Origin of the sequence: Mesorhizobium sp. ESP-6-2 (assembly GCF_020164675.1) — a bacterium.
GTDB lineage: Bacteria > Pseudomonadota > Alphaproteobacteria > Rhizobiales > Rhizobiaceae > Mesorhizobium.
The window spans coordinates 171990-227516 of record NZ_JAIUGT010000005.1 but is presented as its reverse complement, the minus strand read 5'-3'; the positions used below and the strand labels follow the sequence as shown (position 1 = coordinate 227516).

At 64.0% G+C, this 55527-nt stretch carries 56 protein-coding genes, 1 tRNA gene and 1 other RNA gene (2 of these 58 running past the window's edge); 36 read left to right on the top strand and 22 right to left on the bottom strand.

Features of this window, described 5'->3' with window-relative positions; all coding sequences use genetic code 11:
• Together LB532_RS16010 and LB532_RS16005 are read left to right on the top strand one after the other, a co-directional pair.
• Positions 1-1216 carry the 3' portion of an indolepyruvate ferredoxin oxidoreductase subunit alpha gene (locus LB532_RS16010; RefSeq protein WP_224556973.1) on the top strand. 938 nt of this gene lie to the left of the window's left edge, so 1216 of the gene's 2154 nt are visible here — the last part of the coding sequence; the start codon falls outside the window, past its left edge; it ends in the stop codon at positions 1214-1216.
• Complete coding sequence (locus LB532_RS16005) at positions 1209-2792, top strand: indolepyruvate oxidoreductase subunit beta family protein (protein WP_140640015.1); 1584 nt, start codon at positions 1209-1211, stop codon at positions 2790-2792. The genes LB532_RS16010 and LB532_RS16005 overlap by 8 nt, the downstream gene beginning before the upstream one ends.
• A 15-nt stretch (positions 2793-2807) precedes the next feature.
• Here LB532_RS16005 and LB532_RS16000 read toward each other — a convergent pair whose 3' ends face one another.
• The 7 genes from LB532_RS16000 to LB532_RS15970 all read right to left on the bottom strand — a co-directional run bounded on the left by LB532_RS16000 (position 2808) and on the right by LB532_RS15970 (position 6099).
• Complete coding sequence (locus tag LB532_RS16000; RefSeq protein WP_224556971.1) at positions 2808-2969, bottom strand: hypothetical protein; 162 nt, start codon at positions 2967-2969, stop codon at positions 2808-2810.
• Positions 2970-3146: 177 nt separating this feature from the next.
• Positions 3147-3443 (bottom strand): GCG_CRPN prefix-to-repeats domain-containing protein, encoded by a 297-nt coding sequence (locus LB532_RS15995; RefSeq protein WP_140640013.1) that lies wholly within the window; start codon positions 3441-3443, stop codon positions 3147-3149.
• A gap of 107 nt (positions 3444-3550) precedes the next feature.
• Positions 3551-4000, bottom strand: coding sequence for a periplasmic heavy metal sensor (locus LB532_RS15990; RefSeq protein ID WP_140640011.1), 450 nt, complete (start codon positions 3998-4000; stop codon positions 3551-3553).
• Positions 3997-4446: a hypothetical protein gene (locus tag LB532_RS15985; RefSeq protein ID WP_140640009.1), complete on the bottom strand. Its 450-nt coding sequence runs from the start codon at positions 4444-4446 to the stop codon at positions 3997-3999. The genes LB532_RS15990 and LB532_RS15985 overlap by 4 nt, the downstream gene beginning before the upstream one ends.
• A gap of 131 nt (positions 4447-4577) precedes the next feature.
• Positions 4578-5120: an RNA polymerase sigma factor gene (locus LB532_RS15980; RefSeq protein WP_140640007.1), complete on the bottom strand. Its 543-nt coding sequence runs from the start codon at positions 5118-5120 to the stop codon at positions 4578-4580.
• A 44-nt stretch (positions 5121-5164) separates the two neighbouring features.
• A complete protein-coding gene (locus LB532_RS15975; RefSeq protein ID WP_140640006.1) occupies positions 5165-5608 on the bottom strand; it encodes an EF-hand domain-containing protein in 444 nt (147 codons plus the stop codon).
• A gap of 302 nt (positions 5609-5910) precedes the next feature.
• The gene (locus tag LB532_RS15970) at positions 5911-6099 is read right to left on the bottom strand and encodes a YodC family protein (RefSeq protein ID WP_140550142.1); all 189 of its coding nucleotides are present in this window, start codon (positions 6097-6099) and stop codon (positions 5911-5913) included.
• 535 nt (positions 6100-6634) lie between these two features.
• Here LB532_RS15970 and LB532_RS15965 point away from each other — a divergent pair.
• From LB532_RS15965 to LB532_RS15955, 3 genes are all read left to right on the top strand, one after another.
• Entirely contained in the window at positions 6635-7456 is an 822-nt protein-coding gene (locus LB532_RS15965) for a membrane-anchored protein (RefSeq protein ID WP_224556968.1), read from the top strand.
• Positions 7457-7679: 223 nt separating this feature from the next.
• Positions 7680-8426 (top strand): hypothetical protein, encoded by a 747-nt coding sequence (locus LB532_RS15960; RefSeq protein ID WP_140640005.1) that lies wholly within the window; start codon positions 7680-7682, stop codon positions 8424-8426.
• The gene (locus tag LB532_RS15955; RefSeq protein WP_140640004.1) at positions 8423-9121 is read left to right on the top strand and encodes a hypothetical protein; all 699 of its coding nucleotides are present in this window, start codon (positions 8423-8425) and stop codon (positions 9119-9121) included. Before LB532_RS15960 ends, LB532_RS15955 begins: the two co-directional genes overlap by 4 nt.
• A 21-nt stretch (positions 9122-9142) precedes the next feature.
• On the opposite strand, the gene LB532_RS15950 is transcribed toward LB532_RS15955, so the two are convergent.
• Positions 9143-9218: transfer RNA gene (locus LB532_RS15950), tRNA-Thr, on the bottom strand.
• 363 nt (positions 9219-9581) lie between these two features.
• Here LB532_RS15950 and LB532_RS15945 point away from each other — a divergent pair.
• The gene (locus LB532_RS15945; RefSeq protein ID WP_140640003.1) at positions 9582-10733 is read left to right on the top strand and encodes a hypothetical protein; all 1152 of its coding nucleotides are present in this window, start codon (positions 9582-9584) and stop codon (positions 10731-10733) included.
• A gap of 24 nt (positions 10734-10757) precedes the next feature.
• Here LB532_RS15945 and LB532_RS15940 read toward each other — a convergent pair whose 3' ends face one another.
• Both LB532_RS15940 and LB532_RS15935 read right to left on the bottom strand, forming a co-directional pair.
• Positions 10758-12359, bottom strand: coding sequence for a cisplatin damage response ATP-dependent DNA ligase (locus LB532_RS15940; protein ID WP_140640002.1), 1602 nt, complete (start codon positions 12357-12359; stop codon positions 10758-10760).
• A gap of 4 nt (positions 12360-12363) precedes the next feature.
• Positions 12364-13374, bottom strand: a complete 1011-nt coding sequence (locus LB532_RS15935) for a ligase-associated DNA damage response exonuclease (RefSeq protein WP_140640001.1) — start codon at positions 13372-13374, stop codon at positions 12364-12366.
• 248 nt (positions 13375-13622) lie between these two features.
• Here LB532_RS15935 and LB532_RS15930 point away from each other — a divergent pair, with 248 nt between their 5' ends.
• Positions 13623-13919, top strand: coding sequence for a hypothetical protein (locus LB532_RS15930; protein WP_224556966.1), 297 nt, complete (start codon positions 13623-13625; stop codon positions 13917-13919).
• Between the two features lie 43 nt (positions 13920-13962).
• Here LB532_RS15930 and LB532_RS15925 read toward each other — a convergent pair whose 3' ends face one another.
• The 7 genes from LB532_RS15925 to LB532_RS15895 all read right to left on the bottom strand — a co-directional run bounded on the left by LB532_RS15925 (position 13963) and on the right by LB532_RS15895 (position 23596).
• Entirely contained in the window at positions 13963-14904 is a 942-nt protein-coding gene (locus LB532_RS15925; protein ID WP_140639999.1) for a 2-hydroxyacid dehydrogenase, read from the bottom strand.
• A gap of 86 nt (positions 14905-14990) precedes the next feature.
• Positions 14991-16622 carry an ABC transporter ATP-binding protein gene (locus tag LB532_RS15920; protein WP_140639998.1) on the bottom strand — a complete coding sequence of 544 codons (1632 nt, stop codon included), beginning with the start codon at positions 16620-16622 and terminating at the stop codon, positions 14991-14993.
• Positions 16619-17764, bottom strand: coding sequence for an ABC transporter permease (locus tag LB532_RS15915; RefSeq protein WP_140639997.1), 1146 nt, complete (start codon positions 17762-17764; stop codon positions 16619-16621). The genes LB532_RS15920 and LB532_RS15915 overlap by 4 nt, the downstream gene beginning before the upstream one ends.
• Complete coding sequence (locus LB532_RS15910) at positions 17764-18858, bottom strand: microcin C ABC transporter permease YejB (protein ID WP_140550129.1); 1095 nt, start codon at positions 18856-18858, stop codon at positions 17764-17766. The genes LB532_RS15915 and LB532_RS15910 overlap by 1 nt, the downstream gene beginning before the upstream one ends.
• 126 nt (positions 18859-18984) lie before the next feature.
• Positions 18985-20853, bottom strand: a complete 1869-nt coding sequence (locus LB532_RS15905) for an extracellular solute-binding protein (protein ID WP_140639996.1) — start codon at positions 20851-20853, stop codon at positions 18985-18987.
• A complete protein-coding gene (locus LB532_RS15900; protein ID WP_140639995.1) occupies positions 20853-22730 on the bottom strand; it encodes an extracellular solute-binding protein in 1878 nt (625 codons plus the stop codon). The genes LB532_RS15905 and LB532_RS15900 overlap by 1 nt, the downstream gene beginning before the upstream one ends.
• Before the next feature lie 164 nt (positions 22731-22894).
• Entirely contained in the window at positions 22895-23596 is a 702-nt protein-coding gene (locus LB532_RS15895; protein WP_140639994.1) for a c-type cytochrome, read from the bottom strand.
• Between the two features lie 192 nt (positions 23597-23788).
• Between LB532_RS15895 and LB532_RS15890 the strand changes: the two genes are divergently transcribed.
• Positions 23789-24517, top strand: coding sequence for a 3-deoxy-manno-octulosonate cytidylyltransferase (locus LB532_RS15890; RefSeq protein ID WP_140639993.1), 729 nt, complete (start codon positions 23789-23791; stop codon positions 24515-24517).
• 36 nt (positions 24518-24553) lie between these two features.
• Positions 24554-25417, top strand: coding sequence for a prephenate dehydratase (locus tag LB532_RS15885; RefSeq protein ID WP_140639992.1), 864 nt, complete (start codon positions 24554-24556; stop codon positions 25415-25417).
• Positions 25418-25873: 456 nt separating this feature from the next.
• Here the strand turns inward: LB532_RS15885 and LB532_RS15880 are convergent, their stop codons facing one another.
• The 3 genes from LB532_RS15880 to LB532_RS15870 are packed head-to-tail and all read right to left on the bottom strand — an operon-like array spanning position 25874 to position 27608.
• Positions 25874-26176, bottom strand: a complete 303-nt coding sequence (locus LB532_RS15880; protein WP_140639991.1) for a Dabb family protein — start codon at positions 26174-26176, stop codon at positions 25874-25876.
• Between the two features lie 19 nt (positions 26177-26195).
• The gene (nudC, locus tag LB532_RS15875; RefSeq protein ID WP_140639990.1) at positions 26196-27137 is read right to left on the bottom strand and encodes an NAD(+) diphosphatase; all 942 of its coding nucleotides are present in this window, start codon (positions 27135-27137) and stop codon (positions 26196-26198) included.
• A 51-nt stretch (positions 27138-27188) separates the two neighbouring features.
• A complete protein-coding gene (locus tag LB532_RS15870; RefSeq protein WP_140496869.1) occupies positions 27189-27608 on the bottom strand; it encodes an HIT family protein in 420 nt (139 codons plus the stop codon).
• Between the two features lie 146 nt (positions 27609-27754).
• Between LB532_RS15870 and ffs the strand changes: the two genes are divergently transcribed.
• The 12 genes from ffs to LB532_RS15810 all read left to right on the top strand — a co-directional run bounded on the left by ffs (position 27755) and on the right by LB532_RS15810 (position 39273).
• Positions 27755-27851: signal recognition particle sRNA small type (gene ffs, locus LB532_RS15865), an RNA gene on the top strand.
• A gap of 105 nt (positions 27852-27956) precedes the next feature.
• On the top strand, positions 27957-29789 hold the full coding sequence (locus LB532_RS15860) for a DNA polymerase III subunit gamma/tau (protein ID WP_140639989.1): 1833 nt from the start codon (positions 27957-27959) through the stop codon (positions 29787-29789).
• Between the two features lie 30 nt (positions 29790-29819).
• Entirely contained in the window at positions 29820-30143 is a 324-nt protein-coding gene (locus LB532_RS15855) for a YbaB/EbfC family nucleoid-associated protein (protein ID WP_140496865.1), read from the top strand.
• Positions 30144-30207: 64 nt separating this feature from the next.
• On the top strand, positions 30208-30615 hold the full coding sequence (locus LB532_RS15850) for a hypothetical protein (RefSeq protein WP_140496863.1): 408 nt from the start codon (positions 30208-30210) through the stop codon (positions 30613-30615).
• Positions 30616-30811: 196 nt separating this feature from the next.
• Entirely contained in the window at positions 30812-31768 is a 957-nt protein-coding gene (locus LB532_RS15845; protein WP_140639988.1) for a cell wall hydrolase, read from the top strand.
• Positions 31769-31864: 96 nt separating this feature from the next.
• Positions 31865-32470, top strand: a complete 606-nt coding sequence (recR, locus tag LB532_RS15840; protein WP_140639987.1) for a recombination mediator RecR — start codon at positions 31865-31867, stop codon at positions 32468-32470.
• A 16-nt stretch (positions 32471-32486) separates the two neighbouring features.
• On the top strand, positions 32487-33797 hold the full coding sequence (locus tag LB532_RS15835) for a lytic murein transglycosylase (RefSeq protein ID WP_411908881.1): 1311 nt from the start codon (positions 32487-32489) through the stop codon (positions 33795-33797).
• A gap of 253 nt (positions 33798-34050) precedes the next feature.
• Positions 34051-35694, top strand: coding sequence for an ABC transporter substrate-binding protein (locus LB532_RS15830; protein WP_140639986.1), 1644 nt, complete (start codon positions 34051-34053; stop codon positions 35692-35694).
• Between the two features lie 9 nt (positions 35695-35703).
• Positions 35704-36771, top strand: a complete 1068-nt coding sequence (locus LB532_RS15825; protein WP_140639985.1) for an ABC transporter permease — start codon at positions 35704-35706, stop codon at positions 36769-36771.
• Positions 36768-37688: a nickel transporter permease gene (nikC, locus tag LB532_RS15820; protein ID WP_140550114.1), complete on the top strand. Its 921-nt coding sequence runs from the start codon at positions 36768-36770 to the stop codon at positions 37686-37688. Before LB532_RS15825 ends, nikC begins: the two co-directional genes overlap by 4 nt.
• The gene (locus LB532_RS15815) at positions 37685-38530 is read left to right on the top strand and encodes an ABC transporter ATP-binding protein (RefSeq protein WP_140639984.1); all 846 of its coding nucleotides are present in this window, start codon (positions 37685-37687) and stop codon (positions 38528-38530) included. Before nikC ends, LB532_RS15815 begins: the two co-directional genes overlap by 4 nt.
• Positions 38527-39273: an ABC transporter ATP-binding protein gene (locus LB532_RS15810; protein ID WP_140639983.1), complete on the top strand. Its 747-nt coding sequence runs from the start codon at positions 38527-38529 to the stop codon at positions 39271-39273. Before LB532_RS15815 ends, LB532_RS15810 begins: the two co-directional genes overlap by 4 nt.
• Positions 39274-39307: 34 nt before the next feature.
• On the opposite strand, the gene LB532_RS15805 is transcribed toward LB532_RS15810, so the two are convergent.
• The gene (locus LB532_RS15805; RefSeq protein ID WP_181169381.1) at positions 39308-39448 is read right to left on the bottom strand and encodes a hypothetical protein; all 141 of its coding nucleotides are present in this window, start codon (positions 39446-39448) and stop codon (positions 39308-39310) included.
• 333 nt (positions 39449-39781) lie between these two features.
• Between LB532_RS15805 and LB532_RS15800 the strand changes: the two genes are divergently transcribed.
• Positions 39782-41059, top strand: a complete 1278-nt coding sequence (locus tag LB532_RS15800) for a 4-aminobutyrate--2-oxoglutarate transaminase (RefSeq protein ID WP_140639982.1) — start codon at positions 39782-39784, stop codon at positions 41057-41059.
• A 101-nt stretch (positions 41060-41160) separates the two neighbouring features.
• Here LB532_RS15800 and LB532_RS15795 read toward each other — a convergent pair whose 3' ends face one another.
• A complete protein-coding gene (locus tag LB532_RS15795) occupies positions 41161-42414 on the bottom strand; it encodes an NAD(P)/FAD-dependent oxidoreductase (RefSeq protein WP_140639981.1) in 1254 nt (417 codons plus the stop codon).
• Between the two features lie 438 nt (positions 42415-42852).
• Between LB532_RS15795 and LB532_RS15790 the strand changes: the two genes are divergently transcribed.
• The 14 genes from LB532_RS15790 to LB532_RS15725 all read left to right on the top strand — a co-directional run.
• Entirely contained in the window at positions 42853-44142 is a 1290-nt protein-coding gene (locus tag LB532_RS15790) for an imelysin family protein (protein WP_140639980.1), read from the top strand.
• 104 nt (positions 44143-44246) lie between these two features.
• Positions 44247-44558 carry a (2Fe-2S)-binding protein gene (locus LB532_RS15785; RefSeq protein ID WP_140639979.1) on the top strand — a complete coding sequence of 104 codons (312 nt, stop codon included), beginning with the start codon at positions 44247-44249 and terminating at the stop codon, positions 44556-44558.
• A complete protein-coding gene (gene bfr, locus LB532_RS15780; RefSeq protein ID WP_140496826.1) occupies positions 44524-45009 on the top strand; it encodes a bacterioferritin in 486 nt (161 codons plus the stop codon). The genes LB532_RS15785 and bfr overlap by 35 nt, the downstream gene beginning before the upstream one ends.
• Before the next feature lie 114 nt (positions 45010-45123).
• Positions 45124-46620, top strand: coding sequence for a di-heme oxidoredictase family protein (locus LB532_RS15775; protein ID WP_411908883.1), 1497 nt, complete (start codon positions 45124-45126; stop codon positions 46618-46620).
• Positions 46620-47699: an imelysin family protein gene (locus tag LB532_RS15770; RefSeq protein ID WP_140639977.1), complete on the top strand. Its 1080-nt coding sequence runs from the start codon at positions 46620-46622 to the stop codon at positions 47697-47699. The genes LB532_RS15775 and LB532_RS15770 overlap by 1 nt, the downstream gene beginning before the upstream one ends.
• 2 nt (positions 47700-47701) lie before the next feature.
• Positions 47702-48808: a DUF1513 domain-containing protein gene (locus LB532_RS15765; protein ID WP_140639976.1), complete on the top strand. Its 1107-nt coding sequence runs from the start codon at positions 47702-47704 to the stop codon at positions 48806-48808.
• 110 nt (positions 48809-48918) lie between these two features.
• The gene (tsaB, locus tag LB532_RS15760; RefSeq protein WP_224556963.1) at positions 48919-49596 is read left to right on the top strand and encodes a tRNA (adenosine(37)-N6)-threonylcarbamoyltransferase complex dimerization subunit type 1 TsaB; all 678 of its coding nucleotides are present in this window, start codon (positions 48919-48921) and stop codon (positions 49594-49596) included.
• A complete protein-coding gene (gene rimI, locus LB532_RS15755; RefSeq protein WP_140559678.1) occupies positions 49596-50090 on the top strand; it encodes a ribosomal protein S18-alanine N-acetyltransferase in 495 nt (164 codons plus the stop codon). The genes tsaB and rimI overlap by 1 nt, the downstream gene beginning before the upstream one ends.
• Before the next feature lie 19 nt (positions 50091-50109).
• Positions 50110-50910: a lysophospholipid acyltransferase family protein gene (locus tag LB532_RS15750; RefSeq protein WP_140639974.1), complete on the top strand. Its 801-nt coding sequence runs from the start codon at positions 50110-50112 to the stop codon at positions 50908-50910.
• A 64-nt stretch (positions 50911-50974) separates the two neighbouring features.
• Entirely contained in the window at positions 50975-52384 is a 1410-nt protein-coding gene (gene miaB / locus LB532_RS15745) for a tRNA (N6-isopentenyl adenosine(37)-C2)-methylthiotransferase MiaB (protein ID WP_140639973.1), read from the top strand.
• An 83-nt stretch (positions 52385-52467) separates the two neighbouring features.
• Positions 52468-53460, top strand: a complete 993-nt coding sequence (locus LB532_RS15740; RefSeq protein WP_224518987.1) for a PhoH family protein — start codon at positions 52468-52470, stop codon at positions 53458-53460.
• An 18-nt stretch (positions 53461-53478) separates the two neighbouring features.
• Positions 53479-53985, top strand: coding sequence for an rRNA maturation RNase YbeY (gene ybeY / locus LB532_RS15735; protein WP_140639972.1), 507 nt, complete (start codon positions 53479-53481; stop codon positions 53983-53985).
• Positions 53986-54012: 27 nt separating this feature from the next.
• Positions 54013-55107, top strand: a complete 1095-nt coding sequence (locus LB532_RS15730) for a hemolysin family protein (protein ID WP_140639971.1) — start codon at positions 54013-54015, stop codon at positions 55105-55107.
• Between the two features lie 10 nt (positions 55108-55117).
• On the top strand, positions 55118-55527 hold the 5' portion of the coding sequence (locus LB532_RS15725; RefSeq protein WP_140639970.1) for a VOC family protein. 58 nt of this gene lie beyond the right edge of the window; the window shows 410 of its 468 coding nt (coding positions 1-410); it begins with the start codon at positions 55118-55120; its stop codon lies off the right edge, out of view.

Sequence of the window (55527 nt, the reverse complement as noted above, 5' to 3'; positions counted from 1 at the left end):
AGGCAAGCAGGCGGTGCTGGTCGTCGAGGAAGGCCAGCCCAACTATATCGAACAGGCCTTTGCCGCCATGCTGCACAAGGCCGGGCGTGGCACCCGCCTGGTCGGCAAGGAGCACCTGCCGATGGCCGGCGAATATACCGGCCAGGTCATGCTCGACGGCATTGGCGCCTTCCTGCGCGCCGAGGCGCCTCACCTCCTGCCCGGCGAAGTGCGGGCGCCCAACAAGGTCGGCGAGGGCGTCGACACGGCGGACCTGATCAATGTCGTTCCAGGGCGACCGCCCGGTTTCTGCATCGGCTGCCCGGAGCGGCCGATCTTTGCCGCGACAAAACTGGTCGAACAGGAACTCGGCAAGCACCACATCGCGTCCGACATCGGCTGCCACCTGTTCTCGATCATGCCGCCCTTCGAACTCGGCGCCACCACAATGGGCTATGGGCTCGGCCCGGCCTCGGCCTCGGCGTTCAATTCGCCCGACGCCAAGCGCCGCTCGATCTCTTTCGTCGGCGATGGCGGCTTCTGGCACAATGGCCTGACCTCCTCGATCGGCAATGCGGTGTTCAACAAGAACGACGGCGTGATCGTCATCGTCGACAATTTCTACTCGGCCGCGACGGGAGGGCAGGACATCCTGTCGTCACGCGCCGGCAACAAGACCAAGTCGACAAAGCATCCCATCACCGAGGCGGTGAAAGGCATGGGCGTCAAATGGCTGCGCCATGTCGACCGTACCTACAATGTCGGCAAGATGCAGGAGACTTTGCGCGAGGCGCTGACGACCGAGAAAAAGGGCCCGAAGGTCATCGTCGCCTCGTCGGAATGCATGCTCAACCGCCAGCGTCGCGAAAAGCCTCTGGTCGACAAGGCGATCAAGGGCGGGACGCGCGTCGTCAAGCCGAAGTTCGGCGTCGACGAGGACATCTGCACTGGCGACCATGCCTGCATGCGGCTGTCCGGCTGCCCGTCGCTGTCGGTGAAGTCGCTCGACGATCCGCTGCGCGACGATCCGGTGGCAAGCATCGACCAGAACTGCGTCGGCTGCGGCAATTGCGGCGAAGTCGCCGATGCGGCGGTGCTGTGCCCGTCCTTCTATCGCGCCGATGTCGTGCACAATCCGAGCCGCTGGGACCGCTTCCTCGAGAGCGCCCGGCGCACCGTTATCGGCCTTTTGCAGCGTCGCCGCGAAGGCCGCCGTCTGGTGTTCGCCGATGCTTGATCACAACGCCTCACTGCGCCCGAAGACAGGCGCCGCCGACGACGAACGCGTTATCAAACTTGCGGTGCTCGCCGTCGGCGGCCAGGGCGGCGGCGTGCTTGCCGACTGGATCACCGACGTCGCGGAGCGCAACGGTTACGTCGCGCAATCGACCTCGGTGGCCGGCGTCGCCCAGCGCACCGGCGCCACGATCTACTATGTCGAGATGGCCCGTGACACCGGCCGCCTGCCGGTCTTCGCGCTGTCGCCCTCGCAAGGCGACGTCGACATATTGATCGCCGCCGAACTGATGGAAGCCGGCCGCGCCATCATCCGCGGCTTCGTCACCCCCGACCGCACGACGCTGATCACCTCCTCGCACCGCATCGCCGCCGTATCGGAAAAGATCGAGCCCGGCGACGGCAGGGCGTCGTCGTCGAAGGTGCACGCGACGGCTGAAGCCGCATCAAAGCGCTTCATCGCTTTCGACATGGAAAAGATCGCCGCCGACAGCGGCTCGATGATCTCGGCCAGTCTGCTTGGCGCGCTGGCGGGCTCCGACGCCCTGCCGTTCACGCGCGAAAGCTACCAGGAGGCGATCGGCGCCGGTGGCCGCGGCGTCAAGGCCAGCCTCGCCGCCTTCGCCGCCGCCTATGATCGCGCGCGCGGCACGGCATCATCCGCTGCGCCAAAACCGGCGGAAGCAGCTGTCGTCGGCTCCGCCCTGGCTGCTGGACAGGTGAGTGGCCCGCAAGACCTCCTGCGAGGCTGGCAGGCCCTGGCCGCCCGCATCGACGTAATGCCCGTGGCGGTGCGCGACATGGCGCTGCGCGGTCTGCGAAAGGTCGTGGACTATCAGGACATTCCCTATGGGCGTGAATATCTCGACCGCCTGGACAAAGCCGTCGTGCTGGACGGGCCTGATCGAGCCTATGCCCTCTCGATCGCCGCCGCCAAGCATCTGGCGAACGCCCTATGCTACGACGACATGATCCGCGTCGCCGACCTGAAGACGCGCTCGACCCGCAACAGGCGCGTGCGCAAGGAGGTCGGCGTCAGGGATGGCTCGGTCCTGCAGGTGACCGAGTATTTCCATCCGCGCATCGAGGAGTTCTGCGGCACGCTGCCGGCGGGGCTGGGCAGCTACATCGAGAACCGGCCGAAGCTCGCCGCCTTCCTCGACCGTCGCATCAACCGGGGCCGGCGCATCCGTACCGACAGTTTTGCCGGCTTCACCGCTCTGTGGTTCATCGGCGGCCTGCGCCGCTGGCGCCGCCGCCTGCTGCGCCACAAGGTGGAAGCCGCGCATCTGGAGCGCTGGTACGCGCTGGCGCTGGGCCACGCGCGTGACGACTATGCGTTGGCCGTCGAGATTCTCAACTGCCGCCGGCTGATCAAGGGCTACAGCGACACCCATGTCCGCGCCCAGTCGAAATTCGACCGCGTGTTGTCGGCGCTCGACCTGCTCAAGGGGCGCGCCGACGCCGCCGACTGGATCAGGCGGTTGCGCGAGGCGGCGCTGAAGGACGAGAAGGGCGACATGCTCGACGGTGCCCTCAAGACGGTGGCGACGCTGGGGGCCGGGCCGACACACTGAGGCCGCGTCGCGCCGTCACTGTGTTTCGATTTGTGAATGAAGCGGCGCAGCTTGCGGGAAAAGATGCAGCAGTCCCGAATCGGCGCGGCGGCGCAGATGTGCATCCACCTCGGCCCGGTCAGCACAGCCATGGAACCTGCCGCCGCAATGATCGCGCAGCCGCACCAGATCGGACATGACGGGTGACATCGGCAGGCCGGCGGCATGGAGCCTTTGGCCGGGATAGCCACGTCAGCTCTCCTTGGTCAGGCCCAGCGCGGCGCATGAACCCGTTTTCGGCGCGATACGCTCAGGTCGGATCGGTTACTGCGGTCGAGGGGGCCAGGCCGGTGAAGCGGCTGGCCCCGCGCACGCTTACCAGTGACGCCAGCGGTGCCAGACCCGATGTGGGTGCCAGACACGATGGGGGTGCCAGACGTGGAAGACCGGGCCGGGCCGGTAATAACGCGGATACACAACCACCCGATTGGGCACGCAGCGCCCCCAGCGGTTGGGATGCCAGCCGGGGCCGCAACCCCATGCCACATGCTCGATCAGCGCCGGGGCACTTGGCTGGGCCAGCATCGGCGTGGCGGACGCCGCCGCAACGGTTGCGGCCGTTCCGGTCAAGGCAAGCGCGGCGGCGGCCACGTATTGTGTCAGACGGTTCATGACGATACTCCAAATGGTCTCGAAGTTGAAAACCTGTTCGCACCAGGCGGTCCGGCAGGTGTGCCCTTCTTGCCTTAAACGGCGGCTTCGGCGCATTCCTTCGGTGGTTATGGCGATTTTTTTGGCGCCGGCGGCAGCCCGGCGCGTCTTGTCAGCCCCTCCGCCAGCACGGCGCGATCCTCTGCCGAACTTGCCGCGACAAACTCGACGATGCGCTGCTCCAGCCGCATGCGCATCGTGACGTCGGCGTTGCGGGCCCGCTCGAGCGCGGCTGTCAGGGCTGCCGTGTCGAGGGTGGGCTGCCTCAGCAGGTCGGCGGCCTCGCGCCTGGCCTGCTGGCCGTCGAGGATGACCTGGTGGGATTCGCGCCGGACCTCACGCAACGCCTTGCGGAATATCCTGCGTTCCTGGTCCGGAAGCCGGCCTCCGGCCGCTTCCAGCGAATAGCCCTGGCCCGCCTTGCCACTTCTCAGCCAGACTGCGCCGCCGGCAAGGGCGCCGGCCAGGAAGACGTTGAGCGCCACGGACGCGATGAGGAGCTTGCGGCCCGTGCTCATAGGTTTTCCTCGATCGTGTCGTCGGGACCGGCATCGCCGAACGCCGTCGCATTGGCGTCCAGCACATACTGATCGGGCTGAACCTCAGGCGTGGCGACGATCACCAAAGCCGATCCGGCAACCGCGCCGGCCAGGCCGATACCGGCAAGTCCAAGCCCCAGCCACCACAAACGCTGGCGCCAGCGTTGGGCAAGATGCCGGTCGGCATCCCTCACTATGCCGCCGTGCAGCGCCTTGCCGGGCGCTTCGACGCGATAGCTGTCGAGCAGGGCGTCGAGCTTGCCGGCATTCCTCAGAATGGCCGCGCCCGTGACGCTTGCGGCAAGGATGCTGCCCGCAGCACGTTCGGCCTGTGGCCATCGCCGCAAGTCGCCGCCATAGGCTGCCGCCAGCGCGGCAAAGCGTTCGGCATCCATCCTCGGTGCGTCCCTGGATCGGTCAGACATCGGTCTTTCCCTTGCCTGTTGGCCCCTTGCCCGCTGGCATCGCGTGCCCGCACGGCGCTGCGATCATCGGAGCCGGCTGCCAGGCGGTGTCGGCAAGGCGCGAACGCTGCGCTTTCATCGCGGCGCGGTTCTCATTCATGGACACCGTCCCCGGCCAGGATCGCCTGCAGCGCCCTGCGGCCGCGCGAAAGCAGGCTCTCCAGGGCATCGACGCTGATCTCCAGGATCGTGGCCGCCTCGATGTTCGACATGTCCTGATAGTAGACCAGGATGATGGCTTCGCGCTGGCGCGGCGCGATGGCCTGCAAGGCCTGTTCGATGCGCTGCGTGTCTTCCCGCGGCTGGGCATCCGGAAGCGGCGCCGGGTCTATCACCTCCGGCAGATCGTCTGTCACCCATTCGCGGCGGCGACGCAGCCGGTCGTAGCAAAGGTTCAGCGCCACCCGGTGGATCCAGGTGTCGAAGCGGGCATTGCCGCGCCGCCAGCCCGAGGCATGGCGCCAGATTCGGACGAAGGTCTCCTGCGCGACATCCTCGGCCTCCGCCGCGTCGCCCAGCATGCGCACGGCAAGCGCCAGGATACGCGGCAGTTTGCGTGCGACGAGCGTTTGCACGGCCGCCGGATCGCCGGCGCCGACACGGCGAACCAGCTCCTCGTCCGGATCCGCGCTCATCGGCTGGCGCACCGCTGATGGTCATCGCGTGCCATTCCCCCCGTTCATTGCTCCGGCTTGGGAGCGGTTTTATGGCCCGGCATTTCGTCGACGCTCAAAACGCCGTCGCCATTCTTGTCAAGCCTGGCAAAGCGCTTGGCGAAGAAGGCATCGAGTTCGGCGCGGTCGATGAAGCCGTCATGGTTCGAGTCCGCGCGCGCGAAGGACTGTGTCGGGTCGCCCTTGGTGCCGCGCTTTGCCTGGAACGCCTCCCATTCCAGCAGGCTGATCTTGTCGTCGCCATCCGTGTCGGCGGCCATGACCGCCTTCTCACGCCGCTTCTGGAACTTGGCCAGCGTGATGTCGGGCCTGGTCTTTGACGTGGCTGGCGCGGCAGCGGGGGGCGGTGCAGAAGGTGGCGTCGCGGCCGGAGGCTGTGTCGCCGTCTGGGCGAACGCCGTGGCGGTCAGCAGGCTCAAGGCAGCGGCAAGGATCGAACGGCGTATCATGCTGGCGTCTCCGGTTGGCGCGCTGCCACGTTGTGCCGTGGCGACGCTTCTCCCGTTAAACGCAGCGGCGGGAAAAATCCGTCGGTGACTTTTGTGCCGGCAGGCGAATGCCGCAACAATGCGCCCGATAGGGCGCTGCTTGCGCCATATTCGAACCCTTCAGCCGAAGGGCAGGAACTGGAGCAATTCCAGGAAAAGTGTGTACGGTTTTCCCGGGAAAAGCGCGTAGCGCTTTCCCTTGGAAATTGCGCAAGAACAAAGAGATAGAGCGTTTCGCCGTTTCCGTGAAACGGTGAACCGCTCTATGTCGATTGGTCCGCCATCACCAGCTGGTCCGGCTTGAAACCGGCATGCTGCGGGGTCCACACATCGCCCTCGCGGTTGAACCAATGGCACATATATGTGCCGGAGGCGGCACCGTCGCTTATCGTCATCTTCGGGCCTCCGGACTTCAGCTTGACGACGTCGCCGGTCTTGAAACTGTTGGGCATTTTGGCCTCCCATGCTGACGCCGGGAGTTTCACATCAAACCTCGGTCTCGACAATGGCGGATGCGTTCGGCCAGCATTGCGATCCACAGTGCCAGGCGGCGTTGGGGCCGGGCCCGGTCGGGTTGTAGACCCGGCCGCATTTGCAGCAATGTCTCTTGCCGTTGGTTGTCGAAATTGGATGTTGAAATTTCCGTTCGGCTGGCCGAGATTGGCATCTGCCGAGTATTGAGTGCGGCTATCGCTTCTGCGATGCTGCCGATCTGGTACCATGAGTTTCGAAAGGGGTCTTATCGCGCTGTGATCAGAAGCAACAAACTATCGCAACCCGCATGCATTCTCATGACGAATACAGTAGAGTTGCGACATTGAGCGAAAGAGATTTGAAGCGTCTGGGGAAAAGCGAAGGTCCCATCGGAGCGCCGGAGGAAATGATTCGTCGCGTCATGGTTGCTGCCTCTCCCAATGCTCAGGCCGCTGATCAACGACGGCTTGGCAGGGGGAGTAAATGCCCGGGAAGCATTGAGAGGAGGCCAGTTTGGCGAAGGCCAAGGGGATCGCTCTGGAGATTGCAGAGCATAGCGCAGCGAATCCCGATGCACGGAAGCCGCTGCGCAAGCGCTTGTTCGATCACCCGCTTCTCGTGGTTAAGCGGAAACTATTATATCGCCTGCTGCACCCCCAGGCGCCACGGCACCCTGTGCCGCTTACAAAGCCGGTCCTCGTCGTAGGCTCCGCGCCTGTCTCAAACCCGCCGGTGGGTTTTCAGCGCGATGCTTTCACACTCTTTACCGTGAATGGCTCGCAGACCGTCACGGCCCGCTGGGGGATGGGGACCCCTGACGCGACATTTCTTTACGTCAACCAGCTTGACGCGACCAAGCCCAACGCTTTGGCCGTGCGCGCCGTCTTGACCGGCCAGGAAACCGATCTGCTCTGGATTGTGCGCGCACACCGCACGATGGAGGAATTGCGCTGCAACATCGCGGCTTTCAACTATCGCTGCCGCGACCTGCGCACGATGACCCGTCACCAGCGCATGGCGCTCTACGAAGCAGTGATGGGTGTGCCCAATTTCGAGATGCATCTGGAGGAGAAGTTCTCGACCGGGATCACGGCGGTCCTTTACGCCTTGCATAACGGCGCGCCGGCCGTGATCATCACGGGTATTGACCCGGGTTCGCACGGCCATGTGTACAACAAACTGAACATCGACCGGATGCACATCAGTTCCGACCGTAGCACGCTGCTGGCGCTGTCGGCGCTCGGTTTCCCCCTTTATACGAGCGATCCACACGTGGCGGACTCGCTCGGTCTGCCACTCTGGACAGGCCAGGTCGGGAGATGTGAGGTCCAATAACCGGGCTCGCCGCCATCATGATCGAGATGCGCCGTCTCGAGCAAACCTGGTTACATCTTTCGTCTCCAGCGAGACCTTCGGGCGATAATGCCGGTCGCTCGGGAAACGTATGGTTGAAACGCTCCTGCCAACGCCAGACACACGGTATTGGCAAATGTACTCGGGTCTTCCGCTTGCAGTGCTGCCATGCTAGCTTCGGGTAAATTCACGCCAGAATCGCCACATGATACCAATCTACATTGGCTATGATCCGCGCGAATCGCGAGTTCTAGACGTAGCGCGATGGAGCGCCTACCGGCGGACAAGCACGCCGTTGCAGATACAGCCGCTCGTGCTCAAGGACCTTGTCGCCCAAGGAATCATGACGCGACCGATGGAAGTACGGGACGGTAAGCTCTGGTGCCCGATTTCCGAGGCGCCGATGGCGACCGAGTTTGCCATATCGCGCTTTGCCGTTCCGTTCATGAGGCAGAGCGGCTGGGCCATGTTCTGCGATTGCGACGTCCTGTTCCTGAAGGATCCGGTCAAGCTGCTCGATCTACTCGATCCCTCCTACGCGATCATGGCGGTCAAGCACCAGCAACGCGAGTCCGAAGCGGTCAAGATGGATGGGCAAACCCAGACGTTCTACCGCCGCAAAAACTGGTCGTCGGTGGTCTTGTGGAATCTGGATCATCCCGCCAACAAGCGGCTGACCAACGAGATGCTCAATACGTGGCCCGGACGTGACCTCCACGCCTTCAAATGGCTTGAGGACCACGAGATCGGCGAATTGCCGCTGGCATGGAACTACCTCGTGGGGGCTTCGGCTTCCGAACTCGACCCCGCCGATGTCTCGCTGGCGCACTACACGCTCGGCGGCCCTTGGTTCGCGGGCTGGTCCGGGACCACGCAATGGGACGAATTGTGGAGCCGGGAAGAGAGCATCCTGCGCGCGTTTGAGGAACAGGCGGTTCAGATCCCCGGATGAAAACTCCGCTTTCGGATCTCTTGCCAGCCTTCTCAAAGCCAATTCTTCGCCTGCCCAGGGCCACGGGTCCCGCCTTGGTGATGGGGTCGGCGCCGAATTTTCGCCTCCCGCAGGGACATGACGCCGATTGGGCACTTGTGACCGTCAATGCTTCCCAGCTTTTGGCGGAAACCGTCGGCCTCCCCGTTCCCGATATCGCCGTGATCCGCCGCGGCATTTTCGTCGATGCCAGCGAGCAGGATTTCTACAAGCGTGATCTGTTGAGAGGACGGCAGGCAAAGCACCTGATCATCCCGGTTTGGCCTGATGTCGAGGACAAGCTGAAAGCCGGTTGTCGCACCTTCGACTATCGTTATGAAACCTTGCAGGCGCTTACCAAATGGCAGCTTGCCAACGTCGTCTGGCAGCTTAGCGGCAAGTATCATATGTTCCGCGGCTGGCACCGGAAAATCTCCACCGGAGCCTTCGCGATCATACTGGCGCGTTTCGCCGGTTTCGCCCCTGTCGTCGTCAGCGGGTTTTCCCTGTCCCAGGCCGGGCACGGATACGACACCCGAAACGCCTTTCGATACCACGCCGACGAAGATGCGGCCCTGCTTCGACGGGTGGTGAGAAGAGGCGAACCGATCTACGCGGAGGACAAAGACTTCGCTGCCGAAAGTGGATTGCCCTTGTGGCAGGGACAGATGCCATGACGGCGACAGCGGACGGGGAAGTGGTGCCGCTTGCGTGACTCGAACACGCGACCCCATCATTACGAATGATGTGCTCTACCAACTGAGCTAAAGCGGCCCGGGAAGCGCTAGGCCTCCAAGATGGGCTGGGTGATAGACTCAACCGACGGCGAATTCAAGATGGGCGATCGCGAATTCAGGATGCGGCCCCGGCAATTCGTGTTGCGCGTCGTTCCGCCCCGACACATCGCCGACAAAGCCCACTGCCACGCCCTTTACCGATCGGCCGGGACATGGCCCTGGCCCGTGCCTCCGTGCCGGCAAAGATCGATGAAGCATGTTGATTTCGTTGCCGGAATACCGCCAAGATGGACTTTGGACACTCCAACGAGGCAGAATGCGGACGCTCGCCCGTTGATTGACTGGTCGGCTGCGGCTAACGATCATGGCGAGGTTTGGGCAACGCACAGAGGGATCTCGCTTGGACGCAATCGAAAAAGCGATCCGGAACGCCCTCGAAAGAGGCAATGCCGAGGACCGCGCGTACCGCGAGAAGGTCTATCGCTCGGCTTTCGCCGCGCTCGACCGTGCGCTCCAGGCCAATCCCGGCGTGACGGTGGAACTCGCCATCAAGCGCCGTAAGGCGATACAGGCCAAGATCACCGAAATCGAATCCGAATTCCTGCCGGCGGCGCCGGATGTCGCTCCTCAGGCTGAGTCCGATGCACCGGCGGTCGAGCTTCCGGCGAGCCCGGTCGCACCCGCCGTAACCGGCGAGAGCGCCGCACCTCCCGCAGTTTCCCTCGACGAGCCTGCACAGCCCGCTGCCGATGCGCCGCGCTCGCGCGTCTTGCCGGTCGTTCCAGACATCATGCCCGATGCGACCCTTCCCGGCGTGCCGTCCATCGATATGTCGGCTCCTGCTTCGTCCGAAGCCACGGCTGAAGTGGCGCCCGATCGCGACGAGAGGCGCATCAGGGGCCGGCGCCTGCCGCTGACCGCCATCTTCCTCACCGTGACGCTGCTTGCCGCGGTCGGCATCGGCCTGTTTTTCGCCATGCAGACCGGCGTGTTCAAGACCCAGGCCCAGCTCGACACCGCGCCGCCCGAAGCGCCGCCGACCGTCGAGGACGACGATTTCACGCCGGCGGATGGCGAGACCGGGCCGGAAAAGCCTGGCGCTGCCGATCAGGCGCGCAACTGGATCAACGTGTTTTCGCCCACCGACCCGGCGCATGTCAGCGCTCCGTCGGATGCCAAGGCGGAAGCGATGAAGGACGATTCCGGGCCATTCCTGCGCATCCAGTCCGGCGTCTCCGGTTCGGCGATCAGCTTCGATGTGGGGCAAGGCGTGCTGGAGAAGCTCGCCGGCAAGCACGCCGTGTTCGATATCGTCGCCCGCGCCGAAGACGGCAAGGACACGCAGATCTCCATCGACTGCAATTTCGGCGAGCTCGGTGATTGCGGCCGCAAACGCTATGCGGTCGGCCAGCAGCGCAGCGAATATCTGTTCGACGTGAAATTCCCCGACAAGCGGCCCGGCTCGGCCGGAACGATCGCCATCAACTCCGATTTCGACAAGCAGGGCAAGGCGGTCAACATCTACGAGATCCGCGTCTCCATCGAGCCTTGAGCGCCGGCACCGGAGAGGGTGCGATCAACGATCGAGCAGCGCCTGCAGCGTCTCGATACGGTCGGCCTCGTTGGCGGGCTTGTCCCAGCGCAGCCGCGAGATGCGGGGGAAACGCATGGCGACGCCGGATTTGTGGCGCGTCGAACGGTTGAGCCCTTCGAAGGCGACTTCCAGCACCAGCCCGTTGTCACGGTCGGCGCGCACCGAGCGCACAGGCCCGAAACGCTCGATCGTGTTGTCGCGGACATATTTGTCGATCTGCCTCAATTCCTCGTCGGTGAAGCCGAAATAGGCCTTGCCGACCGGCACCAGTTCCTCCTCGCCTTCCGCTCCGGACCAGACGCCGAACGTGTAGTCGGAGTAGAAGCTCGAGCGCTTGCCGTGGCCGCGCTGGGCGTACATGAGCACGGCGTCCACCGTGTGCGGGTCGCGTTTCCATTTGAACCACGGGCCCTTCGGCCGGCCGGCGACATAGGGCGAATCCCAGCGCTTCAGCATCACGCCTTCGATGATCGGGTGCGGCGGCGCCCGGCGCAGTTCCTCCAGCGCCTGCCAGTCCGAGAACGCGACGAATGGCGAAAGATCGAAGCGGCTCGGGTCGAGCGTTTTCACGAAGCTTTCGAGGCGGCCGCGCCGCTCCCGGAAGGGCAACCCCCGCAAATCCTCCGCGCCGACCTGCAAAAGGTCGTAGCAACGCATGAAAGCCGGATATTGCTGCTGCATCTTCAGTGACACCGTCTTGCGGTTCAGCCGCTGCTGGAGGTCCGAGAACGTCCCTGTCGCTTCCCGAGGATCGCCGACCAGCAATTCCCCGTCGAGCGTGGCCGAGAAAACCATCGCCTCGGCGAGGTCGGGAAAGGCGCCGGAGACGTCGTCGCCGGTGCGCGAATAGAGCCGGCGGATGCCGCCTTCCGACACCGCCTGGACGCGGATGCCGTCCCATTTCCACTCGGCCGCATAGTCGGCGGGGTCGAGCCTGTCGAGATCGCCGTCACCGACCGGGTTGGACAGCATCACCGGCCGGAACAGTGCCCGCGCGGCCCTCTCGGGCTTTGCGGCCTTGCCTTCCAGCCATGCGAACAAGGCCGTGTACGGCGGCGACAGCCCGTGCCAGAGTTCCTCGATCTCGGCGACGTCGACCTTGCCGAAATCCGCCAGCGCCTGCTTGGCCAGCCGCGCCGACACGCCGATGCGCAACCCGCCGGTGACCAGCTTGATGATGGCGAAGCGGGCCGAGATGCCGGCACTGTCGAGCAGGTTTGACAGCACTTTCGGGCCGTCGGAGCGGCTCGCCGCCTGCAGCTTCGCGACCACCTCACCGAGCGTCGGCTCACGGTTCGGTATGGTTCCGGGCATCTGCGGCCAGACCAGCGACACGGTCTCGGCGAGATCGCCGACATAGTCGTAGGAATAGCCGAACAGCACCGGGTCCATGCGTTCCGTCACCAGCATGCGCAGCATCGCCGGCTTGATCGCGGCGATGTTGAGATCGCCGGTGATGGCAGCCAGCGCCAGCCCGCGATCAGGATCCTCGACGCTGCGGAAATAATCGGTCAGCAGCGTCAGCTTGCCGTTGCGCGACGGCGTCAGCACAAGGCGGTCGAGCAGTTCGGCGAAGCGATTCATGCCATCAATCGCCCTCGTCCTCATACCCCACCAGATGCAGTGGCCGCGCCGCGATGCCTTCGAGTTCGCACCAGCGCACCAGCGCCTCCTCGCGGCCGTGTGTCACCCAGATTTCCCCGGCCCCAGTTTCCTTGATCGTGGCGGTCAGTTCGTCCCAGTCGGCATGATCCGAAATGATCAGCGGCAGCTCGACGCCGCCCTGCTTGGCGCGCTGGCGGATGCGCATCCAGCCCGAGGCGAAGCAGGAGATCGGATCGGGAAAGCGCCGCGCCCAGCGATCGGCGAAGGCGGCCGGCGGGCCGACGACGATGGCGCCGGTGAAATCATCCTTGCTGGCGCTCTCCACCGTCGCCGGCTCCAGCGTGCCGAGATCGATGCCCTGGCTCTGGTAATAGTCGCTGAGCTTGGCCAGCGCCCCGTGGATATAGATCGGCCTGTCGTAGCCGGCGTCGCGCAACAGACGCATCACCCGTTGCGCCTTGCCCAGCGCGTAGGCGCCGATGAGATGCGAGCGTTCGGGGAACTGCGCCGCCGATTTCAGGAGCCGCGCGATCTCTTCCTCGTCCGGCGGGTGGCGAAACACCGGCAGGCCGAAGGTCGCCTCGGTGATGAACACGTCGCACGCGATCGGTTCGAACGGCAGGCATGTCGCGTCCTGCTGCCGCTTGTAGTCGCCGGAGGCGACGATGCGTATACCCTGGTGCTCGACCGCGATCTGTGCCGAGCCCAGCACATGGCCGGCCGGATAAAAGCTGATGTCGACGCCGTTGAAGGCAATTCGCTCGCCCAGTCTAGCCGCCTGTGTCGTGCCTGCAAAACCCTCGCCATAGCGAAGCCCCATAATGTCCAGCGTCTGCTGCGTCGCCAGCACCGAGCCGTGGCCGGAGCGTGCGTGGTCGGAATGGCCATGCGTGATCAGCGCTCGGTTGACCGGCCGCACCGGGTCGATGAAGAAGTCGCCCGGCGGGCAGTAAAGGCCCTCGGGCCGGGGGTGGAGCAGGTCGCTGGTGCGCATTGTTCCAAGATAGTGGCTAATTCGGGCGCGGGAAGCCTGTTGCAAGGGACTGCTGACTCGTCCTACGGCCAACCGCCGGGCAGCAGTAGGCAACGCACTCTGAGGCCGGCGGATGCTTCTGCTGCGAAAAAGCCCCAATCGCATGCCGGATTATGTCGGGGCAGTGTCGTACGGAGGGATTTTCCATGCGCTGGAACATGATGGCCTTGGCATCTTGCCTCGTTATGGCGGGCTGTGTCGGCAACTCCATGTCCGAGCGCCAGGACGAAAACGTCCAGTCCTCATTGCAATATGACAGCGTGCCATGCGGCCAGTTGCTGGCGCAACGCAACGCCCTGGCGCAGCAATACAATCTGTCGCAGCAGGCCAAGCCGACATTCTCCAACCCGGCGATGGGCTTCGGCCCGTTCATTCCGGATATCCGCTCCAAGACCAAGCGCGATGCCGACAAGGCAAGCGGCGAGATCGACGCCATGAACCGGTCCATTGAGCGCCGCGATTGCGGCAAGCCGGACAAGCAGAAGAAGTTCGCTCTGCCCGGCTGACGCATGTCGCCTGAGGCGGTCCCAATGACCACATTACAACGGCCTAATATCCCGCTTTGCGGTCCACCAGGTTCTCCAGCTTTTCGCCCCGCTCGAAGGCGTCCATCTGGCGCAGCATGATCGGCGCCAGGTGGACGGGATCGGACGTGGCCGCGGCATGCGGCGTCACGAATACTTTCGGATGGGCCCATAGCGGACTGGTCTTCGGCAGCGGTTCGACCTCGAACACGTCGAGGCTCGCTTCCTTCAGCGTGCCGTCGTCCAGCGCGCGCACAATGTCGGCGTCCTTCTGCAGGCGGCCGCGACCGGCATTGATCAGCACCGAGCCGCCAAGACCGTTGCGCTTGCGCAATTCCTTCAGCACGCCGTAATTGATGATACCCTTGGTATCCGGCGTCAGCGGCAGCAGCACGACCAGTATGTCTGTGGCATTGAGGAACGGGATAAGCCCGGCCTCGCCGCAGTAGGTCGCGACACCTTCCATCGGCCGGTCGGTGCGCGACCAGCCATTGACCGCAAAGCCGAGCGACAGCAGCGCCGACGCCGCCGCGCGGCCTAGACTGCCGAGCCCCATGATGCCGACAGAGATATCTTCAGCGGTGCGCTGCGCCGGCTCGCGCCATATCTTCTTCGGCTGCTGCGACCGGTACAGCAGGCCCTGGCGGTGATGATCGAGCACCCGCCAGACGACATATTCGGTCATGTGCTGGGCCAGGTTGCCGGCGACGACCTTGACGATCGGCACGTCCGGCAGGCTGGGATCGGAGAAGATGTGGTCGACGCCGGCGCCGATCGAGAAGATGGCGCGCAGATTGGGCAGCGATCCCAACAGGTTCGGCCGCTGCTTCCACACCACCGCATAGGTTGTCGAAGGATCGCTGGCGCCGTCCGGCTCGAGCACCACCTCGCGCTCTGCGGACAGCAGTTCACGCCAGCGCTGCGGGTGAAAGCCGGTGACGGCAAGCAGGATTTTGCCTTTTTCCATTTATGGATTTTGTCCTGTTGTTCGGTTTGGAGCAATTGCGGGAAGGGCGCGCGGCGGCTTTCCGTCCGGAATTGCGAAGGAAGGAGTCACTCGCTGACGACCCCCGTCGGGGCGGTCTCTATCTTGAAGGCGGCCGAGATCAGCGCCCGAGTATAGTCGGTTTGCGGCTTTTCAAAAATCTGTTCGGAAGGACCGGCTTCGACGATCTGGCCATTGCGCATGACGATGACATCGTTGGCCAGCGCCCGGATGACCTTGAGATCATGGCTGATGAAGAGATAGGCGAGGTCATGCTTGGCCTGCAGGCTGCGCAGGAGGTCGACCACCTGCGCCTGCACGCTCATGTCGAGGGCCGAGGTCGGCTCGTCCAGCATGACGAAGCGCGGGTTGAGCACCATGGCGCGAGCAATAGCGACGCGCTGGCGCTGGCCGCCGGAGAATTCGTGCGGATAGCGGTTGCGCGTGGCCGGATCGAGCCCGACTTCCTTCAGCACGTCGGCCACCTTGTCGTCGCGCTCGTCGAGGGACAGCTTCGGCTCGTGGATCTTCAAGCCTTCTTCGATGATCTCGGCGATGGACATGCGGGGGCTGAGCGAGCCGAAAGGATCCTGGAAGACGATCTGCAGTTCGCGCCTGAGCGGGCGCATGGCGTTGAACGAGAGCTGGTTGATGTCGCGCCCGTTGAATCGGATGGTTCCGCTAGACGAGATCATCCGCGCCAGCGCCAGGCCGAGCGTGGTCTTGCCCGACCCGGATTCACCAACCACGCCCAGCGTCTGGCCGGCCCGCACGGTGACGTCGATGCCGTCGACCGCCTTCACATGGTCGACGGTGCGCCGAAAGAAGCCCTGCTTGATCGGAAACCAGACTTTGATGTCCTTGCCGGTCATCACGGGTGCTGCGGCGCTGTTGGCCGCGGGTGGCTTGCCCTTGGGCTCGGCCGCAAGGAGATGGCGCGTATAGGCGTGCTGCGGATTGGCGAAGATGTCCTTGGTAGGCCCCATCTCGACGATCTTGCCCTTGGTCATCACGCACACCCGGTCGGCGATCTTGCGCACAATGCCGAGATCGTGGGTGATGAACAGCATCGACATGCCCTTGCGGCTTTTCAAGCCGGCCAGCAGCTCGAGGATCTGCGCCTGCACGGTGACGTCGAGCGCCGTCGTCGGCTCGTCGGCGATCAGGAGTTCCGGCTCGTTGGCCAGCGCCATGGCGATCATGACGCGCTGGCGCTGGCCGCCGGACAACTGGTGCGGATAGGCGTCGAGGCGCTTCTGCGGCTCGCGAATGCCGACCTCGTTGAGCAGTGCCAGCGTGCGCGCCTTGGCCGCGCGGTCCGCCATGCCCTGGTGCAGCTTCAGGATCTCGACGATCTGCTGCTCGATCGTGTGCAGCGGATTGAGCGAGGTCATCGGCTCCTGGAAGATCATGGTGATCTTGTTGCCGCGCACCTGCCGCAGTTGCTTCTCGCTCATGGCCAGCAGGTCGGCGCCCTGGAACAGGATCCTGCCCGAGGGGTGGCTGGCGCTGGGATAGGGCAAGAGCTTCAGCACCGACAGCGCCGAGACCGATTTGCCCGAGCCGGATTCGCCGACCAGCGCCACCGTCTCGCCCTTGGCGATGTCGAAGGAGATGTGGTCGACCGCCATCGACTGCTGTCCACCTTGCGCGAAGGCGACGCTGAGGTCCTGGACCGAGAGCAGTGGGGCTTCGCTCATCTGAATGTCTTGCGCGGATCGAAGGCGTCGCGGGTTGCCTCGCCGACAAAGACCAGCAGCGACAGCATCAGCGAGATGACGACGAAGCCTGATATCCCGAGCCACGGTGCGTTGAGGTTGCGTTGCGCCTGCTTGAGCAGTTCGCCGAGCGAGGCCGAGCCCGGCGGCAGGCCGAAACCGAGATAGTCGAGCGAGGTCAGCGTCGAGATCGAGCCTGAGAGCAGGAAGGGCAGAAAGGTCAGCGTCGCCACCATGGCGTTGGGCAACAGGTGCCGGAACATGATGGTGCGGTTGCGCACGCCGAGCGCGCGCGCCGCGTTGACATACTCGAAATTGCGCGCGCGCAGGAATTCGGCCCGCACCACGCCGACCAGCGCCACCCAGGAGAACAGCAGCATCAGCCCGAGCAGGATGAAGAAGCCCGGCGGCAATATGGCGGCGACGATGAGCAGGAGGTAGAGCACGGGAATAGCCGACCAGATCTCGATGAAGCGCTGGAACAGCAGGTCCGTCCAGCCGCCGAAATAGCCCTGCAAGGCACCCGCGCCGACGCCGATCAAAGCCGAGCCGGCGGTCAGGATCAGTCCGAACAGCACCGAGATGCGGAAGCCGTAGATGACCCGCGCCAGCACGTCGCGCGCCTGGTCGTCGGTGCCCAGCCAGTTCCAGTTACCGACACTGCAGGCCGGATCATCAGCCCCTTGCGGGTACTGGTTGCAGCGCGTCTTGGCGTCATACTGCCAGGACGGCTTGGCCGGGGCTGCTTCGGGAATGGCATTGTTGACGGTCTGGTAGGAATAGCGGATCGGCGGCCAGATCATCCAGCCATTGGCGTTGATCTCGTCCTGGATTACCGGGTCGCGATAGTCGGTGACGGCATAGAAGCCGCCGAACTTCTCCTCGGGATAGGCGACCAGCACCGGAAACAGGATCTCGCCCTTGTAGGAGGCGATGATCGGCTTGTCGTTGGCGATGAATTCGGCGAACAGCGACAGCACGAACAGGACAAGGAAGATCCACAGCGACCAGTAGCCGCGCCGGTTGGCCTTGAAATTCTCCAGGCGGCGCTTGTTGAGCGGCGAGAGAAACGGCCGCGGCATCCGCTCCGGCACGACCCCGGCGGTAACGCTTGCCTCCGACATCAAACGTCTCTCCGCTCGAAATCGATGCGCGGATCGACCCAGGTGTAGATGAGGTCGGACAGCAATCCGACGAACAGGCCGAGAAGCGAGAAGATGTAGAGGTTGGCGAACACCACGGGATAGTCGCGTTCGACCACCGACCGGAAGCCGAGCAGGCCGAGCCCATCGAGCGAGAAGATGTTTTCGATCAGCAGTGAACCGGTGAAGAAGGCCGAGATGAAGGCGCCGGGGAAACCGGCGATGACGATCAGCATGGCGTTGCGGAAGACATGGCCATAGAGCACCTGTCGTTCCGAGAGGCCCTTTGCGCGGGCAGTCACCACATACTGCTTGCGGATTTCCTCCAGGAAGGAATTCTTGGTCAGCAGCGTCGTCGTGGCGAAGGCCGACAGCACCAGCGCCGTCAGCGGCAAGGTCATGTGCCATAGATAGTCCGCGATCTTGGCCGGCCATGACAACTGGTCCCAATTGTCCGAGACGATGCCGCGCAGCGGGAACCAGTCCCAGAACGAGCCGCCGGCAAACAGCACCATCAGCATGATGCCGAACAGGAAGCCCGGAATGGCATAGCCGACGATGACGACGCCGCTGGTCCAGATATCGAAGGGGCTGCCGTCCTTCACCGCCTTGCGGATCCCGAGCGGGATCGAGATCAGGTAGGACAGAAGCGTGATCCACAGCCCGATCGAGATCGACACCGGCATCTTTTCCAGGATCAGGTTGAGCACCGAAATGTCGCGGAAATAGCTGTCGCCGAAATCGAACCGGATATAATTCCACAGCATCAGGCCGAAGCGCTCGAGCGGCGGCTTGTCGAAGCCGAACTGCTTCTCCAGCTTCTTGATGAATTCCGGATCGAGCCCCTGCGCCCCGCGATATTTTGAACCGACGTCGCCGGCCGCATCGAAATTGCCGCCGCCCGCATCGCCGCCGCCACCGCCCAGACGGTCGCTGCCGCCCTGGTTCGTCAGCTTGGCGATGACCTGCTCGACCGGGCCGCCGGGCGCAAACTGGATGACGGCGAACGAGATCGCCATGATGCCGAACAGGGTCGGGATCATCAAAAGGATGCGGCGCAGGATATAGGCGCCCATCAGATGGTGCCCTCCCGACGTATGTGATTGGCGAAACCGTCGATGAACGCGCCTCTTTCCCCGTCACGATACGGCGAGAGGATGCCGGCAGGCGGGTGAGGGGCGGTGCTTACGCCCGCAAGAAATTCAGCCTTTGCCAATTTTTGCCGCCTTGCCCTTGTCGAACCACCACAGCGTCTCGACCGGAAAGCCGAAATCGGGCTTTTGCTCGACGAAGCCGAACATGTCCCAATAGGCGACGCGGTGATTCGCCAGATAGTATGTTGGAATCCAGTCCAGCCGCGCGCGCAAGACCCGATCGAGCGCTCTGAGCGCGGTGACGAGTTCGGACCGGCTTTGCGCCTTGCCGGCTGCCGCGATCAACGCGTCGATGGCCTTGTTTTCCGTCCCGGGATAGTTGCGCTGCCCCGGGGTTTTGGCCATTCGGGAGGCATAGAGCATTTCCAGGCCGTCGTCTGTCGGCGTCGCCCCGATCGACCAATGGAGCAGGGTCAGATCAAAGTCGAAATCGTTCTGCCGCTGTTCATATTGCGCCGAATCGACCTGTCGGATCGAAGCGTCGATCCCGATCGCCTTCATATTCTCCGACCATGGGGTAAAGATGCGGACGATGCCATCCTCTTGCGCCAGCATCTCCACCCGCAGTCGCTCGCCCTTGTCGTTGACGACGAAATTGCCCGCCCGCTTCCAGCCGGCTTCGGCGAGTAGCCTCGAAGCCTCGCCAAGCAGCTTGCGGTCATGGCCCGAACCGTCGGACGCACGCTGCATCACCGGCTCGCCAAACGCCTCCGGCGGCAACTCGGCCCGAAACGGCTCCAACAGGGCCAATTCCGCAGGCGAAGGCAGGCCTTCGGCCTTGTACTGGGACCGTTCGAAGTTCGATTGCGAGCGCTCATAGGAGCCGTAGAACAGGGCCCGCTTCATCCATTCGAAATCGAAGCATCTGGCGATCGCCAGCCGCACCCGCTCGTCGCGGAATTGCGCACGACGCTGGTTCAGCGCGACAGCCTGCATGTCCGGCGACTTCTCGCCGGGAAATTCCCGCTTGACGACCTTGCCGTCCTTGAGCGCGGGAAAATCGTAGCCGGTCGCCCAGACCCGCGCGGTAAACTCCTCGCGAAAATGGGTGTCGCCTTTCTTGAAGGCTTCGAACGCCGCCTGTCGATCGAGATAGAAGTCGATGCGGATACGGTCGAAATTGTACTGGCCGCGGTTCACTGGGAGATCGCGGCCCCAATAATCGGGCACGCGCTCATATTCGACTGTCTGTCCGGCGGCCACTCGCCCCATTTTGTATGGTCCGGAGCCGAGCGGCGGCGTCATCGTCGAGGCATTGAAATCATTGACCGCATAAAAGGCCTTGGACACGATCGGCATCGCCACGATCCTGAGGATGTTTTGCGCGGACTGTTCGCCGTTGAAGGTAAGGTTGAGGGTGAGCGGATCCACCGCGACCGCGTCGGTCATATACCGCAACGCTTGGGAAAGGTTCGGATGCCCTTGCTCTTTGTAGAGCTTCAACGCGAAGACGACGTCTTCGGCGGTCAGCGGCGAGCCGTCGTGGAAACGCGCTTGCGGTCGAAGCGCGAAGCGGAAGCCGTTGCGGTCTTGCGATAAGGTGACGGACTCGGCAAGCAGGCCGTAGACCGCATCCGGCTCGTCGAGCGCGCTTGCCATCAATGAATCGAAACAGAGTTCGGTGCGCGGCGGCGCATCTCCTTTTAACACCAGGGAGTTCAATGTATTGAAGGTCAGGAAGCTTTGGTTGAGCGTGGCGTTCGGCGGCGCGAAATTCATCTGGCCGCCCTTGGGTGCGTCCGCATTGACGTAGTCGAAATGGGCGAAATCCGGTTTGTATTTGAGGTCGCCGTAGGCGGACAGGCCGTGCAGTTTGGTGCCGGTCGCAAGATTGGCGAAGGCTTTTCCAGGCAACAGGGCGGCGACAGCGGCGGCACCGCCCAGGCCCAGGAAATCGCGACGGGGCAGCACCGCCATCAATTGTTGCCCTTGTATTTGGCCGCCAGCGCCTTTTCCTTGTCCGGATCGATCCACCAGGAATTCTGGTCGGCGCCGATATAGCTGGGCTGTTTGGCGGGAATGCCGAATTTGTTCCAGTAAGCCAGCCAGACCACGGCTCGATAGTACTGCGGCACGACGTAGTAATTCCACAGCAGCACGCGGTCGAGTGCATGGGTGGCGGCAACCAGATCCTCGCGGTCGGTGGCGAAGATGATGCGGTCGACCAGGGCATCGACGACCGGGTTCTTGATGCCGGCGTAGTTGCGCGACCCCGGCCGGTCGGCTGCTTTGGAACTCCAGAAGTCGCGCTGCTCATTGCCAGGCGATTCCGACTGGCCGAGTTGCCCGATAATGACATCGTAGTCGAAATTGTTGACCCGGTTGACATATTGGGTCTGGTCGATGATGCGCAACGTAGCGTCGACGCCGATCTTGCGCAGATTGGCGATATAGGGGCTGGAGATGACCTGGTCGGTGTCGTTCCAGCCGAGTATCTCGAACTTGAACGGCTCGCCGGTCTTGGCATTGACCATCTTACCGCCCTTGATCACCCATCCAGCCTTGGCGAAGAGGTCGACTGCCTGCTTCAGGTATTTCCGCTCGGCCTGCGGCGAATCGTAGACCGGCAGCTTGAATTCCTGGGTGAACAGCTCGGGCGGCAGCTTGTCGCGATACTGTTCCAGAATTTCCAGCTCCTTGCCTTGCGGCAAGCCGCTGGAGGCCAGTTCAGTTCCCTGGAAATAGCTGCTGGTGCGGGTGTTGAAGCCGTAGAACAGCGTACGGTTCATCGTCTCGAAGTCGAAAGGATAGGTCAGCGCGGCCCGCACCAGGCGGTCTTGGAACAGCGGGCGCCTCTGGTTGAGCATGAAAGCCTGCATCGGCTCTGGCGAGGTGGTCTTGAATTCCTGCTTGATGACATCGCCGGCCTTGACCGCCGGGAAATCATAGAATGTCTTCCAGCGCTTCGAACTGTTTTCAGGTTTGATGTCGTCAAGGCCCCCCTTGGTGAAGGCCTGCCAGGCGGCGTTGTCATCAAGGATGTAGGTGAAACGCTGCCTGTCGAAATTCTCGCGGCCGATCTTCACCGGCAGCTTGGCGCCCCAATAGTCCGGCACGCGCTGCCAGACGATTTCCGAGCCCGGCTTGAAGCTGGCGATCTTGTAGGCGGCGGAGCCGAGCGGCGGCTCCAGCGTCGGCCTGGTGACGTCGCGCTTCTTGCCGTTGGCGTCGGTGCCTTCCCACCAGTGTTTCGGCAGCACGGCGAGATCACCCAGGATTTTAGGCAGCTCGCGGTTGCCCTTCTGGCTGAAATGAAACTCGACTTCGCGATCCGAGACGGCCACGGCATCCGTGACGTTCTCGAAATAGCGGCTGTACATCGGGCTGTTCGCCTTCAGCACCTGGAAAGACCAGATCACGTCGTCGACGGTGACCGGCTGGCCGTCATGCCATTTCGCGCGCGGATCGAGCCGATAGGTCGCCGAGGAAAAGTCGGCGGGGTATTTGTAGGCGTCGGCGATCAGCGGATGGCTGACACTGCCCTCGTCGGTCGCCTGCTCCATCAGCGTGTCGTAGAGCAGGCCGCCGCCGAAGCCGACCAGGCCGGCGGCCGGCGAACCCTGCACGATATAGGGATTGAAGCTGTCGAACGTGCCCAGCACCACCGAATTCAGCGTGCCGCCTTTGGGCGCACTCGGATTGACGTAATCATAGTGCTGGAAATTGTCGCCGTATTTGGATTGGCCGATCAGCGATGATGTGGTGCGCCATTCATCGGCCAGGGCCGCCTGCAACCCCGCGGCCAGCAGGACCGCCGCCAGCAACGATTTGAGAAGCACTCGGCCAAGCGTCATCCACTGTCCTCTTCGCGATGCGTGCCATCATCCAGAAAGGCAATCTAGATGATTTGCCGCGCGTGAAAACCGCCATGCGCGGCTTTGTCGCCGCATATGCGGTTTCCTAACGAAAAAGCCGGGCTGAACCCGGCTTTTTCAAGGTCGTCGAGACGATATCCGGTTTATTGAGCAGGCGCCGGTGCCGGGGCGGCCGGAGCCGGTGCGGCGGGAGCCGCAGGCGCCGCCGGCTTGGCAGGAGCTGCGCCTTCGGCCGGCTTGGCCGGTGCGGCCCCTTCGGCGGGCTTGGCGGGGGCGGATGCATCGGCGGCAGCGCCCGGTGCTGGCAGCGGCTTGGGATTGTCCGAAAGCGTGCGCAGATAGGCGATGACGTTGGCCCGGTCCTCATCCTTGGGTAGGCCGGCGAAGCCCATAGCCGTGCCCTTCACGAATTTCTTTGGCGAGGTGATGAAGTGGTTGATGTTGTCGTAGGTCCACTTTTCCGTGCCGCCCTTGGAAAATTCCTTCATGCCGGCCGAATAGGCGAAGCCTTCATGCTCCGCGACGGGACGATCGATGAGATCCCACAGATCCGGGCCGACCTTGTTGGGGCCGCCCTTTTCGCCGGAATGGCAGGCCTGGCATTTCTTGAACACGGCGGCACCTGCCTCGACATTGGCGGTGGCCAGCAGATCGGCGATCGGCTTGGCTGCGGCGGCCGGCGCGGCAGGGCCGCCTTCGGCCGGTTCGGCGGCTTCGATGGCGAAGCCTGGCTTTTCCGGAGCGGGCGAGGCAAACAGCGCGTCCGACACGATGCCGACCGAGAAGACCACGAAAACGGTTCCGAGCAATCCGGCGAGCAGCTTGTTGACTTCGTTGGAATCCATACGCCCCTTGCTCCCTTTTCCGGCGGACCGAACCGTCCACTCCGTCCGTCGGTATCGAGACCTGCCCTCCAGAGCCGGTCAAATCGCGCGGAAACTAGGTCTTTTGCTCCGGCGTTGCAACACCTATAAGGGCGCTTCCAGTGAGACCTTTTGCCACTTTCCCCTCCTCGTTTTCGAACGCCCGCCAAACCGATGTCCACCTTGATCCTGATCCCCGCCCGCATGGCCTCGACCCGGCTCCCGGGCAAGCCGCTGGCCGACATTGCCGGCGTCCCGATGATCGTCCATGTCGCGCGCCGCGCCGCCGAGGCCGGGCTTGGCCGTGTCGTGGTGGCGACCGACACGCAAGGCGTGGCGGAAGCCGTGCGCGCGCACGGTTTCGAGGCGGTGATGACGCGATCGGACCACGAATCGGGTTCGGACCGGATATTCGAGGCCCTGACGGTGCTGGATCCGGCAAACAAGGTCGAAACCGTCGTCAATGTGCAGGGAGACCTGCCGACCATCGATCCCGCGATCATCGTGGCCTCGCTCAGGCCGTTCGAGGACAAGGCGGTGGACATCGCAACGCTCGGCGTCGAGATCGAGCGCGACGAGGAAAAGACCAATCCCAACGTCGTCAAGATCGTTGGCTCGCCACTGTCGGCCACCAGGCTGAGGGCGCTTTATTTCACCCGGGCCACCGCGCCCTGGGGCGAGGGCGCGCTCTATCATCACATCGGCCTCTATGCCTATCGCCGCTCGGCACTCGAGCGCTTCGTGGCGCTCAAGCCGTCGCCGCTGGAACGCCGCGAGCGGCTGGAGCAGTTGCGGGCGCTGGAGGCCGGCATGCGCATCGACGCCGAGATCGTGCGGTCGCTGCCGCTCGGCGTCGACACGCCGCAAGACCTGGAAAGGGCCAGGACGATCCTTTCAAACTGAGAGCCGAACCGGCACTCCCTCAACCGAGAATTGGCCATGCCTGAAAAGACCAACAGAATATCCTTCCAGGGCGAACCCGGCGCCAATTCCGACACCGCCTGCCGCAACGTCTATCCCTCGATGCAGCCGCTGCCGTGCCCGACCTTCGAGGACGCGTTCAACGCGGTCGAAACCGGCAAGGCCGATCTCGCCATGATCCCGATCGAGAACACCATCGCCGGCCGGGTCGCCGACATTCACCATCTGCTGCCGGAATCGAGGCTGCACATCGTCGGCGAGTATTTCCTGCCCATCCATTTCCAGCTGATGGTGCTGCCAGGTGTGAGGCGTGACGAGATCAAGACCGTGCACAGCCACATCCATGCGCTCGGCCAGTGCCGCAAATATGTCCGCAAGAATGGCTGGAAGGCGGTTGTCGCCGGCGACACGGCGGGCGCGGCCAAGATGGTCTCCGAGGTCAAGGACCGTACCATGGCCGCCCTGTCCCCGGCATTGGCAGCAGCGCTCTATGGGCTCGACATCATCGAGGAGAATGTCGAGGATACCGATTCCAACGTCACGCGCTTCGTCGTCCTGACCAAGAACAAGCAGTGGGCCGAACGCCCGTCGCCTGACGCCAAGATGATGACGACCTTCATCTTCCGCGTTCGCAACGTGCCGGCCGCGCTCTACAAGGCGATGGGCGGTTTCGCCACCAACGGCATCAACATGACCAAGCTCGAGAGCTACCAGCTCGGCGCCTTCACGGCGACATTGTTCTACGCCGACATCGAGGGCCACCCCGACGATCCGCTGGTCAAGCTGGCGCTGGACGAGCTTCGCTTCTTCTCGCGCGAGGTGCGGATCCTCGGCGTCTATCCGGCAAGTGAGTCACGCGAGCAGTGGAAGGTGGCGGATTAGACTCTTGGCCGCAGGCGCCAGCAGGCGACTTCAGCGGACTATCGCACACGTCTGGATTGGCCGAGCCTCCCCAGCCTCGTCATCCTAGAGCAATTCCAGGAAAAGTGCGTAGCGGTTTTCCGTCCGGAATTGCGTAAAAACAAGGAGTTAGAGCGGGTCGGCGATTCCATCAAACGCTGAACCGCTCAAGGGCGAAGCAGGAGCGCAGCTCCGTCGCGAAGACCCTAGGATCCATGCCGTAAACTGCAAGTGTCACGGCGGTGCAGAATTCTTTGAGTGAGCGTGTAAAGCGCCATTCTCAGCCGCCGATTTTTTCGGCTGACTTCATGGCATGGATCCTAGGGTCTTCGCGACGCCGCTTCGCGGCTGCTCCGCCTACGATGACGAAATTCATAGGGCCTTGCCAATCGCAGATGGTGTAGCCGTTGGAAGCCCAGCCATTGCGTTCATCCAATCTCAGCCCCAGCCAAGGGGCACATAGTCGATCTCCATGAAGGTCGCGACTTCGGGGATCCAGCGGTCGCGCACGAAGGCGACATGGTCGGGATGGTCGTTGTACCTGGTATAGGCGGCCTGGTCGGCGAATTCCATGGAGAAGCCGAACTGGTAGTCGTTCTTGGGGCTGACCTGACGCAGCTGTTCGAAATGGGTGACGCCCCTGATCGCCGAAAGGATTTTCTTGGCGTCGACCAGGAACCTTTTTTCCTCCAGCGAGTGCGGCGGATGCTTCAGCGTGAACACGACGGTATGGCGGATCATTTCCCTCTCCTGATTTCCATTATTCGCTGTCGACCCAGGCGCGGATCAGGTGGTGCGCGATGGCTCCCTTCGGCGGCGTGATCAGATTGCCCGGATGCTCCCTGGCCAACATCAGGCGCACCTCGTCGCGCAGGAACCAGCGGCAGTCTTCCAGCTCGTTGAGGTCGGCTTGGATGTCTTCATTGAGCGGCTCGCCGAAACAGCCGATCATCAGCGAATAGGGGAATGGCCAGGGCTGGCTTGCGTGGTAGACGACGCGGCCGAGCCGGATGCCCGCCTCCTCCAGTGTCTCGCGGCGCACCGCCGCCTCGATCGTCTCGCCCGGCTCGATGAAGCCGGCAAGGGCGGAGTACATGCCCGGTGCGAAATGCCGGCCGCGCCCAAGCAGGCATTTCTCGCGCGTCGCCGTCAGCATGATCGCCACCGGATCGGTGCGCGGAAAATGCTCGGTGCCGCAATTCGGGCAATGGCGCTTGTAGCCGCCGGCCCGCATCTGCGACTCGGTCCCGCATTTGCTGCAGAAACGATGGCTGGCGTGCCAGGCGAGCAGCGCGGCGCCCTGCGCCATCGCGCCGGCGGCCGCTTCGTCGATCAGGCCTTGCATATAGACCGAGCGGTAATCGATGGCCTTGACCGTTTCGGGAAGCTGTTCCGGCTCGAGGCCGGCGGTCACCGCCAGCACTGGGCCCTGGTCGGAGAATCCAAGCAGCACGCCGCTGCCGGGCAAGGTCTGGAAGGGCAGGCTTTCGGCGACGCCGAACCAGGGATCGAAGCCGCCGTCACGAACCTTCAGGTAGAGGCGGCCGCCTTGCATCAGAAGCAGCCTGGTTCCAGGATCGGCGAGCGCCTTGTCGACCGAATCGTCGGCGCGGTTCTCGGATTGTCGGTCGATACTGTTGCCGGCGAAGCCGACGAATTGGCTCGGCTCGCGCAAGGGCGCGTCAAACAGGCTAAAGCTCATGCGGACTCTGGGCGTTCGGGATGGACACGTTCGGGATGGACACGGGAAGGCTTATAGCGCCGCCCTTATCGTTTCGGCAAACCGGCGCAGCTCGGAGCGCTGATAGGGCTCGCGCAGGCCGTGCCCCCACACCGGGCCTGGCCAGCCGGGATCGCCTTCCGAACGGGCGATGACATGGATGTGCAGCTGGCGCACGATGTTGCCGAGCGCGCCGGTGTTGATCTTGGTGCAGCCGGTCACCTTCTTCAGCGCCTGCGCCACCATATTGGTCTCGAAGGTTAGCATTGTCTGGTCGAGCGGCGTCATGTCGTGGATTTCCTCGACGCCCGGCCGCTGCGGCACCAGAAGCAGCCATGGCCAGCGGCGGTCGTTCATCACGCGCAATTCACACAGCCCAAGCCACATCAACTGCTCGCTGTCCGCCTCCAGCCGGGCATCCAGCGTGAATCCGGCCTTCAGGCCCGGCAACATCGGCGTTTCCCTTGCTTTTGGTGTTTTCCTCAGAGTTCATGAACGCTAGAGCGGCTGCATCGAGGCTGCAAGCGAATCTCGTGGCTGGTGCAGCCGATTTGCCTGCGCCCTTGCATTTCGTCGCGCAATTGCCGATATGGACGGCGGGAGGTTGGTGGTGGACGATCCACTCGCCAACCGGGTCAGGTCCGGAAGGAAGCAGCCCTAACGAGCCCGGAACGGGTCATTGTTCCAGCCTCCCACCTCATCGGCCCTTCTCGCGACGTTGACGACGCATTGCAGCGCGGGCGAAACTATGCGCAGGAATCGGCCGCCTTTTGGCGCGGCCATTTGGAGTTTTGCGGGCGAATGAGCGAAGCCGGAAATTCGGGACCAAAAAGCCTGGAGATAGGCAAGGCCGGCGCCTATCGCGTGCTGGCGCGCAAGTACCGTCCGGCGAATTTCTCCGAGCTGGTCGGCCAGGAGCCGATGGTGCGCACGCTCACCAACGCTTTCGCCACCGGCCGCATCGCCCAGGCCTGGATGTTGACCGGCGTGCGCGGCGTCGGCAAGACCACGACCGCGCGCATTCTCGCGCGGGCCCTGAATTATAAAACGGCAACAATCGACCAGCCTTCCGTCGACCTTGCCGTGCTGGGCGAGCACTGCCAGGCGATCATGGAAGGCCGCCATGTCGACGTCATCGAGATGGATGCCGCCTCGCACACCGGCATCGACGACATCAGGGATATCATCGAACGGGTGCGCTACGCGCCGGTCTCGGCCCGCTACAAGGTCTACATCATCGACGAAGTGCACATGCTGTCGACGCAGGCCTTCAACGGCCTGTTGAAGACGCTTGAGGAGCCGCCGCCGCACGTCAAGTTCATCTTCGCCACCACCGAAATCCGCAAGGTGCCGATCACCGTGCTGTCGCGCTGCCAGCGCTTTGACCTGAGGCGCATCGATGCGGCTGTGGTGAAGGCTGATCTCGCCCGGATAGCGGGCCTGGAGGGCATCGAGGCGGACGACGACGCGCTGGCAATGATCGCGCGTGCCGCCGAAGGGTCGATGCGCGATGCTCAATCGATTTTCGACCAGGCCATCGCGCATGGCGGCGGTGCGGTCAGCGCCGAAGCCGTGCGGGCGATGCTGGGCCTTGCCGATCGCGCCCGCGTCGTCGATTTGTTCGAACATGTCATGAAGGGCGATGTGGCCGCGGCACTGGCTGAATTGCGCGCGCAATACGACACCGGCGCCGATCCGGCCGCCGTGCTGACCGATCTTGCCGAATTCAATCACCTCGTCACCCGGCTGCGCTTCGTGCCGGCCGCCGCCGACGACGCAGCGCTGTCGCAGGACGAGCGCGAGCGCGGCGCCGATTTCGCTCGGACGCTCTCGATCAAGGTGCTGTCGCGGACGTGGCAGATGCTGCTCAAGGGCATCCCGGAGGTGCAGTCCTCGAACCGGCCGGTAAGTGCAGCCGAGATGGTGCTGATCCGGCTGGCGCATGCGGCCGACCTGCCGACGCTGGACGAGGCATTGAGGTCGCTGAAGAACGGCCTGCCGGCGCCGGGCGCCGCGCCGCGTTCGAACGGCGCGCCGGCGAGCCCCGGTAATGGCGGCACGTCCGGCGGCAACGGCGCCAGCGCAGTGGCGCAGGCGCGCATGCCCGGCGGGTCGGGCGGCGCGCAGACCATGCGGCTGGTGGAGGCCGCGCCCGCTCCGGCCGCCTTCGTTGCGCCTGTACAGCCGGCGCCGGAGGCGCAGCCAATACCGCTGAAATCGCTGGCCGATATTGTCGCCCTTGCCGACGCGCAGCGTGACATCGCCTTCAAGGTGCTGGTCAAGCGCTGCATCCGCCTCGTGCGCATCGAGCCCGGCCGCATCGACGTCAGCCTGACCGACGATGCGCCCAAAATGCTGCTCAACGATTTGACGACCAAGCTGCGCGCCTGGACCGGTCGCAACTGGCTGGTGTCGCTGTCGAAGGAAGAGGGCGGCCAGACGCTGGCCGAAATGGAATCGACCAGGCGCGAGAACGCTTTGCTCGATGCCAAGAGCGATCCGACGGTCGCCGCCATCCTGGCTCGTTTTCCTGGTGCCAGGATCATCGACGTGCGCATTCCCGATGCGCCGGAAGCCGACGCGGTCGAAGCCGAAGTGCCGGTCGAGCCGCCGGCGGATGACGACGAACCCTGACGAAACCACGACTCTGCAAAGGATCGGACCATGAAAGATCTTCTCGGCCTCATGGGCAAGGCGAAGGAAATGCAGGCCAAATTCCAGGCCATGCAGGACGAGATCGCCACAGTCGAAGCCGTCGGCCAGGCCGGCGGCGGCCTGGTCATCGTCACGTTGACCGGCAAGTTCGAGATGAAGTCGCTGAAGATCGACCCGTCTCTGTTCAAGGAGGATGAGGTCGAGATCCTCGAAGACCTGCTTCTGGCCGCCCACAATGACGCCAAGGCCAAGGTCGAGCAGATCATGCAGGAAAAGACCAAGGCGCTGACCGCCGGCCTGCCGATTCCGCCGGGAATGAAACTGCCGTTCTAAATGCATGTCGCCGTGCGATGGTTTTGGGGATAACGACATGCATAAAGCCAAAGACTAGTTGGCCATGGCCGAAGAGCCGTCCGAAAGGCTGATCGAGCAGCGTATCCGCAACAGGATCTACGAGATCCTGGAAATCCTGGCCGATTCTGATGCCGGCGTCGATCTCGTCGGCATCAAGGGCTATTTCAACCTGTTCGAGGATTTCGTGCATCGCCCCTCGATCGAAGCGGGCACCTCGGCGCTCTCGAAGGAAGAACGCGCCATCGTGCTGGAGATCGCGGATTTCCTCGAGGCTGCCGGGGAGGCCAACCCCGATTTCACCAGGTCCGAGTTCATCGACAGCGACTGGCCGGGAAAGATCGCACCGGTCGCCCGGAATGCGCGAGCATTGTTCCTGAAGCGCGGGCTGTTCTCGGAGAAATTCGAAGAAATTGAGCCAGGACGGCCGGCTGCGATTTCAGCCGGGCGATAATGCATGTCACCCAAAAGCGGTCTCGGCATGGACAAGGGCTTGCATAAAACAAAGGCTTGAAGCCCGGATCTTGCCACGTAACTGTGCCAGTTTGGCAACAGCATCTCGCTAATAACGTTTTAGCCATCATTTTGCCCGAAAGTGTCTCATTCTTGCCGCAGCCTGGGGGCGGGCATCGAAGTGAGAGGGTTACCTGTTGATTGCCACGCGATGGAAGACGCCGCTGTTGCTCGGCGTCGTCACGTCTCCCCTGTTCCTGGCCGCTTGCAGCCAGACCGCGTCACACGGCATGTCCAGCCTGACCGACGCCATCACGCCGAGTTTCCTGAGCTCCCGCGGCTACCACACGCCGAAGGACAGGGAATGCCTGGAAAGGGCGATGTTCTTCGAATCCAACCGGTCGAGCCGCGATGGCATGATCGCCGTCGGCACTGTCGTGATGAACCGGCTGCGCTCCGGCAAGCATGGCGACACCATCTGCGCGGTGGTGGGCGAGCGCGGCCAGTTCGCGCCCGGCGTCATGACCAGGCCGATGAATTCGCGTGCCATGCCCGATGTCGAGGAAGCCGCCGACGCCGTGCTCAAGGGCGAGCGCAAGGCCAAGCTCAAGAACACGATGTATTTCCACACCGCGGGCCTGCGCTTCCCATACAAGAACATGCATTACACCATGGTCGCCGGCGGCAATGCGTTCTACGAGAAGCGCGGCCGCAACTGGCAGCCGCTGCCGGACGAACCGACGGTCGCGGTCGCCTCGGCCGAGCAGCCGGCAGCCTTGCCCGGAGTTGCCGCGACTCGTGTCGCTTCCGCCGAGCCGGCCAAGACATCCGATCGTACCGCTGCGGCCTACGTGACTGCCGCCGCGGAGCCGGTGCGCTCCGTCAAGCCGGCCCAGCAGGCCTACGTGACGGCATCGGCTGCGCCGGCCGCAAAGTCTGCGCGCCTCCAGGAGAAGCCGACGATAGTGGCGATGCAGGAGCCGATGGAGGAACCCGATGCCGCTCGTTTTGGCGGGACCTTGAACACGAAGGTCATTTCCTCGGTGCAGGGTGCGCCGCAGGAAGCGGCGATGGGGTTCCAGTCGACGCCTGAAAACACCGATGCCATCGGCGCTATGATCGTCAGCCAGAGCCGTCCGCTCGAAACCAACTGAGGCGGGCCGCACTTACGGCCTGCATGCGCTGGTTGGAGATGCGTTCCGGACGCAAAACCGCTTCGCACTTTTGGTGGAATTGCTCTAGATCAGGCAATGTCCAAGCGAATCGCGGGTCCCGAGATCGAACGCCTGATCCAGCTCCTGGCCAAAGTGCCGGGGCTCGGTCCCCGTTCGGCCAGGCGCGCCGCGCTGCATCTGATCAAGAAGAAGGAACAGCTGCTGTCGCCGCTCGCCGCCGCCATGGGCGAGGCAGCCGACAAGGTGCGCATCTGCTCAACCTGCGGCAATGTCGACACGTCTGACCCCTGCATGATCTGCAGCGATCCGCGCCGTGACGCCGGCACGCTGATCGTCGTCGAGGACGTCTCTGATCTGTGGGCGCTGGAACGGGCGGCGGCGATGAACGTGCGCTACCACGTGCTGGGCGGCACGCTGTCGCCGCTCGACGGCATCGGCCCCGATCAGCTCAACATCCGCTCATTGGTCGACCGCGTCGCCGGCGGCGAGGTCAAGGAGATCATCCTGGCCGTCAATGCCACGGTGGAGGGCCAGACCACAGCCCATTACCTGACCGATCAATTGTCCGGTTTCGAGGTGAAGATAACGCGGCTGGCGCATGGCGTGCCGGTCGGTGGCGAACTCGACTATCTCGACGAAGGCACCCTGGCGGCAGCGCTGCGCTCCAGGACGGCGTTTTGACAGATTGCGGGGAAGGATGCTTGTCACGATGATCCCGCATCCTCAAAAGTTGGCGTTCCGTGGCGCGGGGGGCGCGACAGAACGCGACTTTCGCAAATTTGGTTTTGCATTCCTCTTGGCTGCGCTCGCTGCACTGTTCCTCTCCACCCCCGCCTCGGCCGCCAAGATCGACGACCAGTTCCGCGCCTGGCTTCGGAGCGATCTGTGGCCTGACGCCAAGGCCAAGCGCATTTCCAAGCAGACCTTCGATGCCGCCTTCGACGGCGTCACACCCAATCTCAAACTGCCCGATCTTGTCATGCCCGGCGAGAAGCCGAAGACACCGCAGAAGCAGCATCAGGCCGAGTTCGGCTCGCCCGGCGCCTATTTCGCCGAGAAGACCATCCGCGCCGTCACATCGGGCGGGCGGACGCGCGAGGCGGCCAACGCCAGGACGCTCGCCGCGATCGAGAAACGCTATGGCGTGCCGGGGGAGGTCCTTTTGGCGATCTGGGGCCGCGAAACAGGCTTCGGCGCGGCGAAGATGCCTTATGACGCCTTCGAGGTGCTGGGTACCAAGGCGTTCATGTCGACGAGGAAGGACTTCTTCCGCACCGAGCTGTTGGCGGCGCTCGAGATCGTCCAGCGCGGATTGGCCCCGGTGAATGCGATGAAATCGTCCTGGGCAGGCGCGCTCGGCCAGCCGCAGTTCATGCCGACATCGTTTCTCAAGCATGCCGTCGATTTCGATGGCGACGGGCGTGTCGACATCTGGAGCTCGACGCCTGACGTGCTCGCCTCGATCGCCAATTATCTCGTCCATTATGGCTGGGTGAGGGGACGTGGCTGGGGCTTCGAAGTGACCGTGCCCGAGAGCGTCTCCTGTTCGCTCGAAGGCCCCGACCAGGGCAAGACAATCTCGCAATGGGCCGCAATGGGCATCAGGCGTGTCGGCGGCAAGGCATTCCCGGCGAGCGAGCTGAAGGCGGAGGGCTTCCTGCTGATGCCGGCCGGCCGCAGCGGCCCGGCCTTCATCGCTACACCCAATTTCTACGTGCTGAAGCAATACAACACCAGCGACCTCTATGCCCTCTTCATCGGCCATGGCGCCGACCGCATCGCCCATGGCGATGCCAATTTTTCCGGCAGCTGGGGTGCGGTCGGTGACCTCCACCGCTCCGACATCGCCGCCCTGCAGCGGGCGCTGGAGGCCAAGGGCTACGATGTCGGCAGCGCAGACGGACTGCCCGGCTTCAAGACCCGCCGCTCGATCGGCGCCTGGCAGGAAAAGAACGGCAAGCGCGCCACCTGCTTCCCCGATGCCGGGTTGGTTGCCGCGCTGAAGTAACTCCCAAATCTGGGTTTTTCTCGACTGCCGGCCTCTGTTGGCCCTTCGCCTGCTCCGGCTCGCCCGCCTGCCACTATGATCCAGTGAGCCGGCGCATAAATGCTCGTTGCCCGCCGCGAGGCCGCCGGATATGCTGTTGACCAACTGGACAAAAACCACGACGGTAAGTGGTCAAAGGGGGCCCTTGTCGGCCTGGAAAAACACCGCAACCCTGAGCCGGGAACTCAGGTCAACAAAACAGGGAACAGTCACCATGATGATGGAAAAGCTTGCTCTACGATCCCGCATTCTGCTTGCGGGTGCCGCCATGTCGGCGCTGCTTCTGGCGGGAGCGCCGGCTGGCGCGGTCACACCAGCCGACACGCTGGTCGAAGGCTTCGCCATCGACGACATCATCTCCATGGATCCGGGCGAGGCGTTCGAGCTGTCGACCGCCGAGGTCACCGGCAACACCTATGACCTGCTGGTCCGGCTCGACCTCAGCGACACCTCCAAGGTCAAGGGCGATCTCGCCGAAAGCTGGACTGTCTCGGACGATGGCCTGACCTATACGTTCAAGCTCAAGCCCGGCCTGAAATTCGCCTCGGGCAACCCGATCACCGCGGCCGACGTCGCCTATTCGTTCGAACGCGCCGTCAAGCTGGACAAGAGCCCGGCCTTCATCATCGGCCAGTTCGGCATCAGCGGCGACAATGTCACCGAAAAGGCCAAGGCGGTCGACGACAGCACCTTCCAGTTCACCGTCGACAAGGCCTATGCGCCGAGCTTCGTGTTGAACTGCCTGTCGGCCACCGTCGCCTCGGTCGTCGACGCCAAGCTGGTCAAGGAACATGTCGCGGCGGTCACGCCGAGCGCCGACTACAAATGGGACAATGATTTCGGCAATGCCTGGCTCAAGACCGGCTATGCCGGCTCGGGCGTCTACAAGCTGCGTGAGTGGCGCGCCAACGAGGCCGTCGTGCTCGAACGCAACGACAATTACTACGGCGAAAAGGCCAAGCTTGCCCGCGTCATCTACCGCAACATGAAGGAAAGCTCGGCACAGCGCCTGGCGCTCGAGGCCGGCGACATCGACGTCGCCCGCAATCTCGAGCCGAACGACCTCGACGCCATTGCCAAGAACGCCGACCTCACCACCACCAGTGCGCCGAAGGGCACTGTCTACTACATCAGCCTCAACCAGAAGAACCAGAACCTCGCCAAGCCCGAAGTCCGCCAGGCCTTCAAATATCTGGTCGACTATGACGCGCTGAGCTCGACCATCCTCAAGGGCATCGGTGAAATCCACCAGACTTTCCTGCCCAAGGGCGTGCTCGGCGAACTGGACAAGAACCCGTTCAAGCTCGACGTCGCCAAGGCCAAGGAACTGCTGGCCAAGGCAGGCCTGCCCGACGGCTTCAGCGTGACCATGGATGTGCGCACCGGCCAGCCGACAACCGGCATGGCGGAATCGATTCAGCAGACGCTCGGCCAGGCCGGCATCAAGCTGGAGATCATTCCCGGCGACGGCAAGCAGACGCTGACCAAGTACCGCGCCCGCAACCACGACATCTATATCGGTCAGTGGGGCCAGGACTATTTCGATCCGAACTCCAATGCCCAGACCTTTGCCTCGAACCCGGACAATTCGGATGAGGGCAAGTCCAAGACGCTGGCCTGGCGCAACGCCTGGGACATTCCGGACCTGACCAAGCAGACCGAAGCGGCTTTGCTGGAGAAGGATTCGGGCAAGCGCGCCGACATGTACAAGGATCTGCAGCAGAAGATCCTCGACACCAGTCCCTTCGTCATCATCCACCAGCAGCTGGAAGTCGCCGGGTTGCGCAAGAACCTCAAGGGCTTCGCGCTCGGCCCGAGCTTCGACACCAATTTCGTTGGGCCGGTTTCCAAGGAATAGCGCCGGCGGATGAGCGTAGCTGAAAATCAGGCGGCGGCAGGGCGCGGCAGCGCCCGTGCCGTCGCCATTTTCTCATCGATCGGCCGCTTCCTGGTGATCGCGATCACGACCTATCTCGGTCTGCTCGCGGTGACCTTTTTCATCGGCCGCGTCATTCCCATCGACCCGGTACTGGCCGTGCTCGGCGACCGGGCGCCGGCCAATGTCGTGGAACGCACGCGCCGCGAGATGGGTCTCGACCTGCCGCTGGTCGAGCAGTTCTATATTTATGTCAAAAATGCCCTCAATGGTGATTTCGGCACCTCGGTGCTGACCACCAATCCAGTCATGACCGACATCCGCCGCGCCCTTCCGGCGACGACGGAACTGGCGACGTTGGGGACGCTGATCGGCGCGCTGTTCGGCGTGCCGCTGGGTGTGCTGGCCGCCGTCAGGCGCGGCAGCATCATCGACCAGGTCGTCCGCGTCATCGGCCTGATCGGCTATTCCGTGCCGATCTTCTGGCTTGGCCTGCTCGGGCTCGTCCTGTTCTACGCCAAGCTGCAATGGGTTGCTTTCCCGGCACGGCTCGACGTCGTCTATGAATACACCTTCACGCCGATCACTGGTTTCTATCTTCTCGATTCGGCGATGCAGGGGCAGTGGGATGTCTTTTGGGATGCCTTCCGCCACATCATCCTGCCGGCCTCGCTGCTCGGCTATTTCTCGCTCGCCTATATCAGCCGCATGACGCGCTCCTTCATGCTCAACGAACTCACCCAGGAATACATCGTCGCCGCGCGCGCCAAGGGCCTGTCGGAAACCCGCATCATCTGGGCTCATGCATTGCGCAATGCCGCCGTGCCGATGGTGACCGTGATCGCGCTCTCCTATGCCGGGCTGCTGGAAGGCTCGGTGTTGACCGAGACGGTCTTCTCCTGGCCTGGCATCGGCCTCTACATCACCAATTCGCTGCAGAATGCCGACATGAACGCGGTGCTCGGCGGCACCATCGTCATCGGCTCGGTCTTTATCGGCATCAACCTTTTGTCCGACCTGCTCTACCGCGTGCTCGACCCGAGGACGAAATCCGCATGAGCGCCGAGGCCATCCAGAGCCGCCGTGACTGGCTGCTCAGCGAGCGGCCGGCCTCACGCATGCAGGCAAGGCTCGGCCGCGCCTATGTCGCGTGGCGGCGTTTCTCCGCCAATCGGCTGGCCTTTCTCGGCCTGCTCATCATCATCGCGCTGCTGGTCATTGCCGCCCTTGCCGGGGTGCTGGCGCCTTATTCGCCGACTTTCGGCGATCTGAAGAATGCGCGCCTGCTGGCGCCAAGCGCTGAGCACTGGTTCGGCACCGACGATCTCGGCCGCGATATACTCTCGCGCATTCTCTACGGTTCGCGCTGGACGCTGTATGTCGTCATCCTGGTCGCCATCATCGCCGCCCCCATCGGCCTCGTGGTCGGCACCGTCGCCGGCTATGCCGGCGGCTGGACCGATGCCATACTGATGCGCATCACCGACATCTTCCTCGCTTTCCCCAAGCTGATCCTGGCGCTCGCGTTCGTCGCGGCCCTCGGCCCCGGCATCGAGAACGCGGTGCTCGCCATCGCCATCACCTCCTGGCCGCCCTATGCCCGCATCGCGCGTGCCGAAACGCTGACCGTGCGCAATTCCGATTACATCAAGGCGGTGGAACTGATGGGCGCCTCGCCCTTCCGCATCGTGCTGCGCCATATCATGCCGCTCTGCATTTCCTCGCTGATCATCCGGGTGACGCTCGACATGGCCGGCATCATCCTCACCGCCGCCGGCCTCGGCTTCCTCGGGCTCGGCGCGCAGCCGCCGCTGCCCGAATGGGGCACGATGATCGCTTCGGGCCGCCGTTTCGTGCTCGACCAATGGTGGGTGGCCGGCGCGCCGGGCTTCGCCATCCTGATCGTCAGCCTCGGCTTCAACCTGCTTGGCGACGGCCTGCGCGACGCGCTCGACCCCCGGAGCGGCGACCAATGAACGCTAACAGCAAGACGCTGCTCGAAGTCGACGATCTGCGCGTCACCTTCCCGACGCGCACCGGGCTGATCGAGGCCGTGCGCGGCGTCTCTTTCTCGCTCGGCCGCGAAAGGCTGGGCATTGTCGGCGAGAGCGGCTCGGGCAAGTCGCAGACCGGCCGCGCCATCATGGGGCTGACGCCGCCACAAGCGCGGATATCGGCTAATAAATTGGCGTTCGACGGCATCGACCTGCTCGGCGTCTCGGCGCGCGAGCGCCGCGCGCTGCGGGGCAATCGCATCGCCATGATCCTACAGGATCCGAAATATTCGCTCGACCCGGTGATGAGCATCGGCCGCCAGATCGTCGAGACGCTGCGCACGCATGAGAAGGTCTCCAAGGCCGAGGCGCGGGAGCGCGCGCTGGCCATGCTGGAAGCGGTGCAGATCCGCGACCCCCGGCGTGTCTTCGACCTGCATCCGCACGAGGTCTCGGGCGGCATGGGCCAGCGCGTCATGATCGCCATGATGCTGATCGCCGGGCCGGAAATGATGATCGCCGACGAACCGACCTCGGCGCTCGACGTCACCGTGCAACTCGACGTGCTCGGCATTCTCGACCGGCTGGTCAGCGAGCGCGGCATGGGGCTGATCTTCATCTCGCACGATCTGCGCCTGGTCTCGTCCTTTTGCGACCGCGTCATCGTCATGTATGCCGGCAAGGTGGTGGAGCAACTCAAGGCCTCCGAACTCGGTCGCGCCCAGCATCCCTACACGCGCGGCCTGCTCAACTGCATGCCCAAGATCGGCGCCGATCGTCACCCGTTGCCGGTGCTCGACCGGAAGCCGGAGTGGGCGGCATGACCTCAGCAATCGCCGTCGACGGGCTGGAGGTCATCTTCGACCGCTTTCGCGCGCTGAAGGGCGTCCGCCTGGACGTGCAGCCGGGCGAATCCTTCGGCCTGGTCGGCGAATCCGGCTCCGGCAAATCGACGCTTCTGAGGGCGATCGCCGGCCTTGCGCCGGTCGCTTCGGGCAGCATCACGGTCAACGGCAAGAAGCTCGGCGCGCGCCGCGACAAGGCCTTTTACCGCGAAGTGCAGATGGTCTTCCAGGATCCGTACGGCTCGCTGCACCCGCGCCAGACCATCGACCGCCTGCTGCAGGAGCCGCTGGCCATCCATGGTTTTGGCGACGGCGAAAAGCGCATCCAGCGGGCGCTGGACGAGGTCGGCCTCGGCAGCGGCTTCCGCTTCCGCTACTCGCATCAATTGTCGGGCGGCCAGCGCCAGCGCGTGGCGATCGCGCGCGCGCTCATCCTCGAACCGTCGATCCTGCTGCTCGACGAGCCGACCTCGGCGCTCGATGCCTCCGTGCAGGCCGAGGTGCTCAACCTGCTCGAGGAGGTCCGCCGGCGGCGCAAGCTCACCTTCCTGATGGTCAGCCACGACCTCGCCATCATCACCCATATGTGCGAGCGGCTGATGGTGATGCAAAGCGGCGAGGCGGTGGAGAATTTGGCAGCGAACGACCTGGTCGAACGCCGTGTTTCGAAGGACTATACGCGCAATCTGCTCAGGGCATCCGAGGGGTTCGTGAGAGTGTAGCTCTCCTCACGAACGCCATGTCCTTCGACCTGCCTCACATCTCCGCAGCAACAGTACGGTCTTCCACCGCGCCATTCCGTTCCTGCTTCGGCTCCTTGATTCTGAACCACGTCAAGTAAAGCGCTGGCAGGAACAACAGCGTGATCGCGGTGCCCGCGATGATGCCGCCCATCATGGCAGCCAGTCCGGCCGTGCCGGTTTCTCATGATAGGAATTTTTTCTTGACGGGGTGAAGGCAACTATGGTAGATATTCAGTCATGGTGCTGAGTTGCGCCAAGGGACCCGCCGCACAGGCGGGTTTTTCCGTCCAATGCTCCTCAACAGCGCGCCGCGAAGGCTCCGAACCCGTTAACGCGGTCCGTTGCCCTGGTACAGGTGTCGCCGGCTGGTCAGGCGCGATACGTCAGGCCCAATCGACTGCCGGCGGTGCCGACTTGAGGAAAACATGAAATAAGCCCAGAAGACATCTGATCAAGCAGAACGGGCGCCGGCCCTATGAGGGACATCATGAAGAACTCAGCCATTTCCGAACGCAAGAGCCAGTCGATCTCGCGCGGTGTCGGCATGACCACGCAGATCTATGCCGACCGGGCCGAGAACTCGGAGATCTGGGATGTCGAGGGCCGACGCTATATCGACTTCTCCTCCGGCATCGCCGTCGTCAACACCGGCCATCGCCACCCCAAGGTCATCGAGGCGGTCAAGGCGCAGCTCGACCGCTTCACCCACACCTGCCACCAGGTGGTGCCCTATGAGAGCTATGTAAGGCTGGCCGAACGGTTGAACGGCATGCTTCCGGGCAAGTTCGAGAAGAAGACGATCTTCGTCACCACCGGCGCCGAGGCGGTCGAGAACGTCATCAAGATCGCCCGCAATGCCACCGGTCGCCAGGCCGTCATCGCCTTTGCCGGCGGCTTTCACGGCCGCACCTTCATGGGCATGGCGCTGACCGGCAAGGTCGTGCCCTACAAGGTCGGCTTCGGCGCCATGCCGGCCGACGTCTTCCATGCCCCGTTCCCGGTGCCGCTGCATGGCGTTTCGGTGGCCGATTCACTTGCCGCGCTCGACCGCCTGTTCAAGGCCGATGTCGATCCGGCCAGGGTCGCCGCCATCATCGTCGAGCCGGTGCAGGGCGAGGGCGGCTTCTACGAGGCGCCGCGCGACTTCATGGCGGCGCTGCGCAAGATCTGCGATCAGCACGGCATCCTGCTCGTCGCCGACGAGGTGCAGACCGGCTTCGCCCGCACCGGCAAGATGTTCGCCATGGAGCATCATGACGTGGCCGCCGACATCACCACCATGGCCAAGGGCCTGGCCGGCGGCTTTCCGCTGGCGGCGGTCACCGGCCGCGCCGAGATCATGGATGCGCCTGGCCCCGGCGGTCTGGGCGGAACCTATGGCGGCAGCCCGATCGGCGTTGCCGCCGCGCACGCGGTGCTTGACGTGATCGAGGAAGAGAAGCTGTGCGACCGCGCCAACTCGCTCGGCGCCAGGCTGAAGCAGCGTCTGGGCTCGATCCGCGACGACGTCCCGGAAATCGTCGACATCCGTGGCCCCGGTTTCATGAACGCGGTCGAGTTCAACGACGTCAGGAAGGGCTTGCCATCGGCGGAGATGGCCAATGCTGTCAGGCTGAAGGCGCTCGACAAGGGGCTGATCCTGCTCACCTGCGGCGTCCACGGCAACGTCATCCGCTTCCTGGCGCCGCTCACCATCCAGGACGGCATCATGAACGAGGCGCTCGACATTCTGGAAAGCTCGATCCGCGAGGTTCGCGCTGCCTGAAAGGGCGGGCCTTCTCCCCGTCACCATACGGGGAGAAGGTGCCGGCAGGCGGATGAGGGGCAGCGCAGACGTCGAAATTGATGTTTGACCTCGGGTGCCTTCTATCCCGCAGCCCTTGCGGGCTCATCCTGTTGAAACGCGGCCAGCGCCGCTTTCAATCCGTCCGGCCCCGCTGCCACCGTCTGTGGCGCCGGCGAGAAGCCGGCGCCGAGCATCTTGCGGCCGAGCATGTGGTCGCCGGGGCGGTTGACCGATTCGATGCCGAGCAGCCTGTCTGCGGCATAGTGGTAGATCGAGAACTTGTTGTCGGCGAGATCGCCCAGCACGACATGGCTGTCGGCGCCGGATGTCAGGCCGACCATCTGCAGCTTCATGTCGCCGATGTCGGACCAGAACCAGGGCACGGCCGAATAGGCGTCGGCATGGCCCGTTATGGTGCGCGCGGCAAGCCGCGCCTGGTCGGTGGCGTTCTGTACCGATTCCAGCCGCACGTCGCCGCCGGTGAACCAATGCCGATAGGAGGCGGCGTCGCCGATGGCGAGGATTTCCAGCACCGAGCTGCGCATCTGGTGGTCGACGCGAATGCCGTTGGCGATGGTGAGGCCGGCTTCCCCGGCCAGTTCGACATTGGGCACGGCGCCGATGCCGACGACGACCATGCGCGCCGGCAGCCTTTCGCCTGACGAGGTGATCGCGGCCGTGACATGGCCGTTTTCGCCTTCGAGCCTTGCGATCGTGGTGCCGGTGAGAATGTGCACGCCGGTCGCTTCCAGCCGTTGGCGGACATGGCTCGCCACGACCGGCGCCACGGCGCGGCCAAGCAGCCGGTCGACCGCTTCCACGACCGTTACGGTGCGGCCGGCCGCGCGCAGCGTCGCCGCGATCTCCAGCCCGATGAAGCCGCCGCCGAGGATGACGACGTCTTCGCTCCGTGCGCTCAAGTCCCGGATCAGCCGCGCATCGGCCAGCGAGCGCAACGACACCACACCGGACAGATCCGCGCCCGGCAGCGGCAGGAGGCGCGGGCGCGAGCCGGTGGCGAGGATCAGACGATCGAAGGCAAGTTCGCCGCCGCCTGATATCTCCAAACGGCGACTGCCGGCATCGATGCGGTCGATCCGAACGCCCGGCCGGTAGTCGATGGCGTTGCCGGTGTAGAAGGCCTCGCCACGCAAGGGTTGCGGCTTGGCCTCGGCATCCTTGATGAAGGTCTTCGACAGCGGCGGCTTGTGATAGGGCAGTTCGTTCTCGTCGCCGACGAGGATCACCGGCCCGTCGTAACCCTCCTCGCGCAGGCTTGCCGCCGCCTGTACGCCCGCATGCCCCGCACCGACAATGACCACGCCGTTCTTCATCGCATTCCGATCCCAAGCTGGATTTTAGGATGTCTCGCCACGTGGCAATTGTCTGGCGCCGCCGCAAGAGGCCAGTTGCGGGTCGCACCCGGAACGGCGGCTGTCAATCGGACAGTTCGGCGACGAAGTCGGCACACGGTGCAGGCGGGTAAAGTTGACTATCGCAGTTTAGAATAATTCTAAACTATTGTTTCAATTGAGTTTTCCTGTCGATTTTCGTTGACTTCCATCGGTCCTGAAGCTTTATGGAGCCTCGCGCATCGGCGCATCCCTTTGATGTCTGGGCCTTGAACCCTTTCGATTGGAGGCATTTTGGTGTCTTTCTTCTTCGACCCGCGCGACAGCGCGGCATACCCCGCGAATGACGGCCTGCACATGGCCTGGCGCCGGCTGTCGCGCGCGCCGTTCACAAAATTCCCGAAAAACTGGAGAGCGATAATGACGGCACGACATGGCAGCAGGCTTGCGGCGATCGGCGCCACGGCCCTGCTGACGGCAGCGGTGTTCGTGCTGCCCGCCAAGGCCGAGAGCGATCCCAAGGCGGTCATCAAGACCTATGCCGACATCGCGCTTGCCAAATACGAGGATTCGCTGACGTCAGCCCAGGCGCTCGACAAGGCGGTCGACACCTTGTTGGCCAAGCCTTCGGCCGAGACGCTCAATGCCGCCCGCGAGGCCTGGAAGGCATCGCGCGTTCCTTACCAGCAGACCGAGGTCTACCGCTTCGGCAACAAGATCGTCGACGACTGGGAAGGCAAGGTGAATTCCTGGCCGCTGGACGAAGGCCTGATCGATTATGTCGCCAAGAGCTACGGCACCGAATCCGACGCGAATTCGCTCTATACGGCCAATGTGATCGCCAACAAGGAGATCGAGATCAACGGCAAGAAGGTCGACGCCTCGAAGCTTTCGCCGGAATTCCTCGCAGGTACGCTGCAGGAGGCCGGCGGCGTGGAGGCCAATGTCGCCACCGGCTACCATGCCATCGAGTTCCTGCTCTGGGGCCAGGACCTGCACGGCACCGGACCGGGCGCCGGCGAGCGCCCCTACACCGACTATGATCTCAAGAACTGCACCGGCGGCAATTGCGACCGCCGCGCGGAATATCTGAAGTCCGCCAGCACGCTTTTGGTGTCCGACCTCCAGGAGATGGTCGGCGACTGGAAGGAGGGCGGCGCTGCGCGCAAGAACCTGGTCGACGGCGAGCCGAACGCCGCCATTTCGGCCATTTTCACCGGCATGGGCTCGCTCTCCTACGGCGAACTCGCCGGCGAGCGCATGAAGCTCGGCCTGCTGCTGCACGATCCGGAAGAGGAGCATGACTGCTTCTCCGACAACACCTACAATTCCCATCTCTATGACGCCATCGGCATCCGCGCCGCCTATCACGCTAGCTACACCAGGCTGGACGGCACCGTTATTTCAGGGCCGTCGGTGGCGGATATGGTCAAGGCGGCTGATCCGGCCATCGACAAGGAACTGTCTGACAAGCTCGATGTCACCGTCGCCAAGATGGAGGCGATCAAGGCCCGCGCCGAAGGCGGCGAGGCTTACGACCAGCAGATCGCCGAAGGCAACCCCGAGGGCAACGCCACGGTGCAGGCGGCGATCGACGCATTGATCGACCAGACCAAATCGGTCGAACGCGCCGTCGGCGCGCTGAAGCTCAACGCCATCGCCTTTGAGGGTTCAGACAGCCTCGACGCGCCGGACAAGGTGTTCCAGTAAGCATCAAGTCTGGAAACCGGGCCGGGGTCACACGGCTTCGGCGCGGGGAAGATAGAGTCAAGCCACACGGCGCGGGAGGCGCCGTCAGCCATCCGAGCAAGTTTATGCTGATCTGCCATTGCAACATCATCACCGAGAAGGAGATTGAGCAGACGATCGTCCGGCTGCTGGACCAGGATCCCTGGCAGCTCGTCGTGCCGGCAAAAGTCTATCACGCCATGCACAAGCGCGGGCGCTGTTGCGGCTGCTTCCCAAATGTGGTCGAAACGATCATTCGGGTCACCGAGAACTACCACGCCCGCTCGGAGGCGAGCGGCGTTGACATCGTTTCACATCTGGATCGCGTCAGAGGCCTGCGCGTCCAATACGGGAGCAGAACCCATGAAAGGCGAACCACAGATCATCGAGCGGCTTAACGAGGCTCTGTTCCTGGAGCTTGGTGCCGTCAATCAGTATTGGGTGCATTTCCGTCTGCTGGAGGACTGGGGATACGCCAAGCTCGCCAAGAAGGAACGCGCCGAATCGATCGAGGAGATGCACCATGCCGACAAGCTGGTGGCTCGTATCATCTTCCTGGAAGGCCATCCCAATCTGCAGTCCGTGGCGCCGCTGCGTATTGGACAGAACGTGAAGGAAGTGCTCGAATCCGACCTTGCCGGCGAGTATGACGCTCGCACCGCCTACAAGCGCTCGCGTGAGGTCTGCAACGAAGCCGGCGACTATGTCAGCATGAAACTGTTCGAGGAACTCTTGGCCGACGAGGAGGGGCACATCGACTTCCTCGAGACGCAGCTCGATCTGCTTGCCTCGATCGGCGAGGAAAAATACGGCCAGCTCAATGCCGCATCGGCGGACGAGGCGGAGTAAGGGCATGCGGGAATGCGGCGCACCCTAGCATTGCTGCGCCGCTGGCGGCGGGCCAAAGGCCTATCGTCAAACAGGAAACCGGGAAGCATCGTGCTTTCCGGTTCGGCCGCCATCATTCTTTTGGCCTTCGCCACGGGCGGGTCCGGCTCGCAGCAGCCCGCCAATTTCGCCGCCACGCGCACCGATCTCAGCCCGAAGGATCAGGCGCGCGTCACAGCCGTTACCAGGCCGACCACGGACTTTTCGAAACCCGAGCAGTTCGAATTGATGCAAGGCGGCGCCGGCACATCCAGGAAGGACGTCAACCGCGATTCCTTCTCGCAATCGTCGGCCAACATCACCTTCGAGGAAGAAGGCACCTTCAAGCTGGGCAACGCCCTGTTCCGCAAGAACTGGGTGTCGTCGCCGTCCTCGACGCAGGCCTCCGACGGGCTTGGACCGCTGTTCAACGAACGCGCCTGCCAGAACTGTCATCTGAAGGACGGCCGCGGGCGCCCACCGCAGGGCGCGGCTGGCACCACGTCGATGTTCCTGCGGCTAGCGCGCAAGGCGAGCACCGAGGAAGAGAAGGCTCGGCTTGCCGACCACAGGCTGCTCAACATCCCCGATCCGGTCTACGGTTCGCAGCTGCAGGACCTGGCCGTCCCCGGCCTGCGCGGCGAGGGCCGGATGCGCGTCGATTACAGTGAGGAAAAGGTCGGGCTCGGCGACGGCACCGTGGTTTCGCTGCGCAAGCCCGCTTACGCGGTCGATGATCTGGCCTACGGCCCGCTCGATCCGCGCACCACGCTGTCGCCGCGCCTGACGCCGCCGATGATCGGGCTCGGCCTCATCGAGCAGATCGCGCCCGCTGATATACTCGCCCATGCCGATCCGAACGACCGGGACGGCGACGGCATTTCCGGCAGGCCGAACATCGTGCGCGACGGCATGAGCGGTGAGCTCACTCTTGGCCGTTTCGGCTGGAAGGCGCAGACCGCGTCGATCCGCCAGCAGGCCGCGGATGCCTTTGCCGGCGACATCGGCATCTCGACGCCGGAGGAGCCCAAACACTGGGGCGACTGCACCGCCGCGGAGAAGGATTGCCTTACCATGCCGGACGGCGTGCAGGAGCGGCTCGGCCCGGCCGAGGCGCCGGCGCCGGTCATGGACCTCGTCACCTTTTATTCGCAGAACCTGGCCGTGCCGGCGCGCCGCGACCTCGGCGCCCCTGATGTGCTCGCCGGCAAGAAATTGTTCTACGAGATCGGCTGCGTTTCATGCCACGCGCCAAAATTCGTCACCCGCCGCGACGCGCCCAACAAGGCGCAGGCCTTCCAGCTTGTCTGGCCCTATTCCGACTTCCTGCTGCACGACATGGGCCCCGGCCTTGCCGACGGCCAGGCGGTGGGCGAGGCGACGGGCAACGAATGGCGCACGCCGCCGCTATGGGGCATAGGCCTCACCGAAACGGTCAACGGCAACAATTTTTATCTGCACGATGGCCGCGCCCGCAGCCTGGTCGAGGCGATTCTTTGGCATGGCGGCGAGGGCCAGAAGTCGCGCGACCGCTTCGCCGCCGCCGATGCGGCCGACCGCGAGGCATTGCTCAAATTCCTGGAGTCCCTCTGATGCTGAAGCGTTCCGCGCTGGTAATCCTTCTTCCTCTGGCCCTGCTGGGCGCCACCCCCGCATGGGCGGCGGTGAAGGCCGCTGACGTCATCCAGCAGGCAATCGACGGTTTTGTCCGGCCGGCCTATGCCAGTCTGCACGACCGCGCGGCGGGCTTGAACAAGGCGATGCACGCGCTTTGCGAAAAACCCTCAAAGGGCGATCTCGATGCGGCACGCGCCGAATTCTCGCGCACGGTGGATGCCTGGTCGTCGGCCGAGATCATCGGGTTCGGCCCGATCAAGGAAAACAACCGGCTGGAGCGAATGCTGTTTTGGCCGGATCGCAAAAGCATTGGCCTGAAACAGGTGCAGGCCGCGTTGGCCGCCCAAGACCCGAGCGCCGACGATCCGGCACAGCTTTCCGGCAAGAGCGTCGCCATGCAGGGGCTCGGCGCGTTGGAGTTCGTGCTCTACGGTGACGGCGCCGATGCGCTTGCCGGCAAGAACGATCCCTATCGCTGCGCCTATGGCGCCGCGGTTGCCGGCAACATCGAAACCATGGCCGGCGATGTCGCCGACGCCTGGAACAAGCGCGACGGCTTTGCGGCGCTCTGGGCCAATCCGGGGCCGCGGAATCCGCTCTATCGCGACGGCACGGAAGCGGTGACGGAACTGGTCGGCATCTTCATCAACGAGCTGGAAATGGTTCGCGACGTGCGCCTGAAAGGCTTCCTGGGCGGCAAGCCGGAGGCGGACAAGCCGAAGCAGGCGATCTACTGGCGTTCGCAAAACACCACCAATTCGCTGGCCGGAAACCTTGCCGGCATCGACGGGCTGTTCGAGGCCTCGAAGCTCGGCGATGCGCTGCCGGCCGATGCGCGCTGGATAGCGGAATCGATCCATATCCAGCTGGTCAACGGCGTCGCCACCGCGAAGACGGTCCAGGGGCCGATCGATCTGGCGCTCGGCGATCCGGCGCTACGCGCGAAGCTCGAGCATTTCGCGGTGATCACCTCCAGCCTGTCGACCCTGTTCGGCATCAGGCTGACCGCCGAATTCGGCCTGACCGCCGGGTTTTCCTCGCTGGATGGGGACTGAGCGTGAAAACCTCCCTCATCGACCGTCGCGATTTCCTGAGAGCCGCTGGAGCAGGCTTCGTGGCGGCGATCGCGCCGCCGGCCTGGGCGAAGACGCTTGCCGCCGATGCCGTCTTCGCTACCGCCTTCGTCAAGCGCGACGGCAGCTATGGCGCCGCAATCCTGTCCGAGGCCGGCAAGCTCCTGCACGCGATCGACTTGCCCGACCGCGGCCACGACGTCACCTTCGATCCCATATCGAAGCGCTCGGTGGTCTTCGCCCGCCAGCCCGGCACCTTTGCCGTGGTCTTCGATCACGCCGGGCGCGATGAACCGCTGACCATCGCCAGCATCACCGGCCGGCATTTCTTCGGCCATGGCGTATTCTCCCCGGACGGCGCCTTGCTTTACGCCACCGAGAACGATTTCGACAACGCTGCCGGCGTCGTCGGCGTCTACGATGCGCGGGCGAAATTCAAGCGCCTTGGTGAATTCCCGACCCATGGCATGGGACCGCACGAGCTTCTGCTCCTGGGCGACGGCAGGACGATCGCCGTCGCCAATGGCGGCATCGAGACTCATCCCGATTATGGCCGCGCCGAGCTCAACATCGCCACCATGAAGCCATCCTATGTGCTCATCGACCGTGTCACCGGCGACCTGGTCGAGAAGCACGAATTGCCGGCGGCGCTGCACCAGCTGTCGATCCGCCACATGGACACCGACCAGACCGGCACAGTCTGGTTCGGCTGCCAGTACAGGGGACCCGGCACCGACCGTCCGCTGCTGGTCGGCCGCGCGGCGCGCGGCAAGGATTTGCAGCTTCTCGACATGCCGCGGGATGTTCTGTCCGGCTTCCGCAACTATATCGGTTCCGTCGCGGCCAATCCGGCTGCCGGCACCGTCGCCGTCTCTTCGCCGGAAGGCAATTCGCTTGTGGTGATCGAGGCGGCGAGCGGCAAGGTGGTCGCGACCAGTGCGTTGGTCGAGGTCTGCGGCGTGGCGCCGGACAAGGGGGGCTTCATGGCGACGACGGGCGCAGGCGAGATCATAGAAGGCAATGGCGCGACGCGGTCGGAACCGGACTATGTCTGGGACAACCACATGCTGCGCATCGAGCGGGGCGCCTAGACACCTTTCCCGCTGCGCCGAAGCGAAGCCGCTTAACAAATTATGCGCTATCCCCTTGCGGTGGCGCGCTGTGGCAGGCACAGGGAATTGTTTTTCGAACCGGTCGTTTCATGAAAGTGCTCGCCATCGATTGTGCCGCCAACCTCTGCGCTGCCTGCGTCTATGACGCCGGGGCGAGGCAGGAGCTCGGCCGCGCGGTGCTCGATCTCGGCAAGGGCCATGCCGAGCATCTGATGGGCGTCATCGCCGAGGCGCTGAAGGCTGGCGCAACCGCCTATGCCGGCCTTGGCGCCATCGCCGTCTCCGTCGGCCCCGGTTCCTTCACCGGCCTGCGTGTCGGGGTTTCCACGGCGCGTGGCCTGGCGCTGGCGCTCAAGGTGCCTGCTATCGGCGTGGCGACGCTCGAGGCACTGGCGGCCGAGGCGGCAGGGGCATTTCCCGGCCGCGCCGTGCTGGCCGCGCTCGATGCCGGCCGCGAGGAGATCCATGCCGCTCTCTACGATGAAATGTCGGTTTTGACTTACGGTCCGGCCGTGGTCACGCTGGCGGATGCCGTGGCCATGGCGAGCGAGGGGTCTTCGGTGCTCGCCGGGGCCGCCGCGACGCGGATCGCGGCCTTCGCCGGATGCGCCTTCGACATCGGACCCGAGACGGCGACCGCGGACATTCTCACTTACGCCCGCCTGGCGGCCGCCAAGGGCGGGGGCGAGAGGCCGAAACCTCTTTATCTGCGCGGCGCCGACGCCAAGCCGCAGGCCGGGTTCATACTTTCCAGGCAAGGGAAATAATGCGCATACCTTTTCTCCAGTCGCGCCGCCGCGATTACGCGCTCGAACCGCTCAGGACCACCGACAGTCCGGCGGTCTCGCTGCTGCACCGCGAGGACTTCGTCCGGCCCTGGACCGATGGCGAGTTCGCGGCCTTGCTCGAACAGGACACCGTGTTCGGCTATGCCGCGCGCGAAACCGGGCACGGCGCCAAGCCGCCGGTCGGCTTCGTGCTGGCCCGGCTGGCGGCCGGCGAGGGCGAGATCCTGACCGTCGCGGTGGCGCGGTCGCATCGCCGCCAGGGGCTAGGCTGGCAGCTGATGGACGCGGTGCTGCGCGAACTGCACGCGCAGCGCGCCGAGGCGCTCTTCCTCGAGGTCGACGAGACCAATGTCGCCGCGATCGCCCTCTACAGGCGTCTGGGGTTCCGCGAAGTCGGCAAGCGCCCCAACTATTACAGGTCGCCCGAGCATGGCCCGACCGGCGCGCTTGTCATGCGCCGCGATCTTCGCTAGCCAGGGTTTCGGGGTGGCGATGATCGGAAAAATCAGGATTTTCCTGGCGATAGGGCTGGTCGTCGCCGGTTCGCTGATCCTGGTGCCTTTGCAGGTCCTGTCGATGAAGACCGGCTGGTGGCCCGAAACCTTCATCCTCAAGATCTGGCACAGGCTGATCGTCAGGGCCCTCGGCATGCGTATCCATGTCAACGGCACGATGTCCGACCGCCGCCCCTTGCTGATTGCCTCAAATCACATCTCCTGGACCGACATCATGGTGCTGGGCTCGTTTGCCGATGTGAAGTTCATCGCCAGGGCCGACATGGAAGGCTGGCCGCTGATCGGCATGCTGTCGAAGCTGCAGCGTACCGTCTTCATCGAGCGTGAGCGCAAGCGCTCGTCCGGCGACCAAGCGAGCGAGATCGCCAACCGCATGGCCAAGGGCGATGCCATGGTGCTGTTTGCCGAGGGCTCGACGGGCGACGGCAACATCGTCCTGCCTTTCAAGAGCACGCTGTTCGGCGCCGCCTCGATGGCGATTTCGGAGGGCGCGGCGGAGCAGGTCTTCATCCAGCCGGTAGCGATCGCCTATACCCGGTTGCATGGCGTGCCGCTCGGCCGCCGGCACCGGCCGATCGCGGCGTGGATCGGCGACGAGGATCTGATGCCGCACCTCAAGGTGCTGATGGCCGAAGGCGCGCTCGATGTCGAGGTGCATTTCGGCGAACCGATTGTCTTTGCCAAGGGGTCGAACCGGAAGGAAACGGCGAAGCTGATGGAAAGCCGCGTGCGCGAAATGATGCAGGGAGCACTGGCCGCGCCGCGCCCGAGCCGCTGAATCCCGAAGGCCCCCAGGCAGAATCGTCTGTTTTTTGTCGCGGAAAGGCGTTAGAAGCCGCCGGATGGACTTGAACACGGTTGAAAGCGACGACATCGGGACTGCGGCTGGACAGCAGGCAGTGATTTCCCCGGCAGCGAAAAAGGTCTTCGTCAAGACTTATGGCTGCCAGATGAACGTCTATGATTCGCAGCGCATGACAGATGCGCTGGCCGCCGACGGCTACACGGCGACGCAGACCATCGGCGAAGCCGATCTGGTGCTGCTAAACACCTGCCACATCAGGGAAAAAGCGGCTGAAAAGGTCTATTCCGAGCTCGGTCGCATTCGCGAAATGAAGGCCGAACGCGCCGCGGCCGGCCGCGAATTGCTGATCGGCGTCGCCGGTTGCGTGGCGCAGGCCGAAGGCGCCGAGATCATCCGCCGCTCGCCCGCCGTCGACCTCGTCATCGGCCCGCAGACCTATCACCGGCTGCCGGACGTACTGGCCAGGGTGCGCGGCGGCGAGAAGATCGTCGAAACCGACTACGCCATCGAGGACAAGTTCGAGCACTTGCCGCAGCCGAAGCGCGCCGAGGTGATCAAGCGCGGCGTCACCGCCTTCCTCACCGTCCAGGAGGGCTGCGACAAGTTCTGCACCTTCTGCGTCGTGCCCTACACCAGGGGGTCCGAAGTGTCGCGGCCGGTGGCACAGATCGTCGCCGAAGCCGAGCGCCTGGCGGAAGCCGGGGTGCGCGAGGTGACGCTGCTTGGCCAGAACGTCAATGCCTGGCATGGGCAAGGCGAAAACGGCGAGGAATGGGGCCTTGGCCGCCTTCTGTTCAGGCTGGCCGAAATTCCCGGGCTGGCGCGCCTGCGCTACACCACGAGCCACCCGCGCGACATGGACGACGAGCTGATAGCGGCCCATCGCGACCTGCCGGCATTGATGCCGTATCTGCATCTGCCGGTGCAATCCGGGTCCGACCGCATCCTGAAGGCGATGAACCGCAGGCATACGGCGGATGATTATCTGGCGCTGCTCGACCGCATCCGCGCCGTGCGGCCCGATATCGCGCTGTCGGGCGATTTCATCGTCGGCTTCCCCGGCGAGACGCAAGCCGATTTCGAGGCGACGATGGAGCTGGTGCGCCAAGTGAACTACGCCTCGGCCTTCTCGTTCAAATATTCGCCGCGCCCCGGCACTCCGGGCGCCGAGATGGCCGGCCATGTGCCGGAAGCGGTCAAGGACGAGCGCTTGCAGCGGCTCCAGGCGCTGCTTTTGAAGCAGCAGCAGGATTTCGGCTTGAGTCTCGTCGGCCGCACCATAGATACGCTGATTGAGAAGCCAGGTCGCCAGGCCGGCCAGAAGGTCGGGCGCTCACCTTGGCTTCAGCCGGTTATTGTTGATGAAAAGGCCGGCGAAATCGGTGACATTATCCAGGTGCGAATCACGAAGACGGGTTACAATAGCCTGTTCGCCGAATTGGTCTGATGACCTCGGCAGATGAGGAGAGACGGTTGAGCGCAGCGGAGCTGAAGAACCTGCCCCCGGTACCGGCATCTGGGGCTTCTGACATGGCGCACATCGTACTGACTTTCGACAACAACAAGCTTGCCAGCGCCCTTTACGGCCAGTTCGACGAGAACCTCGCCCGGCTCGAGCAGAAACTGGGCGTCGACATCCGCTCGCGCGGCAACCAGCTGACCATCAAGGGGTCGGCTTCCGCCGCCGAGCAGGCCCGCCGCGCGTTGGACAATCTCTACGGCATCCTCCAGAAGGGGGTGGATATCGGCCAGTCGGATGTCGACGGCGCCGTGCGCATGGCGGTCGCCGCCGATGACCAGCTCACGCTGCCGACGCTGGAGCGCAAGGGCAAGGTCTCGGCCGCCCAGATATCGACGCGCAAGAAGACGATCTACGCCCGCTCGCTCACGCAGGACGCCTATATGCGGGCGCTGGAGCGCTCGGAACTGGTGTTCGGCATCGGCCCGGCCGGTACCGGCAAGACCTATCTGGCGGTGGCGCATGCGGCGATGCTGCTCGAACGCGGCATGGTCGAGCGCATTGTTCTGTCGCGGCCTGCCGTCGAGGCCGGCGAGCGGCTGGGCTTCCTGCCCGGCGACATGAAGGAGAAGGTCGATCCCTATCTGCGGCCGCTCTACGACGCCCTCTACGACATGATGCCGGCCGACAAGGTCGAGCGCGCCATCGCCGCCGAGGTGATCGAAATCGCACCGCTCGCCTTCATGCGCGGCCGCACGCTGGCGCATGCCGCCGTCATTCTCGACGAGGCGCAGAACACCACGCCGATGCAGATGAAGATGTTCCTGACCCGTCTGGGCGAAAATTCGCGCATGATCGTCACCGGCGACCCAACGCAGATCGACTTGCCGCAGAACACCAAGTCAGGCCTTGTCGAGGCGCTCCGGATTCTCGATGGTGTGACCGGCATGGTGACGGTCCGCTTCAATGAAGGCGACGTCGTCAGGCATCCGCTGGTCGCCGAGATCGTCAAGGCCTACGACCGGGACGGCAAGCTCGCCCGCGGCCTGGGGACCGAAGGCTGATTTTGGTCGTGCGACCCAATGGTTGAGGCCGAAACGCCGAGCGGGCCGGCTCTGTCGCTGCCCGTCGACATCGATCTGACGATCGAGGCGGGGGATTGGCCGGACGAAGCCGAGCTTGTCCGGCTGGTTGGCGCCGCCGCCGCGGCGGCATTCGCCGAGACGGGTGCGGCGGGCCATTCCGAACTCAGCGTCGTTTTTTCCGACGATGCCCATGTCCAGGCGCTCAACGCCGGCTGGCGCGGCAAGGACAAGCCGACCAACGTCTTGTCTTTTCCGGCATTTCCTTTCCCCAAGGGCGGTCCGCTGCCGCCGATGCTCGGCGATATCGTGTTGGCCGCGGAGACGGTGGCGCGCGAGGCGGCACTGGAAGACAAGCCGCTGGAGAACCATATTTCCCATCTCGTCATCCACGGCCTGCTGCATCTCATGGGCCATGATCACGAGACCGACGCCGAGGCCGAGGAGATGGAGGCCGTCGAGCGCGCCGCGCTCGCCAGACTTGCCATTCCCGATCCCTACGCGTAACTACTTCTAACCATTTGACGGACGAAGATGAACGACAAACCTGAAACTGCCGTCCGCCCCGACGCCGGCAGTGCGACCAAGGCTTCCGATACGTCGGAAGAGGGATCAAGTCCGAGTACCGTTACCCCTGGTGTTGCCAACACCGGCAGCGTCGCCAGTGAGCCGTCGCCTGCCGGGCCTTCCCTGTTCAACCGCGTTCTGGGCCTGTTCAGGCAACGCAACGGAACCAGCCTGCGCGAGGAGATCGCCGGCGCGCTCGCCGAGACGACGAGCGATGTCGAATCCTTCTCGCCGGGCGAACGCGCCATGCTCAACAACATCCTGCGGCTGCGCGAGGTGCGCGTCGAGGACGTCATGGTGCCGCGCGCCGACATCGAGGCGGTCGAGATCGCGACCACGCTTGGCGATCTGCTTGGCATGTTCGAACAGTCCGGCCATTCCCGCATGCCGGTCTATGCCGAGACGCTCGACGACCCTCGCGGCATGGTCCACATCCGCGACGTGCTGGCCCATATCACCAAGATTGCGCGCGTCAGGAAGGGCCGGGCGACCAGGAAGACACCCGTGGCCACGGTTCTCGACCTCACCCAGGTCGATCTCTCGCGCACCATAGGCGAACTGAACCTGATCCGGCCGGTGCTGTTCGTGCCCCCGTCCATGCTGGCCTCCGATCTGATGGGCCGCATGCAGACGACGCGCACGCAGATGGCGCTGGTCATCGACGAGTATGGCGGCACCGACGGGCTTGTCTCGCTCGAGGACATCGTCGAGATGGTGGTCGGCGACATCGAAGACGAGCACGACGACGACGAGCCGATGATCACTCAGACCGGTGAAGGCGTGTTCATCGTCGACGGCAAGGCCGAGATCGACGAGGTTGCCAAGATGATCGGCGGGGATTTCGCCGCCGGCGAACATGGCGAGTATGTCGACACTATCGGCGGCATGATCTTCAACACGCTTGGCCGGGTGCCGGCGCGCGGCGAGGTGGTGCAGGCCATCCCTGGCTTCGAGTTCCATGTGCTTGACGCCGATCCGCGCCGCGTCAAGCGCGTGCGCATCGTGCAGAACCAGAAGGGCGAACGCCGCCGCCGCGCCGCGGCGCGCACCGAGCAGGCTTAAGCGCCTGCGGATGACCGAAGACCCCTTCAAGCACGCCGCCTTGGGATCCGGCGTGTTCTACAGGGATCCGCGGGCCGCGCTGGATTGGCTGGAGACAGCTTTCGGCTTCGAACGCAGCATGGTGGTCAGCGATACCGACGGCAAGCTCGTCCATTCCGAGATGCGGTTCGGCGACTGTTACATCATCGTCGATTCCGAATGGAGCGACTATGTCGCCAGCCCGGCCTCGGTCTCGGGCAAGAACACGCAGTCGGTCTATGTCAGGCTGAAAGACGGCATTGATGCACATTGCGAGCAGGCGCGGACGGCGGGTGCCGGTATAATCCAGGAGCCGGCGGACCAGTTCTACGGCGAGCGCCAGTATCGGGCGCGCGATCCCGAGGGCCATGTCTGGACCTTCACGCAGACCATCCGCTCGGT

What these genes read in the sequence shown, in the direction of transcription:
- LB532_RS16005 (WP_140640015.1), top strand. Translation starts at nt 1,209, where the DNA reads ATGCTTGATCACAACGCCTCACTGCGCCCGAAGACAGGCGCCGCCGAC.
- LB532_RS16000 (WP_224556971.1), bottom strand. Translation starts at nt 2,969, where the DNA reads ATGTCCGATCTGGTGCGGCTGCGCGATCATTGCGGCGGCAGGTTCCAT.
- LB532_RS15995 (WP_140640013.1), bottom strand. Translation starts at nt 3,443, where the DNA reads ATGAACCGTCTGACACAATACGTGGCCGCCGCCGCGCTTGCCTTGACC.
- LB532_RS15990 (WP_140640011.1), bottom strand. Translation starts at nt 4,000, where the DNA reads ATGAGCACGGGCCGCAAGCTCCTCATCGCGTCCGTGGCGCTCAACGTC.
- LB532_RS15985 (WP_140640009.1), bottom strand. Translation starts at nt 4,446, where the DNA reads ATGTCTGACCGATCCAGGGACGCACCGAGGATGGATGCCGAACGCTTT.
- LB532_RS15980 (WP_140640007.1), bottom strand. Translation starts at nt 5,120, where the DNA reads ATGAGCGCGGATCCGGACGAGGAGCTGGTTCGCCGTGTCGGCGCCGGC.
- LB532_RS15975 (WP_140640006.1), bottom strand. Translation starts at nt 5,608, where the DNA reads ATGATACGCCGTTCGATCCTTGCCGCTGCCTTGAGCCTGCTGACCGCC.
- LB532_RS15970 (WP_140550142.1), bottom strand. Translation starts at nt 6,099, where the DNA reads ATGCCCAACAGTTTCAAGACCGGCGACGTCGTCAAGCTGAAGTCCGGA.
- LB532_RS15960 (WP_140640005.1), top strand. Translation starts at nt 7,680, where the DNA reads ATGATACCAATCTACATTGGCTATGATCCGCGCGAATCGCGAGTTCTA.
- LB532_RS15955 (WP_140640004.1), top strand. Translation starts at nt 8,423, where the DNA reads ATGAAAACTCCGCTTTCGGATCTCTTGCCAGCCTTCTCAAAGCCAATT.
- LB532_RS15940 (WP_140640002.1), bottom strand. Translation starts at nt 12,359, where the DNA reads ATGAATCGCTTCGCCGAACTGCTCGACCGCCTTGTGCTGACGCCGTCG.
- LB532_RS15935 (WP_140640001.1), bottom strand. Translation starts at nt 13,374, where the DNA reads ATGCGCACCAGCGACCTGCTCCACCCCCGGCCCGAGGGCCTTTACTGC.
- LB532_RS15930 (WP_224556966.1), top strand. Translation starts at nt 13,623, where the DNA reads ATGTCCGAGCGCCAGGACGAAAACGTCCAGTCCTCATTGCAATATGAC.
- LB532_RS15925 (WP_140639999.1), bottom strand. Translation starts at nt 14,904, where the DNA reads ATGGAAAAAGGCAAAATCCTGCTTGCCGTCACCGGCTTTCACCCGCAG.
- LB532_RS15920 (WP_140639998.1), bottom strand. Translation starts at nt 16,622, where the DNA reads ATGAGCGAAGCCCCACTGCTCTCGGTCCAGGACCTCAGCGTCGCCTTC.
- LB532_RS15915 (WP_140639997.1), bottom strand. Translation starts at nt 17,764, where the DNA reads ATGTCGGAGGCAAGCGTTACCGCCGGGGTCGTGCCGGAGCGGATGCCG.
- LB532_RS15910 (WP_140550129.1), bottom strand. Translation starts at nt 18,858, where the DNA reads ATGGGCGCCTATATCCTGCGCCGCATCCTTTTGATGATCCCGACCCTG.
- LB532_RS15905 (WP_140639996.1), bottom strand. Translation starts at nt 20,853, where the DNA reads ATGGCGGTGCTGCCCCGTCGCGATTTCCTGGGCCTGGGCGGTGCCGCC.
- LB532_RS15900 (WP_140639995.1), bottom strand. Translation starts at nt 22,730, where the DNA reads ATGACGCTTGGCCGAGTGCTTCTCAAATCGTTGCTGGCGGCGGTCCTG.
- LB532_RS15895 (WP_140639994.1), bottom strand. Translation starts at nt 23,596, where the DNA reads ATGGATTCCAACGAAGTCAACAAGCTGCTCGCCGGATTGCTCGGAACC.
- LB532_RS15890 (WP_140639993.1), top strand. Translation starts at nt 23,789, where the DNA reads ATGTCCACCTTGATCCTGATCCCCGCCCGCATGGCCTCGACCCGGCTC.
- LB532_RS15885 (WP_140639992.1), top strand. Translation starts at nt 24,554, where the DNA reads ATGCCTGAAAAGACCAACAGAATATCCTTCCAGGGCGAACCCGGCGCC.
- LB532_RS15880 (WP_140639991.1), bottom strand. Translation starts at nt 26,176, where the DNA reads ATGATCCGCCATACCGTCGTGTTCACGCTGAAGCATCCGCCGCACTCG.
- nudC (WP_140639990.1), bottom strand. Translation starts at nt 27,137, where the DNA reads ATGAGCTTTAGCCTGTTTGACGCGCCCTTGCGCGAGCCGAGCCAATTC.
- LB532_RS15870 (WP_140496869.1), bottom strand. Translation starts at nt 27,608, where the DNA reads ATGTTGCCGGGCCTGAAGGCCGGATTCACGCTGGATGCCCGGCTGGAG.
- LB532_RS15860 (WP_140639989.1), top strand. Translation starts at nt 27,957, where the DNA reads ATGAGCGAAGCCGGAAATTCGGGACCAAAAAGCCTGGAGATAGGCAAG.
- LB532_RS15855 (WP_140496865.1), top strand. Translation starts at nt 29,820, where the DNA reads ATGAAAGATCTTCTCGGCCTCATGGGCAAGGCGAAGGAAATGCAGGCC.
- LB532_RS15850 (WP_140496863.1), top strand. Translation starts at nt 30,208, where the DNA reads ATGGCCGAAGAGCCGTCCGAAAGGCTGATCGAGCAGCGTATCCGCAAC.
- recR (WP_140639987.1), top strand. Translation starts at nt 31,865, where the DNA reads ATGTCCAAGCGAATCGCGGGTCCCGAGATCGAACGCCTGATCCAGCTC.
- LB532_RS15835 (WP_411908881.1), top strand. Translation starts at nt 32,487, where the DNA reads ATGCTTGTCACGATGATCCCGCATCCTCAAAAGTTGGCGTTCCGTGGC.
- LB532_RS15830 (WP_140639986.1), top strand. Translation starts at nt 34,051, where the DNA reads ATGATGATGGAAAAGCTTGCTCTACGATCCCGCATTCTGCTTGCGGGT.
- LB532_RS15825 (WP_140639985.1), top strand. Translation starts at nt 35,704, where the DNA reads ATGAGCGTAGCTGAAAATCAGGCGGCGGCAGGGCGCGGCAGCGCCCGT.
- nikC (WP_140550114.1), top strand. Translation starts at nt 36,768, where the DNA reads ATGAGCGCCGAGGCCATCCAGAGCCGCCGTGACTGGCTGCTCAGCGAG.
- LB532_RS15815 (WP_140639984.1), top strand. Translation starts at nt 37,685, where the DNA reads ATGAACGCTAACAGCAAGACGCTGCTCGAAGTCGACGATCTGCGCGTC.
- LB532_RS15810 (WP_140639983.1), top strand. Translation starts at nt 38,527, where the DNA reads ATGACCTCAGCAATCGCCGTCGACGGGCTGGAGGTCATCTTCGACCGC.
- LB532_RS15805 (WP_181169381.1), bottom strand. Translation starts at nt 39,448, where the DNA reads ATGATGGGCGGCATCATCGCGGGCACCGCGATCACGCTGTTGTTCCTG.
- LB532_RS15800 (WP_140639982.1), top strand. Translation starts at nt 39,782, where the DNA reads ATGAAGAACTCAGCCATTTCCGAACGCAAGAGCCAGTCGATCTCGCGC.
- LB532_RS15795 (WP_140639981.1), bottom strand. Translation starts at nt 42,414, where the DNA reads ATGAAGAACGGCGTGGTCATTGTCGGTGCGGGGCATGCGGGCGTACAG.
- LB532_RS15790 (WP_140639980.1), top strand. Translation starts at nt 42,853, where the DNA reads ATGACGGCACGACATGGCAGCAGGCTTGCGGCGATCGGCGCCACGGCC.
- LB532_RS15785 (WP_140639979.1), top strand. Translation starts at nt 44,247, where the DNA reads ATGCTGATCTGCCATTGCAACATCATCACCGAGAAGGAGATTGAGCAG.
- bfr (WP_140496826.1), top strand. Translation starts at nt 44,524, where the DNA reads ATGAAAGGCGAACCACAGATCATCGAGCGGCTTAACGAGGCTCTGTTC.
- LB532_RS15770 (WP_140639977.1), top strand. Translation starts at nt 46,620, where the DNA reads ATGCTGAAGCGTTCCGCGCTGGTAATCCTTCTTCCTCTGGCCCTGCTG.
- tsaB (WP_224556963.1), top strand. Translation starts at nt 48,919, where the DNA reads ATGAAAGTGCTCGCCATCGATTGTGCCGCCAACCTCTGCGCTGCCTGC.
- rimI (WP_140559678.1), top strand. Translation starts at nt 49,596, where the DNA reads ATGCGCATACCTTTTCTCCAGTCGCGCCGCCGCGATTACGCGCTCGAA.
- LB532_RS15750 (WP_140639974.1), top strand. Translation starts at nt 50,110, where the DNA reads ATGATCGGAAAAATCAGGATTTTCCTGGCGATAGGGCTGGTCGTCGCC.
- miaB (WP_140639973.1), top strand. Translation starts at nt 50,975, where the DNA reads ATGGACTTGAACACGGTTGAAAGCGACGACATCGGGACTGCGGCTGGA.
- LB532_RS15740 (WP_224518987.1), top strand. Translation starts at nt 52,468, where the DNA reads ATGGCGCACATCGTACTGACTTTCGACAACAACAAGCTTGCCAGCGCC.
- ybeY (WP_140639972.1), top strand. Translation starts at nt 53,479, where the DNA reads ATGGTTGAGGCCGAAACGCCGAGCGGGCCGGCTCTGTCGCTGCCCGTC.
- LB532_RS15730 (WP_140639971.1), top strand. Translation starts at nt 54,013, where the DNA reads ATGAACGACAAACCTGAAACTGCCGTCCGCCCCGACGCCGGCAGTGCG.